This is a genomic window from Sorangium sp. So ce281 (genome assembly GCF_051527395.1).
Taxonomy (GTDB): Bacteria; Myxococcota_A; Polyangia; order Polyangiales; family Polyangiaceae; genus Sorangium; species Sorangium cellulosum_B.
This window is the reverse complement of the sequence record NZ_CP150322.1, coordinates 10072143-10128484: the sequence shown is the minus strand read 5'-3', so window position 1 is coordinate 10128484 and position 56342 is coordinate 10072143. Positions and strand designations below refer to the sequence as shown.

Here is a 56342-nt window from a genome sequence, read left to right as displayed (position 1 = left end):
TCGTCTGCAGGGCGGTGAACAGGCGCATCCAGTACTGGCGGTGATAGACCGCGAGCCGCTCCGCCGGCGCGAGGCCCCCGGGGCCGCCCTTCACCTGCGCCACGAGCCCCGCGGGATACCGCTCCTGCAGCTCCCGGAAGCGGCCCGCGCTCGCGTCGAGCGGCGCGCGGAGGACGGCGGTGAAGTCGCGCTGGAGCTCCCGCAGCCAGCCCGGCGGTGCCCCGCCTCTCGAGCTCATGACGATCGCACCTGCCGCGCCTTGCCGAGCTCAGCGAGCGCCACGTGCAAGGGCGGGATCTCCGCGTCCCACTCGAGGAGCGTCGGGAAAGGACCGCCCCGGCTCCACGCCTCTTCGTAAAGAGACCATACCTCGTCGCACACCGGACGATCGTGGGTGTCGTGCCGCAGGCCGGAGGGCAATGTCTGGTGGCCCGCCAGGTGGACCTGCAGGACCCGGTGCCAGGGCACGCCGTCGAGGTACTCGCGCGGATCGAACCCGTGATTCTCGCTGGAGACGAACACGTTGTTGAGATCCAGCATGGCCCAGCAGCCGGACTCCTCCACCACGCGGCGGTAGAACTCCCACTCAGGCATCGTGTCGCGCTCCCAGGCGACATAGGAAGACAGGTTTTCGATCCCGAACGGGACGCCGAGCGCCTCCTGGACCTCGAACGCCCGGCCCGCGGCGTAGGGGATGAGCTCCGGATCGTAGGGCGCGGGCAAGAGGTCGTGGTGCGTGACGCCATCGAACGCCGTCCAGCAGAGGTGATCCGTGAAATAGGGAATGCGGAGCTCCTGGATCAGATCCCTGAGGCGGGACAGGTGATCGCGATCGAGGGGGGCCTCGCCCAGCAGGTTGACGGAGACGCCGTGGGCGACGATGGGATACCGCTCGGCGATGCGCCGGAGCCGCTCCCGGGGCAGGGGAGACGCGCCGAGGTAGTTCTCCGCGATGATCTCGAAGAAGCCGAGCTCGGGCCGGGTCCGCTCGATCGCCTCGTAGTGCGGCGGGCGCAGCCCGAGGCCGAGCGCGCCTCGCGAGGGGGCCCGCGCTCCGTCCGCGAGGCCGCCGGCAGGGTCTCTCGGCGTGCCCATCGCCGGCTAGTCGCCCGGGTCGATCGGGTCTGCGGGCGGCAGCTGCTCGAAGCTCTCGCCTTCCGGCGTCAGGGTGCGCAGGTGGGCGATCAGCCGGTCCATCTCGGCGCGCGAGAGCAGGCGATAGGAGCCAGGCATGTTCGAGTAGGCCTGGCCCTCGGCGGTGGCGCCCTGGATCCCGAACGCGATGACGGATTGCAGGTACGCGTCCGGGCGGCGTTCCCAGAAATCGGCGATGAAGGCGCTCACGTCCTCGCCGGGCGGCACCTGCACGTTGAACTTGCCTGCCGTGCCGGCGTGGCAGTGGCTGCACTTCGCGCCTGCGAACGCGGCGGGCCCGTCTCGCCCCTGGTCCTCGGCGGTCTCGACGCAGCTCCAGCCCGCGCAGCTGTTCACGGCGCGGCAGGCGTGCTCATAAAGCTCGTTCCATGTCTGATAGACCATGCCGCGGCAGCTGTTCGTGCCGCCGCAGACCGCGTGGACCTGGACCACGCCGGGGCGCGCGGTGCCCACCAGCATGGCGGACTCGGCGCACCTCGCGGAGAACTCGTCGAGGGAGATCTGACCGTCGCCGTCCGCATCCATGAGGGCCAGCGCGTCGACCTGATCGGGCTGAGCGGGATCCGCGCCAGCGCTCCACACCAGCGTCTTGGCCGGCGCGTCGGACCCGTCGCAGTCCGAGTCGATGGCATCGAAATTCCGATCCTCGGCGCCGGGATGGACGGTGTTGTTGAAGTCGTCGCAGTCGCCTGCGCGCGGGGTCAAGCCGTCCCTGTCGTGGTCGCTGTCCTCGTCGTCCACGGGCTGGCCACCCGCGCCCGCCGTGCCGGAGCCGCCTGTCCCGGCGGGCTCCCCGCCGCCTGCGCCGCCGGTCCCGGCAGGGGGCTCGGCGCCCACGGGCGAGACGCCTTCGTCGTCGCCGCACGCGGGCGCGAAGGCGGCGAAGCTGGCGAGCGCCAGCGCGAACAGCGTGGATCCCGGTGATTTCGTCATAAGAGCCGTCCTGTCTTCGAAGGGCCGCGCTGCGCGCGCGCCTGCGGCCGCCCGGCGCGGGACGTATAATCACGGCTGTGGCGCGCGGAACATGTGGCAACTTGTCGCATGCACATCCCTCGACGCCCGCGGGCGGAACGAGGGCCGCCGGGTCTGACCGAGCGCGCCGCCGAGCCTGCCGTCCCTTGTCGCTCGCGTGGATGCGGGGCCGGATTTGAGCGCGGCGGCCGGGAGAAAGGGAGTAAAAGAGGTCCTGAGCGCAGGAAGAAGGAAGAGAGGATCGCAGGATGACAGGCATGCTTCGCGGCGGGCTGTGGATCGGTTGTGCAGCGGCCGTGGTGGTCACGGCGGCGCCGGCGAGCGCCATGCGGCCTGCGTCCGAGGCCTTCCCTGCGCCCGCCGCGCCGCCGAGCGGGTCGGCCGTCGCGCCGCCTGCGCCGGCTCCGGGCGGCGCGGCGGCAGCGCCGCTCCTGCCGCCGCCGGCTCCGGGCGACGGTGGCGCGCCGCCGGCCGGGGTCGCGCCGCCCGGAGAGGCGCCCCCGAGCTGGACGACGAGCCCGGGGTCCTGGCAGCCCGGGGGCTCGCTCCGGCGCGAGCAGCGCGAGACAGAGCGCGTCTGGTACGGCTGGCAGCACCTCCTCGTGCTCAGCGGGACCATCGCGTTCGGACCCCTCGCTGTCGCCACGGAGAACGAGATGTTCGCCTGGATGACCGCCGGCCCATTCGTGCTCGGCGGCCCGATCACCCACTGGGCCAACGGCCACCTCGGCAAGGGCTTCCTCAGCCTCGGCCTCAACGTCGGCTGCACGTTCGGCGGCGGCCTGCTCGGCCAGGTCGTCGGCAGTGCTTCCCCCAACAGAGACGGCGAGATCACCGGCCTCGTCTTCGGCGCCATCCTCGGAGCGCTCACGGCGAACATCGTCGACGCCACGCTCCTCGAGTACGAAGAGCCCCCGGGGCCCGAGAGCTACGAGTACATCCGCCTCCGCCCGCTCCGGCTCCGGTTCGCGCCGCACGTCGCCCTCGCGCCCGGCCGCACCACCTTCGGTCTCGGCGGCGCCTTCTGAGGGGCCGCGGCGCCGGCCGCGCGCCTCGAGCGGCGCTTCGGCCTGGCCCGGCCGCGGCGGGGGTGTAGCATCCGCGCGTGTTCATTCCGAGATCAGGTGCACGACGGCCCGCGCTCGCCGCGCTCCTCGCGCTCGTCGCGCTCCCGGGTTGCGGCGGCGCGGAGCGGCAGGAACCCCAGTTCGCCGATTCCCCCGAGGTCCCGCTCCCCGGGCCTCCGGGCGGCTCCTCCGGCGCGCCGCTGCTCGACGCGCCCGGCGGCGCGCCGGAAGAGCTGCCCGGCGTGGACACGGCCGAGCTCGTCCGCCGCGAGCGCGATACCTGGTGGCAGCTCGTCTCGCAGCTCTACGCGCCGTGCCCCGATCAGGCGGTGTCGCTCGCGCAGTGCGTCCGCGAGTCGCGCGCCTGCGCGGCCTGCGCGCCGGCCGCGCAGCTCCTCGCCGACAAGATCCGCGGCGGCGCGAGCGGCGCGGAGGCGCAGGCCGCGTACGGCGTGAGGTTCGGTCCGAACGTGAAGCAGATCGATCTCGCCGACTCGCCCTCTCGCGGGCCGGAGCGCGCGTCGATCCAGATCGTCGTGTGGTCGGACTTCGAGTGTCCTTCCTGCGGGCGCGCGGTCCCGCACCTCGACGAGGTCGTCGAGCGCCACGCGCCGTACGTCAGGCTGATCCACAAGGTGTATCCGCTGCGATCGCACCCGCACGCCGACGCCGCGGCGCGCGCGGCCATCGCGGCGCACCGCCAGGGCCGCTACTGGCCGATGGAGCGCCTCCTGTTCGAGAACCAGCAGCGGCTGGAGGAGAAGGACCTGTTCGGCTACGCGCAGAAGGTCGGCCTCGACATGGCCCGGTTCCGCGCCGACATGGCGGGCGAGCCCGCCGCCCGGGTGGTCGCGCGCGACAAGGCCGAGGCCGACCGCGCCGGGCTCTCGGGGACGCCGTTCATCGTCATCAACGGGCGGGAGTTCGATCTGGCGCTGTTCAGCCTCCAGGGCGAGCTCGACCGGTGGATCGAGACCGAGCTCGCGATCCTCCGAGGGCGCGAGGCGGCGGCGCCCGGGGGCGGGACGCCGCGCGACGCGAAGTAGCCAGGTGAACGCGGCGAGAGGGGTGGCATGGTTCCGTCACCGGTGATGAACGATGCGTCTCCCTGCAATCACGCGGGCGCGGCAAGGGAGGCCATCACGACCACGGCGCCGTCCACGACAGGGCCCGGTTCGGATCCTGCCCATCGACTCCCGAACCGCGCGTACGACCTCCTCGGCTACGCGGACATCTACAAGGCCAAGCACTACATCAGGAGCTGGGGCTGCGCTTCCTGCGGTATGATCCCGAACGGGAGGCCTGCTTTCCGTCGCTCTACGTGGTCGGGCGGGCTGGCCAGGGCCGCACGGCAGAAACGCGGAGCTCGATCGCGCAGGTCGGCGGGTTCCGTCATGGCCCGGCCGCGCTGCGCCGATGCGACCTCCGCGGCGCCCGCGTCGAGTTGAGTCCGATCGTGTCACGTAGCGCGCCGATGGCCTTCGTCCGTCGTTTGTAGAGCGTGGAGAGAGGTAGCCCTGCGTCTTTCGCCACATGGGCCATCGGGATGCCGTCCAGATCGTGTGCCATGAGCACGAAGCGCAGCTCCGGATCGAGTTCATTCATCGCGTCGATGGCGCTGCTCCTGACGATTCCACACTCCATCACGGCAGCGGCGTCGGGCGCTGGATCGGGCACTTCGATCAAATCGACCAATTCCTCCCTGCGGTGCCGCGCACGCTCGTGGTAGCGCGAAGCGACGTGTACGGTGATCGCGTTCAGCCAGCGTTCCGGCCTGCCGCGCCTCGGATCGAATCTGGGCCAGCTCTCGCAGACCTTGATCCAGACCGTGCCTGCGACGTCGGCACGATGGCGCAGCGGCACCCCCAGCCTCCCGAGCCAGCGCAGCACGGCACGGACCTGCGCCGGGCAAAACAGGCGCGCGTGCGCGGCGTCTCGCTCGTCTTCATTCGACGGACGACCCATGGCTTGAGCCTCCCCCGCGGGCAGTCGCCCTCAATGTGATGATGCCGCGTGCCCGCCTTTCCGCGGCACCGACTCGCGGTCTTCCCCGTAGGCGTCTGCCACCAAAGGAAGACGTCAGCCGTGGCTGCTCAGTTCCCGCGGCGGTCGCATGCTCGCCAACATGCTCCTAAGAACACCCGCGCCCCGGGTCGCGCGCGCACGTCCTCCTCCGAATGCGAGGTACGGCTGCGCTCACCCATGGCTCCCCACTCCCGGGAGTGTCGTGTTCAGCGGCGAGCGCTCTGCGTCCTCCCAATCGGATGCGTTCGTGGTGCTCGCCGCCCCTTCGTCACGCTGTACTGGAAAGCTCGTCAGCGCGGCAGCGCGACGGGCGAGCTCCGACCCAGCGGCGGCGCGGATAGGGAGCGGCGACCGAAGCCGCAGCACTGGAGGCGGCGGGAGCTTCGCCCGCGGGCTCCTGGCCGCAAGCTCCGGAGACGGCACCACGGGCGGAGGAACGTCGAGCGCGCGGGGAGGTATCGCCGGCGCAGTCGGCGGCGCCGAGTTCGGGGCCGGCGACGACGCGGGACGCGCCGAGCTCTCGCGCTTGGTGACGGGCTCGCCCACCTGGATCACCACGGTCTCCTCTGTGTCCGTCCGGTAGTCGTCGTGCAGCCGCCACAGGCGCTCCCAATACCGCGCGGGCGTGCCGGTGAAGGCCTCCAGCTGCCGCGCGAGGCCGGGCGTCATGGGGACGTCGCTCCTGAGCAGCCGCTCCACCTCCCTCGGTTCCAACCCGGTGCTCTCGGCCAGCTTTCTCCTCCATGAAGGCGTGGTCGCGCAGAACGACTCGAGGACCCTCCCTGGCCACGGGACGGGGCGCGCGCCGGCGTCTGTCAGCTCGGCGAGCGCCGCGTCGACGTGACAGTCCAGGAGGCGCCGATATCGGTCTCGCTCGCCCGCTGCCTGCTCCTTCGCATCGATGAGGGCGGACTCCTCGTCCTCGTGCGCGTGCTCGCGCGCCTCGCGAAGCCCGCGCTCCCGTCCCAGCGCTTCGCGCGCGGTGACCGCGAAGCCGATCGCGACGCACGCGATCATCGCGAGCCCGAGCGGCGAGACGAGCCACATCGCACCCAGCATGTCCTCCATAGCAATTCTCCTCCTGGACGTAAGCATTCCTGCGCAAGACAGATCTCGGCCCTGTGCTGTCTGGTCTGGAGACACCATCAGCGTCACCGTCACCCTCAGCTCGCCGTCGATCTACGGCCGATGATTCAGCGAATCTGCCTGAACAGCGCTTCGCGCTCCGCTGCGAGCCGACCGCGCGGAAACTCCCGCGCATGGGCTTCGAGCAGCAGGCGCGCCTCGTGATCGCCCGCTCCGTCGTTGTCCTCGATCGCCCTTCGGGCCTGGCTGATCAGGCGCATCTCGCGTGCGGTGACCGCTGGCCACACGGGGCTCCCCGGGGACGAGATACGAGGTGCTGTCGTCACAGAGGGCGCGGGCGTGCTGCTCGCCACAGCCTCAGCGCGCGCGCTGCCTGTCGCCGCCGGCGACGCGCTCTCGTGCGCGGCGGGCGCGGCAGCGGAATGCGCGCTGGCACGTGAGCCTTGCGCCGTGACGTCGTCTGGTGCGGGCGCGCGCCCCGGTGCGCGGAATGCCGCCGGGGGCAGCCACGATTCCGCGCTGGGCAGCGGCGGCACCGCCGAGAGGAGCGCGCCGGTCAACACGACGAACGCACCCTGCACGACGATCCTCACGCCCAGCCGGCGCAGCCAGGCCGTCCACGACGCACGGCGGTCCAGCCCGAGCACCGGCGGGACGCAGGCGCTCTCGTCCCTACCGTGCGCGGGTTGCCGGGCGCTCCACCGCTTGAAAGCCGCATCGAGTCGATCCCAAGCCCGGCGGTGCTGCGCCCTCACCGTATCCAACGGGACGTTCAGCTCGGCGGCGATCGTGGAGAGCGGTGTCCCCTCCAGCTCGTGCTTGACCAAGAGATCCCGGTCCTTGGGGCCGATCCGGTCGAGCAGGTCCCGGGTCAGCTGTTCCCGCCGCCGCAAGCGCAGCAGTTCCTCCGGCGTGGGGCGTTCGTCTCGGGGATCGCGCTCCTCGAACGACGTCAGCACCTCTCCGCGGCGGCGCTCGTTCCGCCTGTGCTTCCGTGCCTCGTTGAGGGCGATCGTGACGAAGTACCGCGCCGGATCGCCGCTCAGCTCGACCCGCCTCGCCACTTCCAATCCCCGCAGCAGCGCGTTCTGCGCGACGTCCTCGGCGTCGCGCGCCGGCACGCCGTGAAGCCTGGCCAGGCGCCGGAAGCGGTTGAAGCTGAGGAGATGGGTCGCTGGCTTGCCCACGGTAGGTAGCATCCCTGAGCCGCTCGAAACGGTGCAGGAAAGTGCAAGGAGCGGCAACTTCGGTAGCACCGGGTCGCACCGAACCATGCGTTCAGGCGATCGCCTCCTCGCTGCCGCGAGGAGGCGATCGCATTGCCGCACCCGAACGCAATTGGCCACTGTCAGGGCCACTTTGCATCGATTCGCTCCCGTTGACGCCGCGCGGCTGGCGCGAGTACCGTCCAACCATGCGATGTTCCGCATGCGTTCTGCTCTGCTGTGCGCTCCTCGCTGCGAGCGGCGGTGCGAGCTCGGCCTGCGCGGAGGACACCTATCCGGAGCCAGGACCACGTGACGGCGCAACGGTGAAGGACCATGTTCGCCGCGGTCGCAGGGCACGCGACGCCGGGCAGTGGACCGAGGCATACGCCGCCTACAAGGCCGCCTTCGAGACAGCAGACCCAGCGTCCAGCACGGAGCGAGAGCGCGCGGAGCTCGCCGGCGAGCTTGGTCTCTGCGAGCTCGCGCTGCGCAAGTACCGCGATGCCGCCGAGCACCTGGCCTTTAGCCTCGAGCAGCGCACGGCGCTGCCGCTCGCGCTTCAGCTACGATTCGAGAAAGGAGAGCGCGAGGCGACATCGCACGTCGCGACGCTCGTGCTCTCGGTCGATCCGCCGGATGCCGAGGTGCTCGTCGACGGCAAGTGGGTAGGCCGGGTCGCGCGGACGTACAAGCTGTTCTTGGAGCCCGGCCAACGCATCGTGCGGGCCAGTGCACCGGGCCGCCAGGATGGTTTCCATGAGTTCGGGGCTGTGGCCGCAACGGCGTACAACGTCAGAATGCCGTTGGCGCGGTTGGCGGTGAGCCTCGCTCCGGAGGGCGCGCCGGCATCACCGAAGGCAACGCAGGAAACCAGGAGCTCTTCGCCCGTCGTGCGGGCGCAGGCCCCCAGCCCGTGGGCTTCCTGGCCGGGGACGCTGCGTATCGTGGGAATCACCGCCACGACGGCCACCCTGTCGACGGGCGCCGTCCTGATGATCAGGGCCGGCACGCTGGATGGTGACGCGAGCGAGCAACGCGACGGGCTCACGCGTGGTCGGACGTCCAGCTCGTCGATGTGCTGGCAAGCGTCCCAGCGCTCCTCGTGCGGCGCCCTGCGCCGCCTCCTCGACGAGCGCAACCTCTCCGACGGCTTGGGCACGGCGCTGCTCGTCACGGGGGGCGTCCTCGGCGCAGCGACGGCCGCGTCCTTCTTCACCGACCTCTCCTTCCTGGGGCGCTCGCCGGCTCAGGAGCGGATCCACGTCTCGCCCGTGGCGACCGGGCGTGAGACCGGCGTGAGGATCGAGGGATGGTGGTGAGGTCAGGAGGGGCGGTGGAGATGCGTTCGCAGGGCGGCCGAAGCGCTCGAGCTTCCGTTTTCGCTCTGGTGCTGTGCGCGTGGAGCGCGGGCGCGTCGACCGCGTGCCGTTATTCCGATGCTTGCTGGGAAGGGCTGGACTGCGCCCCCGATCCGGAGCCTCCGCCCGACCCCTGCGCAGGAGCGCCTGGTACCGCGCCGGCGCTGGACGACTGCGGGGTGTTCGTCAGCGCGTCGTCAGGCGACGACAGGCACCCAGGAACGAAGGACGCGCCGGTGAAGACGCTGCAACACGCGATCGGGCTCGCCGCGCACGGGCGAGGCCACGGCGAGACGACGGCGACCCGGCGCGTGTACGCGTGCGGCGGGTCGTTCGAGGAGAACATCACGCTACCCTCAGGGGTCGACCTCTGGGGCGGACGCCGGTGCGACGGCGGCGATTGGTCGTACGAGGGGTCGTTCGACGGACCGGATCACCCGACGATCATCGCTCCGCCTGCGGGGATCCCGCTGCGGATCCTCGGGGGGAACGACGGGGGCATCGCAGGGAACGACGCGACGTCCGTGATCTTCGGCGTGCGCGCCGTGGCGGCGGATGCGTCCGCGGACGATGGCAAGTCGTCGATCGCGATGATCTTGAGCCCGGGCGCCAAGGCGAGGGTGGTGTCGAGCGACGTCATCGCGGGCGACGGCAAGGTCGGGGAGGCGGGCAAGGACGCGCCGAGCTATCGAGCGACGGATGGCGCCTTGGGAAACGACGGCGCAGACGCCTGCACGGCGGACGCCGCCGTGGGCGCCCTGCCGGTTGTCAACTTCTGCGAAGACGGCGTCGAGTCGACGGGCGGATATGGCGGCGACGGCGGGCTCGACGTCGGCGGCGATGGCACGCCAGGGCAGCCCGAACCCGCGGAAAATTCGCAAGGCTTCGGGGCTGCGGGGCTCGGCGCGAGCGGCGAGATTTGCTCAGCTGGCGCTGACGGCGCGCCCGGTGCCAGCAGTGGCCGCGCCGACCGCGCGGTCGGTGAAGGCTACCTCGACATCCACGGATGGGTCGGCGTCCGGGGTGAGGATGGAAAGAAGGGGGGCGCCGGCCAGGCGGGGGGCGGCGGTGGCGGCAGCAAGTCGCGCGGGCCCATGGTTGCGTGCCCTGCAGGTCGATCCCAAAGCGGTGCGGCCGGCGGCTCGGGGGGAAGCGGGGGCTGCGGCGGCGAGGGAGGTCGGGGCGGCGGCTATGGCGGTGCGAGCATCGCCATCGTTACGCTGGAGGACTCGGAGCTGGAACTCGACGCCACGAAAGTCGTCGCGGGCAACGGCGGCGATGGCGGGGTCGGCGGAACGGGCCAACTAGGCGGTATGGGTCAACCGGGAGGCCAAGGGGGCTTGGGTTATGGTACTACTGGCATGTGGAAAGCGTGTGACGGCGGCTACGGAGGGACCGGCGGCCGCGGCGGTGATGCGGGCGGTGGGCTCGGAGGCGCTTCCATCGGCGTCGCGTACGTGGTCCCCCATCTGGCCATCCTGCCCGGCACGACCATCGACGTTGGGCACGCGGGAGATGGCGGCTATGCAGGAAACGCCGCCCTGGGCGACGAGGTGGGCAGAGGCGCGCGCGGCCCACAGGGGCAACTCTATCGTTTCGGTGCGGCCAACGAGCCGCCTCGTTGAGTCGCTCACCGCGGCGCCGCCGTCGAGGAGTACCTATGCTGTCAAAAGGCACGATTGTCCTGTTCCTTGCTCTTCCTGTCGCCACGGTCGGCTGCGGGAACGCGCCAGGCCCCATCGATGCCGATGAACCGCCGTGTGCGCTCACATCGTCGTGCCAGGACGAAGCGCCGCCGGAAGCCGTCTGTCTCGAGCACCTCGCGGCCGATCGGTTCGACGACGGCTGTGGCGTGTTTGTCACCGGGCCCTTCTTTGGCGGGGACGACGCGAATCCAGGCACGAAGAACAAGCCGGTCCGCTCTCTCCATCGTGCGATTGCCCTCGCACGCGTCGGCCGAGGAAGGGTATTCGCGTGCAACGATACCTTCGAAGGAGCCATCGTCCTACCGTCCGGCGTGGACCTCTACGGGGGCCTTGATAGCCAAACATTTGAACGCTTCAAAGAGGATGTTACGACCGGCATCACTGTCCGGGAGCGCCCATACGCCATTGTTCTGACCGTCGAGCCGGCGGGCGCCGGCGACACCGGGGCGGCGGATGGAGTCTCGACGCTCGACCACATCGACATCTCGGACGGGCTCCATATCGGGATGCTCGTTCAATCGGGCACCGCGGTGGAGGTCACCCGGAGCGAGATCCGCTCAGCCTACGGATATGGGCGCGGCCACGGCGAGCGCTGGCCAGGGCTCAATCAGGCACCCGACGGGCCGCACGGCATCTACGGCGGGGATGCGTGCTCGGGCGCCGTCGTCGCCGGCGGGCCCGCGGTGGTGAACCCGTGCGAGGGCGGGATCCCGAGCGTCGGTGGCAAGGGAGGCGACGGGCGCGCCGACGGCGCCGGAGATGGGGAGGCCGGCGAACCCGTACCCGCGCCGGACCCCGGCCACGATGGGCAAGGAGGACTCGGCAACCGCGAAGACGTTGGCTGCTACAGCGGCTTCACCGGGAAAAGCGGCAAGTGGGGCGCCGCCGGCGCACATGGCGAGGGCATCGGGCGGCTCACCGAGACCGGATGGGAGGGCGACAAGGGAGCCGAGGGCGGCCGCGGCATGCCGGGCCAGGGCGGCGGCGGGGGAGGCGGCCGTCGCGGCGGACTCGCCGTGTGCGACGTGGCCTCCAAGGGAGGTGCCGGCGGCGGCTCCGGCGGCGCGGGGGGCTGCGGCGGTCGAGGCGGCCGAGGGGGCGGGAACGGCCAGCCGAGCATCGGCATTGCCGTGCTTCACGCCAAGCTGACGGTCCGCGACAGCGTGATCGGGACGCTGGCTGCGGGGCCGGGCGGTGACGGCGGTGAGCCGGAGCAAGGCGGCGACGGCGGCCGAGGCGCGCCGGGCGGGGCCGTGGGGGACGGCACCTGGTCGTGTGGCGGCGGCGAGGGAGGCCGAGGAGGCGACGGCGGCTACGGCGGCCCGGGGCGTGGCGGCGACTCGATCGGCATCGCCTACCTCGACGAGGACCAGCTCACCCTCGAGCGAGTCACGTACGAGCTGGGACCGCCGGGCAAGGGCGGCGTGAGCTGGGATTGGTCCGGCGAAGAGATCCGAGGGGAGGACGGCACCCGGATCGAGACGCTGCGGTTCCCTGATTAGGATCACGACACTTCAGGCGAACCCTGGTGTGACAGGCGCCGGCGGTGACACGCCCGGAGCTCCACGAGGGCGCCCGCGGGCCTGCCGGTGGCGACGTGGGCAGCCGCGCGGCGCCGCAGGAGACTCCAGTCCACGGCGCCGAGACCTCGCTCGTGGCCCTCGCCGGCGACGGCCACGAGCACGACCAGATGGACGGCGAGGGCCACGAGCTCAGCGGCGTCCGCCTCGACCCCCCGGCCGGTCCGCAGGCCGTGGCGCCACGCACCCCAAGCATACCTCTCCGGTTCGGCGACTCTCCGCGCATCGAGGACGGACGACCTGGCGCTCGGGGCGCGATGCAGGGCCGAGCAATGTCCTACCGCTCCGGTGTGGACGCTTGCACCAGGCGACCGACCAGGCGAGCGTGCTTGGGCGAGAAAAATCACGGGGTGGAGGCAATGAGATGAGAACGGTGCGATTGGCGACGATCGTTGCGGTGGCACTTGCCGTTCTGACGTACGGGGCAGCGTCGTCCGGCTGCCTGTGGGATCGCGACGACGAACCCCTGAGCGGGAGGATCTGCGCGATTCCGAACACCGGCGTCGTCGAGCGCTGCGTCGATGCGAGCGAGGGCCCGGCCAGCGCGTGGAACAAGGCCGAGGCGGACGGCGAACTGCCGATCTTCATGTGGGCGCGGTGGTCGGGTCGCGTGACGCCCGAGGAGCTCATCGCGAACGAGGCGGAGCTCGGGGCCTGGTTCGACACCGTCGATCGGGTCGTGTCCTATGTGCGCGACGAGCAGAAGCACGCCGAGTCGCTCCGGGCGACGCTCCACGGCGAGCTCGGTAAGCTGCTCCGGCTGATCAGGGATAGGCAGGAGGAGGCCCTCCAGGCCGAGCCGATCCATGCGGCCGACAACTTCAACGAGGCGATGACCGGCAAGGCGAGCGCCGAGCGGGAGCCGCTCGTCGCCGCGATCGCGGCGGACAAGCTGGCGATGGCCGCCGTGCAGGCCATCTTCGATCGCGCCAGGGACGAGGGCGCGCCGCTGCAATCCAGGTACGCGGGCGCGGCGGCGAGCTTCGCCGGATATCGCGCGACCGAGGCGGCGGAGACGGCGGCGTACGCGGCGCTCTCGGCGCAGGCGTCGCGATCGGTGATCGACGAGCTCGACGGCGTGGAGCAGGCGGTCCTCGCGGCGGCGCGCGAGGCGAGCCGCGCGCCGAGCGAGCTCGCCGCGGAGGTGATGACGCTGTCGGCGGAGCTCCGGGCGTTCGCGGTCTCGTTCGAGGAGGCGATCGCGCCGCACAAGGAATTCCTCGCGACGCACGGCGCGGTGGTGCCTGACATGACGTCGGGGGCGCTGCGCTCGCTGAGCGCGATGCTGGGCTACGCGCAGCGGCGGGTCGCCCGGAGCGACGCGACGGCGACGGCGCTGCTCGGCGACATCGCGCTGCGCCGGCAGGCGCTCGTCGCGCTGGAGGCAGACGAGGGGGCGCGCGAGGCGAGCGCGCGGTCGCGGATCCGCCGGGCCTCGGAGGCGTTCAGCGAGGGAGCGCGCGCGCGGGCGGCGGCGCTGTCGGCGGCGCCGCCGGTGAGCGAGAAGCTCGGGCTGCCGCTCTTGGCCGAGCGGTGCGGGGAGCTCTTGGCGCTGGTGCAGATGCGGCCGCTCTGCGAGGCGTCGCCGTCCTCGTGGCGAGAGGCGGGGTGCGCGGTGCTCCGAGGGCGGTTCGACGCCGCGGAGGCCGAGCTCAGGACGGGCTTGCCGCAGAAGATCGCGGCGGGCCTCGCGGCGCTGCGGGAGCAGGGGATGGGCGCGGCGGAGCTCGACGCGGCGCAGGCGAGGCTCGACGCGGGCGACGTGAAGGGCGCCGCGATCGCGTATGACGCCGCCGTGCGCGGCGCGGAGGGGACATGAGAGGCTCGAAGGACGTCGCGCTGCGCGGCCGGAGCTCCGTGGTGGTCCAGAAGCTCGTCGCGCTTGTCACGGCGCTGGCGGTGCTGGCGCCGTCGTTCACGTGGGCCGGCACGCCGTACACCCTCCTCTGGAGCAACCGCCAGGACGTCGACTCGTGCGCGAGCGGCGAGCTGGAGACGGAGGGCGACGCCCTCTTCGAGGTGAACCAGACGCCCCTGCCCACCTACGGGATCCCGGGCGCGCTGCAGCTCGAAAGCGACGGCTCTCGGAGCAACACGCTCGAGGCGGAGTTCGACTCGGTGCTGCTTCGCACGGGGGCCAACCAGTTCGACTTCCGGGTCCACACCGTCGACGGGGGCAACTGGTGTACCCACGCGCACGACGTGGTGTACCTCGTCTCGGAGCCGCTCGGGCTGAACAAGCCGCTCTTCGACATCCGCCGCGATGGGGCCGGCTTCGAGGGCAGCACCGTGGCCGACCTCGGCCTCGCGGAGATCAACCCCGCGCTCGCGCGCGACATCGCGGAGCTGGAGGTCGCGCTCGGCAAGCTGATGGAGGCGATCCTCCGGAACGCCGCCAAGATAGCGGACCTCCGGGCGCGGATGGATCTGCTGCGGCAGCTCGACACCGAGCTGCACGACCTGGTGAGCCGGCCGCTGGACGAGATCTCGCGGACCGATCTCGACGCGATCCTCGACCGCTACAAGGACGTTGTCGACCCGGCGACGCGGGCGGCGATGGAGCAGCTCGTCGACGACCTGAAGAAGAGCGTCAGCGACCTGGAGGACGAGCTCGCGCGGCTGATGGACGAGTTCGGCGCGCAGGCCGACGAGGTGGCGGACCTCGCGACGCAGGACGCGCGCGCCGAGGGGTGGAACCCGGACGATCCGTGGGCGTATGCGCTCGGGGAGAGCGAGGTGCCGTGGGTCGAGGTGCCGGACATCGCGGAGGCGGACGGTGCATTCGACGAGGGGAGGGACCCGTACGCGGCGTACGCGGACGCGGTGATCGCGGCGCTGGACGCCGACGTGAGCGGCGGGGTGGTCGTCGCGCGGGCGGACTTCGTGGCGAACGTGCGAGCGTGGCGGGCGAACAGCGCGGCGCTGGAGATCGCGCTGCGCGACCGGATGGGCGTGTCGCTCGCGGAGACGAACGCGTTCCTGAAGGCGCAGAACCGGATCACGGCGGTCGTGCGGCAGTTCATGGATGCGTCGGACTGGTTCGTGGACACGCCGGTGCCGGCAGACCTGCGGGCGCAGGTCGACACGGTGCTGAAGCCGAGGTTCGACGCGCTCGCGGACCAGATGAAGGATAGCCTGAACCAGTGGACGGGGGACGGGCTCGACCTGGAGCAGACGCAGCTCTACCAGACGATCAGCGCGTTCGCGGGCGCGATGTCAACGGTCGCCGAGGGGTTCGGGGCGTACGCGGAGGTGATGCAGACGCTGGTGCACGCGACGACGCGCATCGGGGTGGGCTTCGTGCCCGTGGTCGGGCCGACGCTCGACCTGTGCGAGGCCGTGACGGGCAAGGAGTGGTGCCTGCCGGCCGGGCGAGAGTTGAGCGATGAGGAGCGGATCTTCTCGGGGCTGGGCTTCGGGCTCGGGGCGGTCGGGCACATTTGGCACGGCGTTGCTGCCGCCGGCGCGCTACCGCCGCGTGGGATCCGGATCGCCGGGGAGATCGCGGAGGTCGATAAGGTCGTTGTCAAGGGGTTCGAGGTATGGAGGCTCCGCGGGTACAAGACGCTGAAAGGGCACGTCACGAAAGCCGGGTTCGACACCTTCGAGAAGGCGGCGATCAGCCACATGACCCGCGAAGGGCGGGCGCTCCTCGGCGTCGGCGACGACGGCGTGCGCAAGATGCTCAAGATGCCAGAAGAGTCGCTCCCTGGCATGTCCGGCGGGAGGGCTCCTGACTTCGTGACGGTGTCCCGCGGGCAAAAGCTGATCGTGAGCGAAGTGAAAGGGGGCGACATAGTAAGGATCAAGGACGTGACCGACCAGTTGTCGAACGGGATGGAGGGGCTACGGAAGGAGGGGGTCGTCGGGGATGTCGAGCAGGTCGAGCTCATCATGAAGCGCGGTGCGAAATTCAAGCCGGAAGATACCTATACCGTCAAGGACGGGTACCTCTTCAATGTGAAGAAGGGCAAGAGGGAGCCCCTGAACGGGTTCAACAGACCCATCCGGGTGATCCAGCTATGAGCGAATCAGGACCGTCGTTCTTCGCCTGGTGTGACGCGGCAGAGACGCTCGACGCGTTCCTGGCGGCGCTGCCGGCGCTCATGCATCCAGGGACTCGTATTAGCATGTTGACAGACGATGGCCTATTCTACACGTCCTCCATGGACGAGGCGGTTGCGATGATCCGAACCCAGTTTGCCGCAGGTCCTTCGGCTGGAGCAAGCGTCGACGTCATGCTGAGCGCCACCAAACGCCTCTTCGGTTGCAGCGGTGACTGCTACACCGAAGAGGCCGGCCGTGACATTTCGGCCGGCCCCATCCACATGACCACGAGCGACCAGGAAGGCTTCCTCTACTCCTACCTCGAGCTCGCCTGGGGCAGGGGCCCGCGCTCGATCGAGGCCGAGGCCGCGGTCGCATGGCACCTGCTTCGGGACGACCTTGAGGACCTCCTGCTCCGCCTCTGCGCGCCCGACGCCAGCGGCCGCGTTCGGACCGGCGCATGCACGAACGCAGGAGACTGGATCGCACCCGTCCGCATGTGCGCGACGTACAACGCGGACGCCCGGGACATCGCGCGCGATCTCGCCCTCTCGTGGCTACAGCGCCACGACAAGGAGATGGTATCGCGCAACGCGGGCCTGTCGCTGGAAGCGCTCCGCGCGCGGGTGGAAACCGCGCCGGCCGGGGCGCGCGTCCCGCTCAAGGCCGGAAGCGAGCGCGCGCACTCCCTCTCCCGCGAGACCGTCCTCAAGGCGCTGGCAACGCCGCCCTCCGCCCTGCTGGAGGCGCTCGAGGCCGCGGCGGCGCCCGACGAGGCGTGGCGCGCCGCCGAGCCGCGCGCGAGAGAGATCCTGGCGCTGACGAGCCAGATCGCGGAGACGGGCGAAGGCCCGCCCACGTGGCCGGTGCACACGGACACGCGCGCCCACGTCCGCTTCCTCCGAAAGCACGCGCCTTTTCACGTGCGCCGCCTCGCGGGCGGCGGCGTGATCCTGGCGACCCACCCGTTCCGCTCGCTCTGGCCGCTCTGGGTCGACGCGCTCTTCTCGCTCGGCCTGATCCCTGACCCAGCAACCTCATGAGGGTGAACCAAGGATGAAACCAGGGCCATATTTCTTCGCCTGGTGTGACGAGACAGAGCGGATCGCCGCATTCGCGGCGGCGTTGCGGGCGCTCGTCGCGCGCGGGAGTTCTATTCGCGTGAGGATGGGCTCCGACGTGGATCGCACGGTGAATTTCGTGGACGAGGCGGTCGCGATGATGCGCGCCCGCTTCGGACGCACCGATGCCGAGACCTGCTTCGACATGGAGCTCGACGACCGGCGCATACTCTGTGGCCACTATCGCTGCTTCACGGGCAAGAGCGAACGTCTCAAGCCACGGGGCCCCATCCACATGGTCCCTGCCAGCGCGGCGGACATTCTCCCGCTGGAATTGTACCCCGCCCTGGGCAGCGGACCGCGCTCCGTGGAGGCGGAAGCCGAGCTCACGTGGCACATCGTTCTGGACTACCTTGAGGACCTGCTGCTCCGCCTCTGCGCGCCGGACGCGAGCAGGCGCGTCTCGACCGGCGGCTGCACGAGTGCGTGGACCTGGCTCGCGCCGGTCTCGATGTGCGCGACGTACAACGCGGACGCCCGCTACATCGCGCGCGATCTCGCCCTGTCGTGGGTCAGCCTTTACGACAAGGAAAAGGTCTCGTTGATCGCGGGCATGTCGCTGGAGGCGCTGCACGCGCGTATCGACGCCGCGCCGGCCGGCGCGCGCGTGGTTCCGACGGACCAGAGCGGGCGCTCGATCCCGCTCTCCCGCGAGACCGTCCTCAAGGCGCTGGCCATGCCGGGCTCCGCCCTGATCGAGGCGCTCGTGGCCGCCGCCGATGTGCCCGACGAGGCGTGGCGCGCCGCGGAGGCACGCGCCGAGGAGATCCACAACCTGACGGTGCAGGCCAGGGCGCGCGGCGAGCCGTTCACCCGCGGCAGCGGGTCCCTCACTTGGGTGAAACTGACGGGCGAGCACGTCTACTTCCTCGTGGATCACGCCCGGTTCCACGTCCGGCGCCTCCCGAACGGTGGAATCTTGCTGGCGACCCACCCCTACCGCACACTCTGGCCGCTCTGGTCGGATGCCCTCTTCGCGCTCGGCCTGATGCCCTAACGATCCCGCCCAGCCGCCGCGGCGTGCCCGCCTCGCTCGAGCGCATCGACCTGGTCGTCGAGATCGCCGGCCGGCGCTTCGAGGAGCGATTCGCCTGCCCCTGGGAGCCGAACAGCGAGACGACGCTCTCGTGGGACGGCAAGGACGCCTCCGGGCGCCCCCTCGAAGGCGCGCAGCCGGTGACGGTGCGGCTCGGCTACGTCTACCGGGGGGTCTACATGGAGCCCGCGGAGCCCAGGAAGGCGTTCGCGGCGTTCTCGAGCATACCTATCGTCGGCACCAGGACACGCGACGACGTCACGCTATGGAAAAGGTCTGGCGCGGGGCGCTCGGTATGCTCAGCGCTCGCTCCCAGGGGCCTGGCGGCTGGATGCTGAGCGAGCACCACGCCTACGAGCCCATCGAAAGGGTGCTATTGACACGGTGGCCGGCACGGGGGCGTGGGGCTTCGGAGGCGACGGCGCACCGGCCGAACCCGCTCGCCCGGTGCGCGTGGGTCGCGTTCTGCGCGGTGTGCCTACCAAATAGGCGTTTGCTCGAACGCCAGCGACTGGCAGCCGTCCGCGTTCGAGCAAACGTCCTGTTGGACGAAGCCGGTCCGCGGCAGCGGGCGTGACGCTCCCAGACGCGCCCGGCGAGGAGCCGAGGGGATGGGGGGTCATGGTGCAGATGGGGGTCATGGTGCAGATAAGGCTGCGCGGGCAGCGGCGCAGGTCGACGCCGGTCAGCGCCAGCAACAGATCGCGGAAGTCGCGAGGTGTACGAGGCGTCGTCGTCGAGCTCGTCTCGGCTCGCTCGGCGCCCTCGATGAGGCGGCGCGCGACACCTCGATCTGGACAGGCGAGGCCGGTCCGGGCGGCAATGCCGGCGCCCCCGAGAAAGGCGGCCGAGGCGGCCGAGGTGGACCGGGAGGCGTCTTGGGTGACGGCACGCGAGCCTGCGCCGGGGGCGACGGGGGCGACGGCGGCCCCGGCGGCTACGGCGGCCCCGGACGCGGCGGCGACTCGATCGGCATCGCCTACCTCGACGAGGATCGGCTCACGCTGGAGGGGCTCACGGTCGAGCTCGGGCCGCCGGGCAAGGGCGGCATCAGCTGGAACCTCGATGGCACGCTGGTGAGGGGGCCGAGCGGCGAGGCGCACGAGACGCTTCGCTTCGCCGAAGCCGAATAGCCGCGGTCACGTCCGGGGAGGGCGGCGCGGAGCTCCATGCCCGCCACGTGGAAGCGTCGGAGTCCGCGCCGAACGGCCAATTCGTCAGGGAGCGGGAGGCCCACGCGGTCATGGCGGGCCGCGGAGAGCGGCCAGGGCCCGGTGGGCTATCCGGCGGGAGGAACCATGACCTCAGGTCGCGAGCCGTTCACGGCGACGCTTCCGCGCTCTCCTCGCCGGTCTCCTCCTCACCGGCCTCCTCCTCGTCGACTTCCTCCTCGTCGACCTCTTCCGTCGCCGCGGCCTTGACGACCCGCGACTGGAGCTTCGGAGTGACGTCCTCGAAGGCATCGCCGTGGAGGTAATAGCCAATCTTCCGCAGGTCCGCGTGGCGCCGGACCAGGAGCGTCCAGAGCCGGTCGCGCATCGCCTCGGCCTCGCCGCGCTGCTTCGCGGCGGGCCGGCGGGCGCCGTCGGGGGTGAGGTTGTCGAGCAGCCACTCGCTCGCTTCGCGCAGCAGATCGAACTCCTCCCGCGTGAAGGGGTGTTTGCCGCGGAGCGCGTCCGCGTGCTCGTCGTACAGGTGAGCCAGCGCCATGCCGTCGCTGGCCATGTCGTACTTGCCGCTGCCGGCGCGGATCTCCGCCACGATGTCCCTCGGCAGGAGGCCTCGCCTGGCGAGGGTCTCGGCGAGCGAGAGCATCGGCTCCCGCAGCTCGGCCACGACCTTGAGCTTCGCCTCGACCTCGCGGCTGCTGGCCGGCCTGGCGGTGACGCGGGTCGAGGCGAACACGAGCGCCCGGCCGAGGTCCGGCAGCGCGAGCACGTCGTCGAGCGGCAGCTCGGGCAGCGCCTTGCGGACCCGCGCCGGATCGGCGCAGGCCGCCGCGACGCCCTGCTTCACGTTGGCGAAGGCGATCCGGACGTCGGCGCGACAGAGCTCGACGTCCCGGTCCGGAAGCGCCAGGGCCTCCGGGGCGAAGCGCTTGTAGCAAGCGCGGTAGGAGTGCTTCCCCGTGGGAGGCGACGCAGGCGCCTTCCCCGTGTCTTTGTCGTTGGTCTTGGCTTTGGCCATCCTGACGTTGTACGCGCAGCCGAGCTCGGCCGTGAGCCTCCGCGTGGACCGGCCGTCGCCGAAAGCAAGAAAGCAGCGCAGGCGTGCTCGGCAGGAAGGCTCCGCGCCTCTCGGATCAGGCGCGCGGGTTCACCAGCACCCCGCGCTGTGAACGCGTAGGGTCACGTAGTGTCATTTCGGATGCTCTCCTGTAAACGTTCGGGCACACGTAGTGTCATTTCGGATGCTCTCCTGTAAACGTTCGGGCACACGTAGTGTCATTTTGGATGCTTCCCTGTAAACGTCCGGGCACACGTAGTGTCAATCGTTCCGGCGCCGGGACGCCACGGCCATGACGGGCGTCGCGGGTTTCGCACCCGTCCTGGTTCGGCGCGTCCAGCGCCGTCGTGGTCGGCGGCGAGATCGCGGCACGGGTTGTCCACGAGGCGATCGGCCGGCTGCTCGGCTCGCCGCTGGCATCTGGCGGTGGGATCGATCCAGTCGCCGTGGTCGACCTCGCCCGGCAGCGGGCTCGGCTTCCGCGGAGATGGATCCGAGCGTCGGCGCACGCACCCGGGCGCAAGATGGGAGGGCGACACGGGAAGCGCAGGGACCTGGGGCACGCCGGGCCCAGGGGGGGCCGGCGGCGGCGGCGTCGGGGCGGGCTCGCCGTGCGCGGCGCGGCCTCCAAGGGTGGCCCAGGAGATGCCGTGGGCGGACCTGAGCTTCACTTCGCTGCCTTGCGAGCTGGGCTCGACCAGTGTGCGGACGAGCGTAGCCTCGCGATCGTCCGCCCGCTCGGCAAAATCCGCGGGGATTCCGCGACGTGCGGCTGTGGTACCAGAGCGACAACCAGATTGAAGGCCCGAGAAAGAGCAGAAATTTCACAGGAAGCACGGAGATGAGGAGGCTTCTTCTTTCCCCGCCTCCCCGTCTCCCCGTCTCCCTGTTGTTTTCTCGCGAGCCCTCAACGTGATTGATCGGTGTCCTAGCTGGGCCGGTGCTTCTCGGACATCTGGCCGCCGCCAGCGCTCGTCCCCTGCGAGGGCCCGCCGCTCTTGATCTCGACCGAGCGGCCGCGCTGCTGCTGCTGCGGCAGCTTCAGACAGACCTCGAGGACGCCGTTCTCGAACCTCGCGTCCACGTCGTCGGCCTGCACGCCCTCGGGCAGCGGGATGGCGCGCGTGAACGACCCGTAGCTGCGCTCGGTGTAGCTCACCCCCTCGCGCTGCTCCTGCTGCTCCTGCCGGCGCTCGCCCTCGATGATCAGGGTGTCGTCGCGGAGCTCCACCCGGATGTCGTCCTTGGTGACGCCGGGGAGATCGGCCTTGACCACGAGCTGACCGTTGCGCTCGCCCAGCTCGATGCGCGGCGACCAGAGGCCGCCCGCGAGGGACGTGAGACCCCGGCCGCCACCAGGCTCAGCCATCGTACGGCCCTGCCTGAACGGCGAGAGCAACCCTCCGAAGCCGAAGTCGTCGAACATGCGATCCATGTCCTCCATCATCCGGCTCATCATCGCGAACGGGCTGAAGACGCCGCCCGCCGCGCCGTACCGCCCCATCTGCCCGCCGCCTTGCTGACGCTGCAGTCCGGTGGACTGACCGCCGGCCCCCTGGGAAGGGGTCTGACCCGTCGCCTGGCTGCCGGGCTTGCCTTGCTGCGACTTGCTCACGGACACGTCCTGGCCTGTCGGCTGACGCTGCTGTTCCGCCATGACAACCTCCTTTCTTGCGAACGTCAGACCTGCAAGTGTGGTGCCGTGTCGCGAGCGTGAACCAGCGTAGATGACGTGGCCTGTCGATGCCGCGCCCGCTGGCCGTGTCCGCCATGGCGCGCCGCGCAGGCCGGCGCGGAACCCCCCGGGGGCGCTCGGCGCCCGCTCACATCGCGTACCGCAGGATGATCTCGGTGAGCGCCGCGGCGAGCAGCAGCAAGAGCCCGCCCACGGAGCAGAACAGCGTGAACCGGTCGTCCCGCCACCGCTGCCGGAGCGGCACGATGTCCCGCTCCGGCAGCACGACGGCCCTCAGGGTCGCGTGGATCGGCAGCCCCCCCGGCCGCATCGCGACCGCCACGTTCGGCGGCTGCGCCAGCCCCATGTTGGTGAACCGCGTCGCCCCCGCGCGGAGCCGGTCCCCCATGCCGGGCATCGCGCTGCCGATCGCCACCGCGCGGAGCCACGGCGCCCGCTCGAACGCGTTCGCCATCGCGATCACCCCGAACAGCTGCCGCAGCCGCGGCATCAGCGCCCGCACCTCGGCCAGGTGCTGGAACGCCCGCGTCCGCGCCTCGGGCGCGTCCTCCGAGCTCACCCGCGCGAGGCAGGTCGACTCCAGCCGCGCGTTCAGCCCCTCGAGCTCCTGGAGGATCCGCGGCCCGGTGTTGTCCGGGCTCGTCTCGAGCGGGAGCGTGAAGCCCCAGGGCTCCTCGCGCCCGCGCTCGGCGGTCCACTGGAACACCTCGGCGAAGCCCCAGAGCGTGTCGTAGCGCGACAGCACCACGTACGTCGGCACGTCGGCGTGCAGCGCCCGGCCGACCTCGACGAGGTACGCGCGGATGCGGTTCGCGTACGCGTCGAGCCCCTGCTCGTCGAGCTCGACGAACTCCGCGATGCTCAGGACGAGCAGGATGCCGTCGATCGGCTCGCGCTCCCGCGAGCGGCGCAGCTCGTCGCAGAGCCGCGAGAGCTCGGCCGGCTCCCGCCGCGGGCCGAGCACCGACGCCTCCGGCTCGATGAAGAGCGCCTCCTTCGCCAGCCAGTAAGAGCACCGCGCCCCGGGCACGCCGATCGGGAGCTGCCCGCCGCTCACGGGCCACGTCAGGTTCATCGAGCGGATCACCGTGGAGCGGCCCGACCCGGGCTCGCCGAGCACCAGGTAGCAGGGGACCGCGTAGATCCCCTGGCCATTGTCCAGGTTCGCCTGCTCGACCAGCGTGTGGACGCTCGCCAGCTCGTAAACGAAGGAGCCGCTCATCGGACCCTTTGGGCGATCGTCCACGCGAGCGCGAGCGCGCCGGCGAGCGCGACGAGCGACGCCAGGACCCGCCCGACGACGACGGACCGCCAGAGCGACTGGGTGGGGAGGTGCTGCACCGCGACGCCGTCGACCTGCACCGGCTTGAGCACCCCGCCCTTCCAGTCCCGATCCGGATCCACGCCGAGCTTGAGCGACAGCTCGCGGCGGATCCGCAGCAGATCGTCGGTGTTCTGCCCCGGCAGCCCGTAGCGCCCGCGGAAGCCGAGCCCGAGCACGCACGCGTACGTCGCCATCACCGGGAGCGGGCCCTTCCGGACGCGCACGAGCCGCTCGAAGAACTCGACGCCCGCGTTGTTGGTCGTCCACCGCGACGCCTGGAGCGGGCGCTGCGCCCAGACCGGCCGCAGGTCCGGCAGCGACATCGCGATCTCGTCCGCGCACGCGGCGATCGCGAACATGCCGTCGTCGACCGAGGCGACCGGCATCTCCTGCGCGAGCCTGGACCCCTTCAGCTCCTCGAGCAGCAGGTTCGCCTGCCGCAGCACGTGATCGGCCGGCGGCCGTCGCGGGGACTGGCGGAGCATGCAGAGCCAGAGGAGCATCTCCTCACCGAAGACGCCGATGGACGTTTCCACGCGGGCGCGAGCTTACGCCAGGCGCGCACCGACCGTCGACCCGGGCGCGCGTCCACCTTGCGCGCCGCGCGTAGGTCGACGGCCCGGCGGGCGGTGCGCGCCGGATCCCGCGCCGGGCGCCGCGGGTGCACCGGAGCGTCGACATCCGGGGGGGGCCGTGCCTATGCTCCGGCCGCTTCTCGAGCCCCCTTCGAGAGCAGCCGGGGTCGCGCGAAGGCGATCCCCTTGAGGAGAGGTCATGTCGGAGATCCAGAGCGTCATCGCGCGCGAAATCATCGATTCGCGAGGCAACCCCACCGTCGAGGCCGAGGTCACCACGCTGAGCGGCACGGGCCGCGCGGCCGTGCCGAGCGGCGCGTCGACCGGCGAGCACGAGGCCGTCGAACTCAGGGACGGCGACAAGAAGCGCTTCCTCGGCAAGGGCGTGCTCACCGCGGTGAAGAACATCGAGACCGTCCTCGGTCCGGCCGTCCTCGGGATGGATGCGCTCGACCAGGCCGAGCTCGACAAGGTGCTCATCCAGGCCGACGGCTCCCCCAACAAGTCGAAGCTCGGCGCCAACGCCATCCTCGCCGTCTCGATGGCCGCCGCCCGCGCCGCCGCGGACACGGTCGACCTGCCGCTCTGGCGCTACCTCGGCGGCGCCGCGGCGCGCGTCCTTCCGACGCCGCTCATGAACATCCTGAACGGCGGCGTGCACGCCGACAACGGCCTCGAGATCCAGGAGTTCATGATCGTCCCCTACGGCGCCGAGTCGTTCGCCGAGGCGCTGCGCACGGGCACCGAGATCTTCCACACCCTGAAGGGCCTGCTCAAGAAGGACGGCATGATCACGGCCGTCGGCGACGAGGGCGGCTTCGCCCCGCGCCTGCCGTCGAACCGGGCGGCGCTCGAGTACGTCGTGCGCGCCATCGAGGCCGCCGGCCACCGCCCTGGCGAGGACGTCGGCGTCGCGCTCGACTCGGCGCTCAGCGAGTTCTACGACGCGAAGACCGAGCGGTACACCTTCGACAAGCAGTCGAAGACCCGCGAGGAGATCGTCGCGATCTACGACGAGCTCGCCAAGGCGTTCCCGATCGTGTCCATCGAGGATGGCGTCGCCGAGAACGACGAGAAGGGCTGGCGCCTGCTCACGGAGCGGCTCGGCAAGAAGGTCCAGCTCGTCGGCGACGACCTCTTCGTGACGAACCCCGCGCGCCTCGCGAAGGGCATCGAGGACGGCCTCGCCAACGCCATCCTCATCAAGCTGAACCAGATCGGCACCGTCACCGAGACGCTCGAGTGCATCCGCCAGGCGGCCGAGGGCGGCTACCGGTCGATCATCTCGCACCGCTCGGGCGAGACCGAGGACACGTTCATCGCCGACCTCGCGGTCGCGACGAACGCGGGCCAGATCAAGACCGGCTCCGCGTCCCGCTCGGATCGCGTCGCGAAGTACAACCAGCTGCTCCGGATCGCCTACGCGCTCGGCGACGGCCAGGTCTTCGCCGGCCGCGCGCCGTTCCGCCGCCCCGGGGCGAAGCGCGCCAGCTAGCTCCGTTCTACCCGGCCAGGAGTCCGGCCAGCGATGGCCGGGCTCCTGCGCGGGTCGCCGCGCCTTCGCGCTGGCGTTCCTTGCTTTATTTCCTGGGAGATCCCCCTGCGCTCCGCGCCCCGGGATCCGTGGTCGAGCGGGCGAGAGGCCCCGCGCGGCGCTGACCGCGCCGCCGGGGTCGACCTTGCAGCGCTACCAGCGGTCGCGCCCGCCGCCGCCGCCGCGGCCACCGCCGCGCCCGCCGCCACCTCCACGGCCGCCGCCGCCGCCGCCACCCCCGCGGAAGCCGCCGCCGCCGCCGCCCCCGCCGCCGGGGCCGCCGGTGCGCTCGCGCGCCTCGTTGACCGTCAGGGTACGGCCGTCGAGGTCCTTGCCGTGCAGCGCGTTGATGGCCGCCTGCGCCTGGGCATCGCTCACCTCGACGAACCCGAACCCGCGCGACTGCCCGGTCATCCTGTCCGTCATCAATTGAATCGAGAGCACCTCGACGCCGGCCCCTTCGAACGCGGTGCGCAGGCTGTCTTCCGTCGAATGGAACGCCAGGTTCCCCACATAAAGCCGCTTGCTCATGTCTGCCGCCAATCCCGTTGCACGATCCCCGCTTCCCTCGCGGACGGCCCGGATCGTGCCGCGGGCCGCACGCGAAAACACTCCCCGACGACCGGCCGTCACCCCACGTTCGGACGAGGCAACCACGTTGCAGCAGGCGGCCGGATCTGAGGTCGAGGACGAACGAGCCTTGAGGCGCTCCGGAAGCTACCGGCCGGCGGCGGGGTACGCAAGGTATTCCCCCAGGCTGGCCGCGTCTGCCTGTTCTTGACCCCCGCCGCGCGCGGCGCGTCGGACCGTCGGACGGCGGCGACGGCGCGCGCCCACGTTGGATACGGCGTGCGCCTCGTGCCGCGATGCTCCGTGCGATGTGGACGAACGGGCTCCGGGCCTCCTCGCGCCGTTCGTGCTCGAAGTCCCGGCGAGCCGGCCCGCCAGACCGGCGCGGTACCCTCTGCCTGTCCGGAGCTCGACCTGGAGGTCCGTCGCGCTCGCCCACGGCGAGCCCGCCGCCGCGCAGCTCGCGGCGATCGGCCGCTTCCGGGACGGCGCCGAGCGCGACGTCACGGCGCAGGTCGGCTCGAGGGCCAGCGACCTCGTCGCCGCGTGGACGTCGGCGAGCTCACGCGGCGGCGCGCGCGGCGGCCACCGCGGCGCGGGGCTGCACGACGCCGAAGCCCTGCCGCTCCGGCGCGATGCCGGGCAGGCCGCGCGCGGTCTTCATCAGGATGCGCCGGCACTGCTGCGGGGAGAGGCGCGGGTTCGCCTCGAGCATCTGCGCCACGACGCTGCTCACGATCGGCGCGGCGAAGCTCGTCCCGTCCACGTGTTTGTAATGGCCGGAGATCACCTTCTGGTCGCGCAGCTTGGCCGCCGCGAGCTGGCGCACGAGGTACGGCTCGCGGCCGGCGACGGCGTCGAGGTCCGGATCGACGCACGCGTGCTCGACGAGCAGCCCGGGCAGCTCCTCGTCCCGGGCGTGGTCGAGCCGCGAGAGGAGCTGCGCCTGCGCCGCCGTCGGCGTCCCGGGCAGGATGGGCGCCGCCAGCCAGATCGCCGGCGCGATGAGCTCCGGCTTCTGCAGCCCGTCGAGGGTGAGGCCGTACGAAGAGTGGTAGTTCCACGTCTGCTCTCCTGCGCCGCCGTCGTCGAGCCCCCCGACGGCGATGACGCTCGGCGCGCTGGCCGGCGGCAGGACGCGGTGCCCCGGGTCGTGCCCTGCGTTGCCCGCGGCGGCCACGACCACGATGCCGTGCCGGGTCGCGTCGTCGGCGGCGCGCGACAGGCTCCCGGTCAGGTACGACTCCTCGTAATCGCCCCCGCAGGAGATGTTGAGCACACGGATTCCGTGCTGCTCGCGGTGCGCGATCACCCACTCGATGCCCCGCCGGATGTCGTCGTGGACGATGCGGTGGGCGAAGCCGACCTTGACCAGCACGAGGTTCGCCTCCCAGGCGAGGCCGCGGAAGCGCCCGTCGGAGAGCGCGCCGTTCCCGGCGGCGACCACCGAGGTCATCATGCCGTGCCACGACGAGGCGTCCCCGTGCTCGAGCGCCGAGGGGCCCGCCTCGGGCGCGAAGAGGTCGTGGTAGGCGAGGACGCGGTTCCGGGGCGTGGTGAGGTCCGGGTGGGCGTAAAAGCCGGCGTCGAGGAAGGCGATGGTGACGCCGCGGCCGGCGTAGCCGGGGTCCGCGTGCAGCCGGTCCGCGATGGGCAGGATGCGCCTGGGGTCGAGGTCGCTTGGAGGCATCGGCGGGACACTATTTCACCGTTCCGCCGCCCTGCCCTCAGGAACTCCGCGCGAGCCCGCCCGCCCGTCCGGCGGACGCGCGCAGCGCGCCGCCTGGACGGGCGCGCGGCGCTCCGGCAGGCTCGGGCGCATGAGGTCGTTCATCGCGACGATGGTGTATGAGCTCCACCCGGACACGCCCCCGGAAGCGAGGAAGCTCCTCCGCGCGCACCTCGTCGGCAGGCGCTGGCAGGACAGGCACGACGGCGCGGCGATGCCGTCGACCGCGGTCTGGATCCGCCGCTCCGCGGAGGACCACGAGACGACCGACGACCTGCACGCCGCGTGCGCGCGCGACCTCGGCGACGCGGTGGCCGCCGTGGCGCGGGCGGGGCGGCCGATCCAGGTGCTGCGCGCGTGGATCCAGGTGAGCGGCGCGGGGACCTACGGGCTCGTCACGGTGCCGAGGCCGGCGGGCGGCTGAGCGCGCGCGGCGGAAAGCCGCGCCCGCCGCGGCGCTTCGGATAGGCTTGGATGGCTCGAAGGGAGGCTTGGATGGCTCGAAGGGAGGCTTGGATGGCTCGAAGGTTGGGGATTGGCGCGGCGCTGCTCTCGCTGGTCGCGCTCGCGGGCGCCGTGCCGGGCTGCGGCGGCTACGACGCGGAGAAGGCGAGGGAGGTGTGCGCCGAGCACGTCGGCGAGGCCACCTCGCCGGCGCGGGCCGCCTCGTACGCCGACTGCATGGACTGTTACCAGGAGTGCGGTTCGGACTGCGCGGTGCTCGAGAGTGATCCTCCGCAGTTCGCCTGCGCTGACTGATCATCGCGCGCGCGATCGGCGCAGGGAGGGGGCACCCCGACGAGGCGCTACGGGAGGGCCAGGCGCGCGGCCTCGCCGGTCGCCGGCGTCAGTTGACCTGGATGCCGCAGTTGAGGAACTCGATCGAGGTGTCGATCCGGAAGTGAGAGTCGGTCACGTGGCGCTCGGCGAAGAAGAAGTCGAGCTGATACGTCTTCCCGATCTCGAGCCCCAGGTCGTCGAGGTCGACGACTTCGGTCTGCTCGACGTGGATGCCCCCGAGGTCGACCACCTTCTTCCCGTTGATGTACGTGAAGACGTCGTCGTCGCCGGCGAACGTGAACTGCTCGCCGCCCTTGTACTGGAAGCCCATGTGCATCTCGAAGGTGAAATGGTAGTTGTGCCGCCGCCCCTCGTTGCCGAACAGCGCCTCGTCGATCGGGAAGAACTCCCGGTTGTTGTACGTCCACACGCCGTCGCCCTCGGGGTCCTCGAACTGCAGCGTGAGGTTCATCGGCATGTTCACGCCCTCGGTGTCGCGGAACCACACGTCGAAGTTCTCCTTGCCGGTCGTGGTCATGGTGCCCTCGGCCCCGCCGGCATAGACGGGTTTCAGGTCCTCTCCGAGGGTGTCCGTGACGATCATGTGATCGTCGCAGTTGACGCACTTGCCCTCGTCCTGCGGCTCCATGTCGGGGTGCGCCTCCTGGAAGTCGCGCACCCGGCCGGTGAACTTGCCGTCGCACGACTTGCCGGTCTCCTGGTCCCCGTCGGGGTTCCCGCCGACACCGCTGCTGCCGACGCTGGGATTGACCGAGCCGAAGCTGTCATCGTAGCCGCCCGTCCCGGTGGGCCCGCCGGTGGTCCCGCCGGTGGTCCCGCCGGGCCCGCCTGCGCCCTGCCCCTGCGATGACGCGTCGCCTCCGCTGCTGCTGTTCCCCTGATTGTCCACTGCGCTGCACGCACCCAGCACGCCCATAAGCGCAAGCGCCGCCACGCACCCAGCCGTCTTTTTCATCGCGAACCTCGTGTTAAGATGCCGTCCCAAGACCCCGCCGGTAAATTAGCATGCTGGTGTCCTCCCGGCGTGCTGACGTGGCGCGTTATCCGGTCGAATTGCACGCGGCAAATGTGCCTATTCTTTTGATGGCGCTGGGATTTTCTTCTGGTGGTGTTCGCCGGGCGAATCATGGCGCGCAAGCGCCCCGGGAGCGGGGAGCACGTCAATTCGGTGATATCGACGCTCCGGCCACCTCGCGGCCGCCGGCCGACTCCCGAGCTTGACGTCCAACGGCCGACTCCCGAGCTGACGACGACAGCCATGTTCCCCTCTGCTGCGCCGGCGACCCTCGCCCTGCCGCGCGAGGCACCTCTCGTGGCGGCGCGATCTCCCGCCACGTCGTTTCGTCCACGGCGCGGGCCGCTCATGGCTTGGGCCACGTCGCCGGAGCGGCCGCGCCGGCACGAGGGGCTCGACTTCCGGGCACGCTCGGGTTACGCGAGGGCCGCTCGTCACGGACACGGAAGAGACGCAGGTACGCGGTGGACCACGAGACGCGGAGCGATACCGAGCCCGGCTCCAGCGCCGCTGAGGCGCGGGAGGCTTGCCACGCCGCCGAGGCGAGCCCGGTGCCCGTCCCGTGGGCGGAGCCGCCGCCCCGGCGATCGACCGGCGCCGGCGTGGCGACCTGTCCTGTCTGCCTCGAGCGCATTGCCGCCGGGGTCGCCCTCTGCCCCGAGTGCGGGGAGCCGGCGGACGTGCCCAGGCGGAAGGCGGCGGCGCCTTCGATCCCCGATGCCCCCAGCGACGCGAGCTGGCTCGCCCTCCACTGGCGCCCGCTCGTCACGATCGGCGCGATCCTGGGGCTCATCAGCACCGGCGGCGCGCTCCGCTACCTGGCGCCCCACCGGTTCGCGCCGTCCCGGGCCGCGTCGCCGGTCGCTCCCCCGGCCCCGGTGTGCGGGACGCCGTGCTGGAGCGGCGAGTCGTGCCAGCTCGGCCGCTGCGTCTGGCAGCGCCCGAACGACGTCGGCCACCTGGCCGGCGCGCACGCGCCCTCGATCGCCGGCCCCTTCTCGCTCCCCAAGGACGCGCTCGACGCGCTCCCGCTCGACCGCGACCGCTTCGTGGTCGCGCTGTCCGCCGGCCTGGAGGTGCGCAGCGCCCGGACCGGCGAGGCGCTGAGCCTCGTGTCCGAGGCGCCGCACGTCCGGCGCCTGCACCGCGTGGGCGATGTCGTCTATGCGACCGCGCCCTCGCGCATCTACGTGATCGACGCCGCCACGACGCGGCTGCTCAAGACGATCGAGCTCGGCGAGGCGGTGGGGGACATCCAGGTCGGCGCCTCGGGCCGGCGCGCGCTCGCCTCGCTGCCGGCGGCGCACGCGGTGGCGATCCTCGCGACCGAGTACCACGCCGAGATCGAGCGCATCCAGTTCGGCGACGACGCCGTGGGCCCCGTGGCCGTGGACGACAGCGGCAGCCGGGCGATCACGACGACGGGCCAGCTCCCGCTGCCCGGCCAGCGCGAGCCGTCGGGCGGCGTCGCCTACCCGTTCGACCCGAGCCGGCTCGGCTCGGAGCAGGATCGCGTGCGCACCTCGATGGTGGGCAACCCGGCCAGCGCGCTCATGATCCCCGACGGCTCGGCGGGCTTCGTGGCCCTCCGGGCCGAGAACACCCTGGTGCCGCTCACCTGGCTCCCGTCGGGCGCGGTCCGGCAGGAGGCGCGCATCACGACGTGCCGGGAGCCGGAGCAGATCGCGCTCGTCCGGAGCGACCGGCGCGCGATCGTGCGGTGCAACGAGGGGCGGGCGATCCAGGTCTTCGATCTGTCGAAGCGCGAGCTGCTCCGCGCCGTCACGTTCCCCGGCCGCGCGCTCGACATGGCCGTCGCTCCGGACGGGGCGCAGGCGGTCGTCGCGCTGAGCGGCGACGGGGCGGGCTCGGTGGCCCTTGTCGATCTGAAGAGCTACGCGGCGAAGGTCCACCCGCTCGGCGGCGAGCCGACGCGGGTGCGGCTCGCCCCGGACGGCGGCTCGGCGCTCGCGCTCGGCGATCGCGCCAAGGTCGCGTGGGTGCTGCAATGAGCGAGCGTCGCGTCCCGTGCCCGAGCTGCGGCGCGCGGATCGTCGAGGGGGCGCGCAAGTGCCGCGCCTGCAAGGGGTGGCTCGGCGAGCGCCACCGCGGCTCCGTGGGGTCGCTCTCCGGCCGCGAGCCGCGCCTGGCGCGGGCCGCGGTGACCGTGGCGAGCGGCGTCGCGGCCGTGATCATCGCCACCCTGACCAGCCTGAAGTCGCCCGTCGGCGAGGCGCCGCCGCTGACCGCGCTCGCGCCGGAGGGCGCCGCCTCGCGCGCCGCGCGCGACACGGCGGACGACGCGCCGGACCCCGCCGCGTTCGGCCCCGACCCCGTCGAGCCCGCGCCGCCCCCGGCGGAGCCGAAGGGCCGCTGGCGCGCCCGCGAGTTCCGGATCGGGGACGTGCACCCGCTCGACGTGGTCTTCAACCCGAGCGGCGCGTCGATCTACGTCAGCGGCGACGACGCCTCGCTGCGCGAGTACAAGCTCCAGAGCGGCGAGCTCATCCACAAGGCGTCGATGCCGGCGCAGGGCGACCACATCCGGCTCCTGTTCGACCGCTACGTCGCGGTGCTGCGGCACGTGGACGCCGCGCGGATCCCGGTGATGGACACGACCGCGTGGGATCGCGATCCGGTCCTGCTCGACGTCGGCCGGACGCCGGGCGACATCGTGGCGCTGCCGGACGGCAGGACGGTGGTCGCGGCGACGACGGACACGAAGCGCGTGACGAAGTTCGAGCTGCCGACGGGGGTGCGGCTCGCGAACATCACGCTCCCGCACGCCACGGGGCAGCTGTTCCTCGTGCAGGCCGAGGGGCGCCCCTACATCGCGGCGCTCGGCGCGCTGACGCACGGGGGCCGGCCGGCGGGCGCGTGGATCGACCTGTTCGACCCGAGCGAGTCGCCGTTCGGCGCGACCCGGCGGAGCATCGCGGTCGGGCGCGAGCCGCGCGAGGGCGACATCACGAGGGATGGCGGCGCCGTGTTCTTCCCGGATCGGCTGTCCAACACGGCGATCCTGCTGAGCGTCGCCGGGGTGACCGAGACGAGGAAGGCGCGCGTCGGCGTCGGCCCGACCGCGGGCTTCTTGCTCGATGAGGACCGCTACGGCATCACGCTCAACGCCGAGGCGCGGACCGCGAGCGTCATCGACCTGTCGACGATGGAGGTGAAGAGCACGCTCCCGCTCCGCGGGGTGCCGCGGACGGGCGTGACGTCGCCCGACCGGAAGACGCTCTTCGTGGCGCTCGGCGGGACCCAGTGGCCGCCGGTCGGCAGCGGCGTCGCGGTCATCGCGGGCGACCCGCCGCGGGTCGTGGCGTCGCTGCCCACGGGCAAGGGCGCGTGCGCCGTGGCGGTCTCGAAGGACGGCGCGCGGGCGGTGGTCGCTTCGTACTGGGACCGGTCGATCACGGTGCTCGAGCAGCAGTAGCCCGGCCGCGGCGCCGGGGCGGCGCTCCGCGCGGAGCGCGCCCGCGGGGCCCCTGGATGGCCTGCGTGGTTCTCCGAGGTTCCGCGGCGCGCAGGTGACGACACCTCCCGCGAACAGAGGTGTCGAACACGCGCCATCCAAGCTGGGAGAGAAGATGTGGTTGCGCCCCGGCGTCGCGTTCGCGATGGGGCTCGATGATCCGATGAAGGCGTCAGAGCACAAGATTCTGCAGATTCAATTCGGTGCGTTCAGGAATTCGACGAACCAGGCCTCGACGAAGGCCGAGATAGGACACCTCCCCCGTTCACGGTTCCGGCGATGCTTCCCGGGTTGACGCTACACGCAGTTCGCCCGATAGCGTCCGCATGCGGCTGGGGAACATCCAGGCCCTGCCCGGAGTCGGGCTGCGGTGGTGAGCTATCCCCCGCTGCGCGCGCGCGTGCTCGTGTTGGCGGCGCTCGCCGCCTGCCGTGGCGGCTCGGGTACACCTGGCGCCGGGCCGGCGCCCGACGCGGGTGCTGCAACGCCGGCGCCCTCCGTTGCGCCCACCGCGAGCGCGGCCAGCGCTCCGAGCGCGCCGTCGCTGGACGCGGGGGTGGCGGACGCAGCGGCAACGGACGCAGCTGCGGTCGATGCGGCAGCACCGGACGGCGCCGTACCGGACGCGGCAGCGGCACCAGCGGGCGCAGGCTGCGCGCTGCGCCGAGGGCCGCTCTCGCTCTCGCTCCAGGGGCCGGCGCTGCTGTGGTCTCCCGACGCGTCGGAGCGCGCCGACTTCCGGGTGATCTTCAACCGCGACGGCGTGGCGCAGCACGTCGCGCCGTCGTTCGGCGGGCTCACCGCGCCGAGCTCTCCGCCCGCGGAGGCCGCGCCCGACGCGCCCGACGCCGGAGATGGCGGCGGCGATCCAGCGCGCGCCTCGTGGCCGGCGTGCGCGGTGGCCTCCCGGTTCGTGTACTGCATGGATCACGGCGGCACGATCCGGAGGACCCCGCTCGGCGGCGGCGAAGGGCCGCCCATCGGCGCCGGGCGCCGCGGCACGGGGATCTCCGCCGTCGCGCTGCCCGGAGGGCACACGCTGCTCGCCTTCCTCTCGGATCGGAAGACGACCGAGGGCGCCGTGACGCAGGCCTTCGCGGTGCTCGACGACGGGGCCGCCGTGCCGCTCTCCGAGGAGGGCAGCGGCGCCACCTTCGTCGCGCTGTCGCCCTGGAAGGCAGGCGCGCTCGCGATGTACATCGACGCGCGGTCGGCGCTGACGCCGGTGCACGCCCGCACGCTGGGGCTCACGGCGGAAGGCAAGCTCGAGCTCGGCCCTGACGCGGTCGTCTTCGTCGGCGACGCGGGGGAATCGCGGATGGGCGGCGCGCTCGCCATCGGCGCCGCCGGGCCTGCGTACGTGCTCCTGCCGGCGGCGAAGGACATCTCGGCGTTCGGCATGGCGGCGATCCGCGTCGACGAGGCGCCGCGCGACGACATGCCCGCGGTCTGGTCGCTCTACCCGAACGGGCTCAGCCCCGCGCCGATCGCGGCAACGCAGGGCGTCTCGCCGATCCACGTGGCCCGGGTCCGGCCCGTCTCGCGCGAGCCCGGGGCGCGCCAAGCGCTCGAGCTCGGGCAGCTCGACGGCGAAGGGCGGTTTCACGCGCGCTGCGTCGCGGTGGAGGGCAAGTCGTTCAAGCACGTGGCGATCGAGGCGGATCGCGGCGGCTCGCTGTGGATCGCGTACACGAACGCGGCCGGCACCTTCATCGAGCAGCGCGCCGCGGGGCCGTGATAAGCCAACCGCGTGGATTCGCGAATCCATCCCTATCGTAAATCTTAAGGAGTCGAGATGAAGCTAGGTTCTATGGCCAGGGGCATTTCATGGCCGCTCGTGTCGCTGATCGCGCTCGGCGTCGCTGGCTGCAGCGACGGCGGCGGCGGTGACGCCGGCAGCGCGGAGAGCGCCTCGTCCGCCGCCGGCGGGCCGGGGGGCGCGGGCGCGGTCGGCGCCAGCGCCGGCACAGGCGCTGGCGCTGGCGCGGGGGGCGGGGACGGCGTCACGACGGGCGCGGGCGCTGGTCCGGGCAGCTCCACGACGGCCGGCTCCACCTCCTCGACGAGCGGCGGCGGCGGCGATCCCAGCGCCACGAGCACCGGCGCGACCACCTCGACGGGAACGGGCAGCGAGCCGGTGAGCTGCGACTACCCCGCGGAGTACGCGAACGGCTCCATCACCTTCTACACGCTCGACATGGGCTCGACCGAGGTGAACTGCAGCTACCCGATCGTCGGGCGCAACCCGGACGTCGTCGGGCACGTCCCGTTCGGCGGAGGCCAGTACTTCGCCGCCATGAACACCACCGACTACGACGCGGCGGCGATGTGCGGCGCGTGCGTCGAGGTCTCCCGGGACGACGGGCGCAAGGTGCAGGCCATGGTCGTGGACCAGTGCCCGATCGCCACGAACCCGAAGTGCACGGCGGGCCACATCGATCTCAGCAAGAGCGCCTTTCTCAAGATCGGCGAAGAGCGAGAAGGGTATCTGGGGACCACCCACGGCGGCGCGGCGGGGAAGATCTCCTGGCGGTACATCCCCTGTCCGACGACGAGCGCCGTCTCCTTCCGCCTCAAGGACGCGAGCAACAAGTACTGGAACGAGATCCTCGTCGAGGGGCACGCGCACCCGATCGAGAAGCTGGAGGTGGAGATCAACGGCACGTGGCAGACGGCCACGCGGCAGTCGTACAACTATTTCGTCGTCGGCGACGGGAACATGGGGAATGCGCCCTATCACGTCCGCGCCACCGACATCAACGGTTCCACCGTGGAAGCGATGCTCGACCTCAAGGCCGGAAACCAGCCCGCGAGCGGGCAGTTCGCCGCCTGCGACTGAGACCGAGGCCTGCGCCGCCTGCTCGAGGGCGGCCGCCCGGAGGCCCGGTGGTGGACGCGCCGCTCGCGCGGCGTGGCCGAGCTCCCACGGGCGCCGCGGCCGCGCCGGGCTGCGGGGAAGCGCGCTCGCCAGCCGGCTGGTCGCGGCGCCAGCTGGTAGGATGGCCGCTCCCTGCGGTCGCGACGCGCCGCCGGGATCTCCAGGAGAACACCGTGCAAGACCCTCGCCCCGGCCCGTCGCCGCTCACCGTCGACGACTTCGAGCGCGCAGCGCGCGCCCGGCTGTCGAAGATGGCCTATGACTACTACCGATCAGGCGCCGACGAGGGCCGCACGCTCCGCGAGAACCGGCGCGCCTTCCGCCGCCTCGAGATCCATTACCGCGTCCTCGTCGACGTGGCCCAGCGCGACATGAGCACGACCGTGCTCGGCACGAGGGTGCCGTTCCCCATCCTCGTGGCGCCGACGGCCTATCAGCGCCTCGCGCACCCCGACGGCGAGATCGCCTCCTCGCGGGCAGCCTCCGAGCTCGGCACCATCTTCACGCTCTCCACCCTCTCGACGACGAGCCTCGAGGCGGTGGCGGGCGCGTCTCCAGGGCCGAAGTGGTTCCAGCTCTACGTCCACAAGGATCGGGGCCTCACGCGCGCCCTCGTCGAGCGGGCCGAGTCCTCCGGCTACCGGGCGCTGATGCTGACCGTCGACACACCGGTCCTCGGCCGCCGGATAGCGGACGTGCGCAACGGCTTCGCGCTGCCCGAGGGGCTCGTGATGGCGAACCTCGTCGATGTCGCCGCGGCCGCCCCGGCCGAGGAGCGGGGCTCTCTGCTCGCGTCCTACGTCGCCTCCCGACATGACGCCTCGCTGACGTGGCGCGACGTCGGGTGGCTCGCCTCGCTCACGAAGCTCCCACTCCTGCTCAAGGGCATCGTCAGGCCGGACGACGCGGTCCGCGCGCTCGACGCGGGCGCCGCCGGCGTCGTCGTCTCCAACCACGGCGCGCGGCAGCTCGACGGCGCCCCCGCGACGATCGAGGCCCTCCCGGCGATCGCCGACGCGGTCGCCGGGCGGTGCCTGGTGCTGATGGACGGCGGTATCCGGTGGGGTACCGACGTGCTGAAGGCGATCGCGCTCGGCGCCCGCGCGGTGCTGGTCGGACGCCCAGTCCTGTGGGGGCTCGCCGCGCTCGGCGGCGAGGGCGTCGCGCGCGTGCTCGCGGGGTTGCGCGATGAGCTCTCGATCGCCATGGCGCTCGCCGGCTGTCCTACCCTGGCATCCATCGATCGCGACCTGATCCGACGAGCTCAGGCGCGATGATGGATTCCTGAGTCTCACGAGCGCGGAGTTTTCCAAGATCGGCGCTGTCCCGCGTGCGGCCAGGCGGCGGACGGCGACCGATCGCGACGCGCACGTGCGCACGTGCGCACGTCGATCCATTGCTGCGCTCCGCTGCATCGAGGTGCCAAGGCGTCTTCGACGAAAGAAAAGGTGGCGGCCACTCAACCTCACCCGTACACTCGGCCATCGTGAGCAGCGTAGTACCTGCGAGGGACCGGTGGCGGAGGCTCTTCACGCGAGGCGCTGGCGCCTCCGGGGGGATGCCGGCGCCCGAGGGAGCGGACCCGGCCATGGGGATTCGGCTCCGGCGTTTCGCGGGGCCGGCGGCCTACCTCGAGCAGGTGTCGTCGCTCCGGATTGCCCACCTGACGGATCAGCATGTCGGTCGCGTGACGTCGGTGCGGGTGCAGCGCGCGGCCGTCGCGCTGACGAACCTGCAGCGGCCCGACCTCGTCGTGCTCACGGGCGATTTCGTGTGCCACAGCCAGCTCTACCTCGATCAGCTGGAAGAGGTGGTGCGCGGCTTCGAGGCGCCGGTGATCGCCGTGCTGGGGAATCACGATCACTGGTCGGGCGCCGACGCGGTGAAGCGCGCGCTCGAGCGGGGCGGCGCCGCGGTGCTCTGCAACGCGAGCACGGTGGTCACGCTGGGCCATGAGCGGCTCCAGGTGGTGGGGCTCGACGACGCGTATACGGGCCACGCGTCGCTCGAGAAGGCGGTGAAGGGGGTGCGGCGCGACCTGCCGACGCTGGGCCTCTCGCACATCGCGGAGGAGGCGGACGGGCTCTGGCGCCATGGCATCCCGCTGGTGCTGTCGGGCCACACGCACGCGGGCCAGGTGACGGTCGCGCGGCTGAACGAGCTCTCGATCGGCAAGATCGCGGGGCACCGGTACATTCACGGGCTCTACGGCACGCGCAAGCGGGGGGAGCCTGGCCAGGGGGCGGTCTACGTCGGGGCGGGGATCGGCGCGGCGGTGATGCCGTTGCGCCTCGGCGAGCGGGGCCAGCGGGAGGTCGCGATCTTCGAGCTCGGCAGCGAGCCGGGGTCGTTCGACGAGCACCACGCGGAGCAGGTGCCGCACCTCGGGCGCAAGCCGTCGCCGGAGCTCATGGCGAGCCGCGCGGCGAAGGTGGCGAGGAACCGGGAGCGGCGGACGCGGGTGCACCGGCACGGCGAGGGGAGCGCCGGCGGCGGAGAGGCGTAGCGCCGCGGCGCCAAAGGCCGTCCCTGGTTGGGTAGTGGTCAACTTTACCCAGAGAGAGTCCACATGAAGGCGGGAAGGCGGGAAGATCATTGAGGTTTTCTTCCCGCCTTCCCGCCTTCATGTTCAAATTTGACCACTACCCCTGGTTGCGGCTCAGAGCTCCTTGCGAGCGCTCTGTCCCGCATCCCTGGCCGGATCCCTGGTGGGTAGCGCTAATAGCGAAAGCCCAGGGCTCCCGAGGGCCCCCAGAGGATCGCCGAGGCGAGATCGACGTTCATCCGAGCCTCGAGGTAGATCGCGTGCTGATCGAGGGTGACGAGGTCGTAGCTCAGGTGCCCGCTGAACCCGAAGGCCGTGGAGGTCATGGACGACGTTGACGTCGCGCGGGTCACCGCGAGCAGGAGCAGGTCGGCGCCTCCGCCGAGCCGGAAATCGCCGAGGTGGGTCTCCACCGCGAAGCTCGGGCGGATCATGCGCGCGGGGAGGCCGGACTCGGTGACGCCGACGAAGCCCTCGAACCCTCCCCAGAGCGCGACGTGCTCGAGCGTGCCCCCGGCGGCGGCGCCGAAGCTCGCTCCATAGATGGCGAGGGAATAGAAGCTTTGCCACGCGCCCCCGGCGTGGAGCTTGACGCCGAAGCCGCGCTTCCACCCCGCCGGGCCCTCGGGTGCGGGCGGCGAGGTCGACGGCGCCTGTGCGGTCGCGGGCGGCGGCGAGGGGAGGGGCGCCAGAGCGGGCGGCCCCGGAGGAGGCTGCGGCTCCTGCGCGCTGGCGAGGGCGGGGGCGAGGAGCCCGGAGAGCGCGGCCGCGCCGCCCCATCGCAGCCGCGACGAGCGGATACGTCGCCTCATCGACACACCAACGGGCGCGCGACGCCTGTGCTCCCCCCCTCGGCGAGCTTCATGCGCGCGGCCGCCTGCTCGCAGACGTGGCTCGCGACGAGGTCGCCGCACTCCCTGTCCTGGATGCACCGGCTCTCGTCGACCGTGAGCCACAGCTCCTCGTTCCCGCTACAGCTGATGTTCTGCCGACAGAGCGCGGGAGTCGCGGCGAACGACGGACAGCACGCCTCGAGATGCGCAGCCGCGTTTTCGCACAGGAACTCCTGCTCGCTGATGCCCATCCCGAGGGCGAGCGGCGCGAGCAGGATGACGCACAGGATTCGACGGGTAGAGATCCAGGATCTCACGTTCAACCTCGCTGCAAGCGTGAAGGCGGCGTGGCGGAGCGCGGCGCCCCGGGCGCCATGGCATCCTACCGCGAGCGCAGGCCCATGTCCTCGATCTCGCCCCCCCGCACGCTCGAGGAACCCAGCGGGTCGGTCGATTCGCATTGACGCCCGTCATGTGAACGTTCACATTATCTGCCGCACGTCCTCCTTTGGCTTCGTCCGGTGGTGCACCGGGCCGCTCACGAACCTGACATGGCCACGCGAACGAGCCGTGATATCAACGGCGTTTCGCGTCCCTAGCCTCAACTGCCGGCGCCCTCGCCGGACTGGTGTAAAATGAGAATCTCTTTGATCGTGGTCCCTGCGATGATGGTCCTTCTCGCCTGCGGCTCCGATTCCGACCCGCCTGCGGACGACCAGGCCAGCGCCAGCACGACGAGCGCTTCGGGGTCGGGCGGGGGAGCCTCGACGGCCGCCAGCACGAGCGCCTCCAGCAGCGCGAGCTCCAGCAGCAGCGGCGGGGCCGGCGGCAGCGGCGGGGCCGACGCCAGCGGCGGGGCCGGCGGCAGCGGTGGCGAAGAAGAAAACCTGCTCGCCGCGGCCGACAGCATCGACGGCTTCCGCTGGGAGATGCCGTGCGACCAGGACCCGGGCAACAGCGACGAGTGTGCGTGTTCGGCGCTGGTCGACGAGACCAAGACGTTCGGCGGCTCGCCCGACACGGTCTATCTGGTGACCGTCCGGCTCCGCGGCGTCGTCGAGCCGGAGACCTACAAGGGCGGCACGCCCGACGGCATGCACTTCCGCGTGGGCGGCACACCCGACAACGGGACGTACAACCGCTACAGCATCTCTGTCTCCGACCCGGCCGAGGTCTACTGGCTCAACGATAGCCCCACCGTCGGGCACGACACGTTCAAGATCGACCACACGAAGACCATTCCGATCCGGGGCGGATCCAAGGTGTCCTTCAAGGGCGAGGATCCGAATCACATCAGCATCGCCAACTTCAAGCATCTGGTCGTGGAAGGCGTCCCCCCGGCGCCCGAGCCGTACGTCGGTCAGTTCATCCAGCTCGACGTGCAGTCCGTCGAGAAGCAGCCGTGAACGCGCGCCGCGCCGCCCGCGCTGCTCGCGCCCGAGCCGCCGCGGAGCGGGGCGGCGATCTCGCTCACTCGATCGGCCCGTCCGCGCACGCGCCCCGCGCGTCGACGGAGGTGCCGCTCACGGCCGCCGTGCACGCGTTGGCGTACGTCTGGCCGTCACAGCCGCACACGGGCGCGAGCTCCTTCGTGCAAACTTCGGGCTTCTCCGCGCAGGTGCCGGACGCGTCCGCGCGCCCGCAGATCGCGGAGGGCGCGTACTTGCAGTAGAGCCCCTCGCCGCACACGCGCGGCCCGCCGAGGGTGAAGCCGCCGCAGCTCTCGCCGACCCCCACGATCGTGGGGCCGCACTCCCCCGCGCTCCTCACCGAGACGCCGGCCGTGGCCGCGACGCAGCCGTTGCTGTACGTGCGGCCATCGCAGCCGCACACCGGATCGAAGCCCTGCGGGCACGCGGCGGGCATGATCTCGCACGTGCCGCTCCGGTCGTACGCGCCGCAGTTCGCCACGGGGGCGAAGTCGCAATATAGGCCCGCCGCGCAGCGGATGCCGGCGATGCCCCCGCACATGCCGCCGGGCCGCGCGAGGGGGAAGCGGTTCTCGTGATCCAAATACGCAGGTGCTGCCGCCACGTCGCTCGTCGCGAGCGCGCCCTCGGCGGCCCCGGTCTCCTCCGCATCCGCGACCTCGGCGTCATCGGATGCCGCCGTGCAGGCGGCGAGCGTCGCAGCGAACACTGCACCCAGAACATGTGTCATCTTCATGATCGTGAAAACTCCTCGTGAGGAAGCGGCCCAGCGCTCCGGGCGTCTCCTCGGCCATGCGCATCGCGCGCGAGCTGGGTAACGCGTCGCTGTGCGATGTCGCCGTGTCCTCCAACCCGTCGAGCCCTGGCTCGACCTGGGGCGACAGTGCGTCGGCATGTCAGGACTCCAGCGCCTTGACGCTCGCTCTCCTTCACGCCCCACGGTGCCTGCGCTCATCGACTCGATGTTTGCTTGCTTTCCGCGTTTGCCGTTTGTCGTTCATTGAGCGTCGATTGCCGGTGAGCGCCTGCCGTCTGTCATCCCCCGCTTGTCGTTTGTTGCCGTCTGCAATCGGTGTTCCCTTGGAGAAGAGATGAGGCCGCCCGCCGCGGAGCTTCGCGACGTCGCGGCAGCGGGGAGCGGGCGATCGCCAGGTCGGGGCGGGTCGGGCGCCGAGAGGACCGCGCGCTCCCTGTTTCTATCTCACACACGGCGATGCGGCGTTCCGCCACACGGGGGTGCGGACTGTGGGAGCCCATCCCCCGAAACGGGGCAGTTTGCTACGTGGACGGCGGGAGGGGCGCTGTGCCGGTGACCGCCCTCGGGCAGCGATGATTGTGATGTTGACATAAGCAGCTCGGACGCGCCGCGGGGTGGAGGGGCGTCGAGGCAGCTACGCGCGGGGTGGTGGACGAGAGGAAGCGGGAAGACGTGCGGGGAGCGGGCGGAAGCGCGGGCGACCACGGGTGACCACGGGTGACCACGGGTGAGGCGCGGAGAAGCGCCGGAGACCACGCTCGCCGCGCGCGCTTTCGTGACAGCTCGGCTGCGACCCCCCTTGCTTTTGCTGCGCGAGGACGGCTAAGTCTGGTTTTGCTCGAATGGTCCGTGCCAACGACAAGACGGCGAACAACCGCACCCCTCGGGAGCTCAACCGCTCCCTCGTCCTCGACCTCGTGCAAGAGCACGGCCCGATCTCCCGCACGAACCTCGCGCGGTTGAGCGGACTGACCAAGCCGACGGTCTCGGCCATCATCGAGGAGCTCCTCGACAGCGGCAGCGTCCGCGATGTCGGGACCGAATCGCGCGGCGGGCGCCCGGCGCGGCTCCTCGAGTTCAACGACGACAGCGCGGCCTTCCTCGGCATCGAGATCGGCGTCGAGCAGACGGCCGTGGCCGTGGCCGACGCCCGCGGGCGGCTGCGGGCGCGGCTGGAGCAGCCCACCGTCCTGCGCGATCCGCACCGGACGGTCCGCGATATCGTCGAGCTCGTGCCGAAGGTGCTTCAGCTGAGTGGGGTGCCGCGGAAGCGGCTGCGCGGCGCCTGCGCGGTCTTGCCTGGGCTCATCGAGCGGCCGAGCGGCGTCTGCGTGCTTGCGCCCAACCTGGGCTGGGAGCGGTTCCCTGTGCGCGCGGAGCTCAGCCGCGCGCTTCGCATGCAGGTGCCTGTGTACAACCTGCCTCAGGCAGCGGCGGTGGCGGAAGGGGAGCTCGGCGCGGCGCGGGGGCACGCGTCGTACGTGTGGATCTACGTCGGGCTCGGCGTCGGCGCGGCTCTCGTCACCGATGGACGCCTGTTCTTCGGGATGCAGGGCTACAGCGGGGAGATCGGCCACTGCCGCATTGCGGACGACGGCCCTCCTTGCGGCTGCGGGCGCCGCGGATGTCTGGAGACGTTCGCCTCGGTCATGGCGCTCCGGCGCGCCGCCGAGGCGGCGTCGGCGCGCTCACCCCAGCTCGCCGCGCTCGCTCGCCCGCACGCCGTCAGCGCCATCGCGAGCGCGGCGCTCGCCGGCGACGAGAGCGCCTGCGCGATCTTCCACGAGGTGGGCACGCAGCTCGCGCGCGGCATCGCGGTCCTGCTGAACCTGCTCAACCCCCAGCTCATCGTGCTGGGCGGCGAGCTGCTGGCCGCGCCCGACATCCTCCTTGCCGGCGTGCGCGAGGAGCTGCCGCGCCACGCGGTCCGCGGCGCGGACGTGCCGGTCGTCGCCTCTCCGCTGGGCGGCGAGGCCGGCGTGCTCGGCGCCCTCCTGCTCGCGCGCGAGGGCGCGGTTCGCTCGCTCCGCCTCGTGCCCGACGGCGTGCTCCAGGACAACGCGCCGTAGGTGAACGGGTCCCAGGCGGGCGAGGCGCGCTCTCCGCGCGCCGGAGAGGCCATTGCCTGGGCGGTTCCGGGGGACTCTTGCGTCGACGCGCGACGGAGCGACGGCGATCCGCCCAGGCGCGCCCGGCGTGCCCTCGTTGACGCTGCTGCCTCGAGCGGGCATAGGGGGGAGATGCGCAGAATCGTTATCGAAGGGATGACCTGCGGCCACTGCGTCCAGGCGGTCTCGAAGGCGCTCGCGAAGGTCCCTGGCGTGACGCGGGTGAGCGAGGTGAGCCTCGAGCGCGGAGAGGCGGTCGTCGAGGGGAGCGCGGCGGCGGAGGCCCTGCTCGCGGCCGTGCGCGAGGCCGGCTACGAGGCGCGCGACGCTGGCTGACACCGCGGTGCGCCGCGGTGCCGAACCTCGGCCGCCTTTGGTATCGTGGCGGCCACCATGACGCGACAGCAGAGCGAAGAGGGCTTTCCGGAAGGGTTCCTGTGGGGCGCCGCCGCGGCGTCCTACCAGATCGAGGGCGCCGCGCACGAGGACGGCAAGGGGCCGTCCGTGTGGGACATGTTCTGCAGGAAGCCGGACGCCGTGTGGAACGGCCAGACGGGCGACGTCGCGTGCGACCACTACCACCGGTACCGGGAGGACGTCGCCCTCATGCGCGACATCGGCCTCCGCGCCTATCGACTCAGCACCTCGTGGCCGCGCGTCCTCCCGGAGGGCACGGGCGCCGTCAACGAGCGCGGGCTCGCGTTCTACGATCGCCTCGTGGACGCGCTGCTCGAGGCGGGCGTCGAGCCCCACATCACGCTGTTCCACTGGGACTTTCCTCTCGCGCTCTACCACAAGGGCGGGTGGCTGAACCGCGACAGCGCCGACTGGTTCGCCGAGTACACGAGCGTCGTGGTCAGGAAGCTCGGCGATCGGGTGAAGGACTGGATGACGCTCAACGAGCCTCAGGTGTTCGCCGGCGCCGGCCACTACGAGGGTCGCCACGCCCCCGGCGACCGGCTGCGCTTCGCCGAGGTGCTCCGGGTCTGCCACCACGTCTTGCTCGCGCACGGCAAGTCCGTGCAGGCCATCCGCGCGGCGAGCCCCGGGAGGAGCAACGTCTATTATGCGCCCGTCGCGCAGGTGAAATACCCCGCGACCTCGTCGCCGGAGGATCTGGAGGCGGCGCGCGCGGCCACGTGGTCGGTGAACGCGCGGACCACGTGGACCAACACGTGGTGGATGGATCCCGTGTTCTTCGGCAGGTACCCCGAGGACGGGCTCCGCCTGTTCGCGAGCGAGCTGCCCGAGGTCCGGGGCGGCGACATGGAGATCATCGCGCAGCCTGTCGATTTCTGCGGCGTGAACGTCTACTGGGGAGTCCCGGTGCGCGCCGGGGCGAACGGCGCAGCCGAGGTGGTGCCCCACCCGGTGGGACACCCGATCACCGCCTTCGAGTGGTCGGTCACCCCCGAGTGCCTCTACTGGGGGCCCCGGTTCTTCCACGAGCGGTACAAGCGGCCCATCGTGATCACCGAGAACGGCCTGTCGACCCGGGACTGGATCTCGCTCGACGGGAAGGTGCACGACCCGCAGCGCATCGATTTCATGGCACGCCACCTGATCGAGCTCCGCCGGGCGATCGCCGAGGGCGCGGTCGTGAACGGCTACTTCCACTGGTCGATCCTGGACAACTTCGAGTGGGCCCACGGCTACAAGCACCGGTTCGGCCTCGTCTTCGTCGACTACCCGACGGGCAGGCGCGTCCTCAAGGACTCGGCGCACTGGTATCGTGAGCTCATCGCCTCGAACGGCGCGACCCTCGGGGGGTGAGCGGGGCCGCCCCGCGCCTCGATAAGCTGCGGCGTCCACCGTGAGGAAAGGCCATTCGCCCGGGAGCGCCGGGCGAATGGCCGTGTCGCCGGCGCGCGCTGCGCGGCCCGCTCCTCGATAAAGCGCCTCGGGCGCCTCAGGAGGCGATCGGCTCGTCGCCGTCTTCGTCCGCGTCCTCGTCGTCGTCGTCGAGCGACTCGTCGCCTCCGCCCGCCAGGTCGTACCCGTGCGGATCGAACTCATCGAACATGGCCTGCAGGCGCTCGCTCAGGGAATCCCACGTGTCCGGCGGCTCGCTCGCCTGGCGGTCGCGCTCGGCGAGGGCGAGCGCGGCGGCGACCACCGCCGTCAGCGGGCGCGCGTCCTGGAGCACAGCGACCTTCGAGGCGTCGCCGCTGCACGCGTAAGCCAGCAGATACGCCCTGTAGATCTCCTCATTCGTCTTGTCGCTCATTCCTGATCCTTCGTCCTTGTCGTCCGCGCTCCGCCCGTCGCCCCGTCGCCGTGCTCTGGCCTCCTGGGCGCCGTGGAACCCGGGGGCGCGAGCCTAGCCCATCTCGGTGGCCCTCGGGGCCGCGTCGCGCCGGGAGCCCGCGCCGCGCGGGCGCGCTCGGCTCAGTAGCGCAGCCGGTCCCGCAGGGCGCGCACCGCGCGCTCGAGCCCCTCGTGGTGGTGGAAGCAGCACTGCCCGATGCGCGGCTGGCACTGCGACGAGCGGAGCATCTCCAGGAACACGAGAGCGCGCGCGTCCCCCTCGAGCGCCGCGCGCTCGAAGAGCGCCTCCTTGCGCCGGCAGGGGGCCTCGCGCAGCGCCACGGCGATGCGCAGCGGGGCGCTCGCGCGCTTCAGCACCTCGGGGCGGCGGAGCAGCGCCGCCGCGCGCTTTCCGCCCTGCGTGCCCCCGTAGCCGCTCGAGATCTCGTAGGCGATGTCGAGGCCCTCCGGGCCCAAGCGGCTCTCCAGCGCGTCGAAGATCGCGTCCGCGCGGCCGTCGGTCCGGTACGAGCTCTTCACGGCGACGGCGGCCGCGGCCGTCATCACGTCGCGTTGCTCGAAGGCGGCGCGATCCTTGTCGAGCAGCGTGAGCAGCGCGCTCTCCGCGTCGCCCCACCGCTTCGCCCGGACCGCCGCCACGAGGCGCTCGCGCTCGGCCGGGAGGCCCGCGCCCTCGAGCGGCTCCGGGCCGGCGAGCGCCGCGCCCGCGTCTGCCGTGCCCGCGTCCAGCGCCGCCGCGCCCGCGCCTGCGTCCAGCGCCGCCGCGCCCGCGCCTGCGTCCAGCGCCGCCGCGACGTCGGCCGACCCGGGGGCCGAGGCGCTCGCGACGGGCGCATCGGAGGGGGCTTGCAGCGGGGTGCCGAGGGCATCCTGCGCCTGGGCGGCCGGCGCCCCGGCGGGGACCGTCTGCGCCGCTGCGGGCGCCGCCTGGAGCTCCGGGCCGGCGGCCGCCGGGGCGCCCGCGCGCAGCCAGCCTGCGCCCGCGGGCAGCCGGCCGAGGACCAGCGCGCCCGCCGCGCCCATCGCGGCCACGGCGGCCACCCCGAGCAGCCAGCCCCACGCGCGCCTCCTCGCTCGTGGCCGGCCTCCTGCCGCCCCGCGCGCTGCCTTCCCGGGCGCCCCGCCGTCCGCTCCGGCGGCCCCGAGCTGCAGGCCGAACCCATCGACCTCGGCGCTGCCGGTCGCCGCGCCGCCGGCCGCGGCTCCCCCGGCCGCGGCGCCGCCGGCCGCGCCCGCGCGGTCTTGCCCTGCCGGCAGCTCGGGCGGCATCGCGTACGGGATCGCGCGCAGCGGGTCGCTGAGCCGCCACGCCCCGCTCGAGAGCGGCTCCTTCCAGGGGAGGAGGCCGAGCGCCTCGGACCTCGGCACCGCCGCGTCGAGCGCCGCGAGCAGCGCGCGGGCGTTCGCGGGGCGCTCCGCCGGGTCCTTGCGCAGGATGCGCATCACGAGCGTCTCGAGCTCGCGCGGCGCCGCCGTGCCCGGGGCGCGCAGCCGGAGCGGCGGCGGCGCCGTGTGGAGCTGCTCGCGGAAGATCTCGACGGGCAGGATCCCGTCGAACGGGTGCTTCCCGGCGAGCATCTCGTAGAGGATGAGCCCGAGCGCGTAGAGATCCGAGCGCTCGTCGACGTGATCCATGCCCTGCGCCGCCTCGGGCGCCATGTACGCGAGCGTGCCGAAGACCATGCCGCTCAGCGTGATCCGGCCGGCGTCGGGCCGCGCCTCGCTGCTGTGCGCGTCCGTCGTGGAGAGGCGCTCGATCGGCACCTTCGCCAGGCCGAAATCGATGAGCTTCACGGCGTCGGTGCCGTCCTCGACCATGACGTTGCGCGGCTTCAGATCGCGGTGGATGACGCCGCGCTCGTGCGCCGCGGCGAGCGCCGCCGCGATCTGCCGCGCGATCTCCGCGGCGCGCGGGGCGGGCAAGGGGCCCCTCTTGATGATGCGATCGAGCGTCGTGCCGCGGACGTGCTCCAGGACGAGGAACCGGGAGCCGTCGGGGAGGGTGCCGAAGTCGGTCGCCGAGGCGATGTTCGGGTGCTGGATGTGCGCGCCCGCGATCGCCTCGCGCTCGAAGCGCGCCGTGAGCTCCGGGGAGCCCTTCGCCGCGGGCAGGAGGAGCTTCACGGCCAGCCACTTGCGCAGGAGCAGGTGCTCGGCCTTGTACACCGCGCCCATCCCGCCCGTCGCCACGAGCTCCACGATCCGGTACCGGTCCGAGAGGACCGTCCCGACCAGCTGGGCCGCCGCGCTCTCCGCGAGCGCGTTGCTCGCGGCGGGCGGCGGATCGCCGGGGGCAGGGGGCAGGGGAGCGCTCACGTGAGGCGTGAACTGTCCGGCCTACCCCGATTTTTGTCAAAGGTGCGCTGATGTGGCGTGGCCGCGCCGGCTTGCCTATTGAATTGGCCGGGCGCCCGGGCCAAAGGATGCGCCATGGCCGATCCCGTCCACGCCCTCGCCCGCGCATTCCAGGCGGCGATCACCACCGCGTTCGGCGCCGAGCACGCCGCGGTTGATCCTTCCCTGCGCCGCTCCACCCACGCCGACTACCAGGCGAACGCCGCCATGGCGCTCGGCAAGCGCCTCGGCAGGCCGCCGCGCGAGGTCGCGGCGGCGATCGTGGCGGCGCTGGAGCTCGACGGGATCTGCCGGAAGGTCGAGATCGCGGGCCCCGGGTTCGTGAACCTGACGCTCGAGGACGCGTACCTCACGCGCGAGCTCGCCGAGACGGCGGGCGGCGGGCGGCTCGGGATCGCGCCCGCGGCCGAGCCCGAGACGGTGATCGTCGACTACTCGGGCCCCAACGCCGCGAAGGAGATGCACGTCGGCCACCTCCGCAGCACGATCATCGGCGACGCCCTCGCGCGCGTGCTCGAGGCGCTCGGCCACCGCGTGATCCGCCAGAACCACCTCGGCGACTGGGGCACGCCGTTCGGCATGCTGATCGAGCACATGCTCGATCTCGGCGAGGCCGCGGCCTCGCAGGAGCTCTCGGTCGGCGATCTGGACGCGTTCTACCGGCAGGCGCGCGCCAAGTTCGACGGCGACCCGGCGTTCGCCGAGCGCTCGCGCCGCCGGGTCGTGCGGCTGCAGGGCGGCGACGAGCAGACCCTCGCGCTCTGGCGGCAGCTCGTGCGCGAGTCGACGCGCTACTTCGAGTCGGTCTACCGCCGCCTCGGCGTGACCTTGACCGACGCGGATTTCGCCGGCGAGAGCTTCTACAACCCGATGCTGCCCGACGTCATCGAGGAGCTCGGTCGCAAGGGGCTGGCGCGCGAGAGCGAGGGCGCCCTCTGCGTCTTCCCGGCCGGCTTCACCGGCAAGGGCGGCGAGCCGCTGCCGCTCATCGTGCGCAAGCAGGACGGCGGCTACGGCTACGCCACGACGGATCTCGCCGCGATCCGCCACCGCCTCACGACGGTCGGCGCGCGCCGGATCGTCTATGTCGTCGGCGCGCCGCAGAGCCAGCACTTCGCGATGGTCTTCGCGACCGCGCGCGAGGCGGGCTGGCTCGCGCCGCCGGCCCGGGCCGAGCACGTGGCGTTCGGCTCGGTGCTCGGGGCCGACAAGAAGATGTTCAAGACGAGGAGCGGCGACACCGTGAAGCTCTCGGACCTGCTCGACGAGGCCACGGAGCGCGCGGCGAAGGTGGTGCGGGAGAAGAACCCCGAGCTCGACGCCGAGGCCGCGGACGCCGTGGCGCGGGCGGTCGGCGTGGGCGCGGTGAAGTACGCCGATCTCTCGAGCGACCGGATCAAGGACTACGTGTTCGACTGGGATCGCATGCTGGCGTTCGAGGGGAACACGGCGCCCTACCTGATGTACGCGCACGCCCGCATCCGCTCGATCTTCCGGAAGGCCGGCGTCGAGTCGCCGCGCGAGGCCGGGATCGTGCTGGGCGAGCCGGCGGAGCGGGCGCTCGTGCTGGAGCTGCTCCGGTTCGGCGCCGTGCTGGAGGACGTGGCCGCCACGCTCGAGCCGCACCGCCTGTGCGGTTACCTGTTCGAGCTCGCCGGGTCGTTCACGAGCTTCTACGAGCGCTGCCCGGTGCTCCGGGCCGAGAGCGACGAGGTGCGCCGCTCGCGCCTCGCGCTCTGCGATCTGACGGCGGAGGTGCTGGCGAAGGGCCTCGGCCTGCTCGGGATCGAGGCGCCGGAGCGGATGTAGCGCGTCCGGCAGCGGCGCCCGCCCCTGCCTGCGTTCGGCGGGCGCGCAGCCGCCTGAGCTGCGCGCGTCTTGCCTGAGCTGCGCGCGTCTGCCCGCGCGTTCGGACCGAGGTTGTGCTCGCCCGCTCGATGTTGCGCGCGACGCCGGTCCGTTCCCTCTGGCAAAGTGCAGCATGATCGAACAACGGTTGGCTCTCCCCTGCTCCGGCATGGCCGTGATGGCGGTGCTCGCCGTCGCATTCGGGTGCTCCGCGGTGGGCGGCGCGTCCGCGCAGGGGGGCGGGGGAGACGGGCGCGAGCAGCCCTCGGGGACCATCGGAGAGGACGGCCCCGGCGGGCTTTATGAGCCGGGCGAGCCAGGGCTCGACCCCGGTGACGCAATCCCCATCACCGATCCCAACGTGGACGGCGACGGAGATGGGTTCACGCCCGCGGAGGGCGACTGCAACGATGTTGATGGAAATGTGAATCCAGGCGCGATCGAGGTCGAGGTCACCGAGCCTGACGCGAACGGCCAGATCCCCGCGCCGGCGGACGAGGATTGCGACGGGGTGATCGACGACGTGCCGCCACCGTGCGACGAGGGCCTCTCGCTGGAGGACTTCGATCCGGTGAACGGGGCCAAGGCGATCGACCTTTGCGCCGTGGCGTCCCGCGAGGACAGGCGGTGGGGCGTGCTCTCCGCGCGGTATGTCCGCGGGGACGGCTCGCCTGCAGAGCGATCGCCCGCGGTTGGCGTCTTCGATGGGTTCGGCCCCAACGTGCACGTGCAGGGCGGCGCGCGCCTGCTCGCGCTCTCGACGGGGAGCGCACGCCTGCCTGGCCACCCCGACGCTTGCTGGTCCGAGAGCTGCTCGAGCTATGGTCCCGGCACCGCGCCCCCCGGGTTCCCTCAGGACAACCCTTCCTGTCCTCCGTCCAGCTTCATCAACGACGACATCGGCCTCGAGGTCGTCCTCCGCGCGCCGACGAACGCGACCGGCTACGAGTTCCTCTTCAAGTTCTATACGTTCGAATACCCGGAGTGGGTCTGCGAGGACTTCAACGATCAATTCGTCGCGCTGGCGACGCCCGCGCCTCCCGGGTCGTACAACGGCAATCTCTCGTTCGACGGGGAGGGAAGGCCGGTCAGCGTCAATATCGCGTTCTTCGATGTCTGCGACGGATGTCCGCTCGGCTCGGAAGAGCTCGTGGGGACGGGGTTCAGCCCGCGCCGCGACGGCGGCACCCGGTGGCTCAAGACCCGCGCGCCGGTGCGTGGCGGCGAGGAGATCTCGCTCCGGTTCATCCTGTTCGACACCGGCGACGATCGCTTCGACTCGACCGCGCTCATCGATGGCTTCCGCTGGATCGCGACCGGCGGCACGGTCAGCCTGGAGACGGTGCCCGCGGTCCAGTTCCTCTGAGGCGAGGGGCGCTCCTCCCCGCGCCGACGCCTCGTCGGCGTGCGGTCGCGAGGCCTGGTCGCCTCGCTGGGCGCTCCGGGCTACCGGCACGTCCGGCAGTCCCCCCCGCAATCCACGGCGAGCTCGCTTCCGTTCAGGACCCCGTCGTCGCACGAGGGCGCCTGGCAGACACGCTCCCTGCACACGCCGGAACCGCAGTTCTCGCCGGTGAGGCACGCCTCGCCCGCGGGGCAGAGCGGGCACGAGCGCGTGCCGCAGTCGACGCCGGTCTCGAAGCCGTTCGCCACGCCGTCGACGCAGGTCGGAGCCTGGCAAACCCCCAGGCGACACACGCCCTCCTTGCAGTCGATGCCCGTCTCGCAGGAGGCGCCGAAGCCGCACGGCTTGCACGAGCCGCCGCAGTCCCGGTCGGTCTCTCCTTCGTCCGCATCCGTGACGTCATTGCTGCAGTGCGGGGGGATGCAGGCGTCCGCCGTGCAGGTCCAGCCCTTGAGGCACTCCTCGCAATTCCAGATCTGGATGACACCACCACTCCCCTCGCAGGAAAGGAAAACAGGCGCCGTCAGCCCCAATGCAATGACGCGTCGAAGCATGGTGCTCGCTCTTCTCGTAGTTGATGGTCTGGTGACGATGACAGTACATCATGCACGGGCATCGAGGGCACCGATCTGGCTTTTGTCGCGCGGATTTATAGCATTCCGGACTGGCGGTCCGGATTGTCAAATAATCGACATGAAGAGGCCCTCGGCGTGCGAGCGCCCTGATCCGACGGGCGGAGATCGGACACGCAGAGATGGGAAGTGCGGAGTAAGGCGGGTGAGGAGAGGGGAGGGGGCTCATCCACCACGCGCCACGCGAGAGGGGCCGCAGCGGCCGTTCTCTACGGATCGGCAGGAGCGCGCGCCGCGTGGCGGGGCGGCGCGCTCCTCACGCGAGGCGGCGCGCGCCGCGCTCAGGCGCGGGCGGCGCGGCGCGCCGCGCTCAGGCGCGGGCGGCGCGGCGCGCCGTGATGAAGGATCGCACGCAGAGGGTGACGAAGCCCGCCGAGAGGACGGCCATCACGGACTGGGCGATGACGGCCGGGGGGCGCGCCACGTCGCCGCCGGAGAGCAGCGTCGGCAGCTGGGTCAGGCCGCGGGCGGAGCCGAGGACGCCGAGGACGCCGACCATGGCCGACGCGTGCATGGCGTGCATGCGGTACCTCTCCTGCCGCGCGAGCAGGCCGAGCCCGATCGCGACGACCCCGAAGCCGGCCGGGATGAGCGCCGTCGGCGCGCTCGTCGCCGCGAATCCGCCGACGCCGAGCGCTGTGAGCAGCGCTCCGTAGCCCATGGTCAACGTGGACATGCTCGACATGAAGAGCCTCCTTTTCTTTCGGAGGCCCGGGATACCGCGCCGGGCGCGCGTCCGCCACCGCATCCGCCCGCCCGTCGCCCGCGACCGCGGCCGCCCGTGGTCGCGATCGCGTCCCTCAGCCCTCGCGCCCTCGCGGGTCTTCGCGGGCGGAGCGCCGCGGCGTGGTTAGAATCCGCCGTCCATGCTCGGCCTCTCCCGCCTGCGGGACAGCTTTGCGTACACTCCACGGACGCTCCAGCTCGTCTGGCGCTCGTCGAAGGCGGCGAGCGTCGCCCTCGGCGCGCTCACGCTCGCCGCGGCGGCGCTGCCGCTCGGGGTGGCCTACGTGGGAAAGGCGATCACGGACGCGGTGGTCGCCCGCGACGAGCGCGCGGCGCTCGTGTGGGTCTCGGTCGAGCTCGGCCTCGTGGCGGCGCTCGCGCTCGCGCAGCGCGGGCTCTCGCTGACGCGGCAGCTGCTCGGCGCGCGGCTCTCGATCGACATCCACGGGATGATCCTCGAGAAGGCGCTCTCGCTCTCGCTGGTCCATTTCGAAGACCCCGAGTTCTACGACCAGCTCACCCGCGCGCGCCGCGAGGCGTCGTCTCGCCCCGCCGCCGTCGTGACCGAGAGCTTCTCCCTCGTGCAGAACCTGATCACGCTCGCGGGGTACGCCGCGCTGCTCGTCGGGTTCAGCGCCCTCGCGGTGCTCGCGCTCGTGCTCGCGGCCGTCCCCGCCACGGTCGCCGAGGCGCGCTTCTCCGGCGCGGCGTTCCGCCTCCGGAACTGGCGCTCTCCCGAGGCCCGCCGGCTCAATTACCTGGAGTACGTGCTCGCCAACGACGGCCACGCCAAGGAGGTGAAGCTCTTCGGGCTCGGGCCGACGTTCCTCGAGCGGTACAGGGCGCTCGCGACGTCGTTCTACCGGGAGGACAGCGCCCTCGCGGTCCGCCGCGCCGGGTGGTCGTTCGGCCTGTCGCTCCTCGGCACCGCCGCGTTCTACGGCTGCTATGGCGCCATGGCGGCCGGCGCCGCGGCGGGGCGCATCTCGCTCGGCGAGATGGTCCTTTACGTCGCCGCCTTCCGGCAAGGCCAGCAGGCGTTCCAGGCCGTGCTCGCCGGCGTCGGCGGCATGTACGAGCACAACCTCTACATGTCGAACCTCTTTCAGTATCTGGCCATCCCGACCGGCGAGCCGCCCGCGCCGCCGGCCGGCAGCGGAGACGCGCCTGCGCCCCTGCCGGCCGGCGACGCGCGCGACCGGGGCGTGCGGTTCGAGGGGGTCGGCTACCGGTATCCTGGCCAGTCGCGCTGGGCGCTCCGGGGGATCGATCTTCACATCCCGAGCGGCCAGAGCCTGGCGCTCGTCGGGCACAACGGCGCCGGAAAGACCACGTTCATCAAGCTGCTCGCGCGGCTGTACGAGCCCACCGAGGGGCGAATCCTGCTCGACGGCAAGGATCTCCGCGCCTGGGAGCCCGGCGCGCTCCGCCGGAGGATCGGTGTCGTCTTTCAGGACTTCGCCCAATACCAGCTCACGCTGCGCGAGAACGTCGGGCTGGGCAGCGTCGAGCACCTCGCGGACGAGCCGCGCGTCGCGCGCGCGGTCGCCGAGGGCGGCGCCGACGAGGTCGTGACGGTCGTGCCCGGGGGCCTCGACGCGCAGCTCGGGCGCTGGTTCAAGGGCGGCGTCGAGCTGAGCGGCGGGCAGTGGCAGAAGGTGGCGCTCGCGCGCGCCTTCATGCGCGAGCAGGCCGACATCCTCGTGCTCGACGAGCCGACGGCGGCGCTCGACGCCGAGGCCGAGCACGCGGTCTTCCAGCGGTTCCGGTCGCTGTCCAAGGGGCGGACGACCATCGTCATCTCTCACCGCTTCCCGACCGTGCGCATGGCCGACCGCATCGTCGTGCTCGACGGGGGGCGCGTCGTCGAGGAAGGCACCCACGACGAGCTTGTCGCCCGTGGCCAGCGCTATGCCCGCATGTTCGCGCTGCAGGCCGAAGGGTACCTGTAGCGCCGCCGGCGCGGCGCGCTCGGTGCGCCGGCGAGCGGGCGCGCTCCGCACGCGTCGCGGCCTGCTTCTCGTGGGCTCGGGCGAGCTCTGCCTGCTAGGCTCGCGCTCATGCGCGACACGCTCCCCAAGGAGGTCGGCCAGGCGGTCCACATCCTCCGGTTGCTCCGTGGGCTCAGCATGCAGGAGTTCGCGGAGCGGGCGCAGCTCTCGGCCACGTACCTGCGGCAGGTCGAGCGCGGCGAGCGGGATCTCGGGCTCGGCGCGCTCGGCCTGATCGCCCAGGGGCTCCAGTGCGAGCCGCGCCTGCTGCTCCCCGGCGACGGGCGCAGCCCTGTCGCATCCATCGTGGCAGAGCGCTTTGACCAGGCCGAGGAGGCGCTCCAGAGCGCGATCCTCTTTCTGCTCATGGAGCCTGACGATTCAACGAGAAAGCAAGCAATGCTCGCCCTCGCCAGCGAAGATCCGGAGCGCGCGCGCCCGGCAGCTCCGCCCAAGTCGCCCCGCCCGGAGCGCGCCTTTTCAGGGCGTATTACTCCGCCGTCGAGCCGTCGTTCCGGAAAGTGATAGACCCGCCTCGCGCGCTCCGTGGCGCCGGTCGGCGCTGGCGACGGCTTCCGCGCGCCTGAGACCTCTGTTACTGTCGCCGCCAACCGATGTTCCCCGCGCCGTGTCCGGGGGTGTCATGGACTCGAACCTCGTGCCGGAGGTCCGACGCAGTGAGCAGAATCTTTTGGGCTGATCCAACACCGCAGCCAGCATGGACGAACGCGCGCCGCGCTGCGCTCTCCTTCCAGCGCGCGAGGCCTGAGTCCTCCGTGCCCGTCGCGCCGATCGAGGCGGAGGGGCCATGGTGATCCTCGGGCAGGAGTTCGCGGGGTACACCATCGTCGCGAGCCTCGACTCTCCCGCTCCGGCGGAGGCGTATCGCGCGCTCGACGCCGATGGCCGCGAGGTGACGCTCTATGTCCAGGAGGGCATGGGCATCGACGCCGGTGCGTTCCGCGGCGCGCTGGAGAGGCTCCTCTCGCTGTCTGCGCGGGTGCACGGCATCGTGCCTGTGATCGCGGGCGGGATGGAGGGAGATGCGGGGTGGATCGCTGCCCGGCAGAGCGACGATCCCTCGGTGGAAGATCTGCTGCCCCGGCTTCGCTCCGTCGCGTACGAGCTCGTCGTCGACGTCGCGCGGACGCTGGGCGCGGCGCACGCGCTGGGGCTCTCGCACGGGGATCTCGGCCCGCACACGGTGGTGATCACCGGTCAAGGCGCGGCTGTCCTGAGGGCGTTCGGGCTGCACCTGCT

General features: G+C 71.9%; 50 protein-coding genes (2 of these 50 cut by a window edge). 29 read left to right on the top strand and 21 right to left on the bottom strand.

The features are described from left to right. The 3 genes in view from WMF27_RS38700 to WMF27_RS38690 are tightly spaced (at most 6 nt apart) and all read right to left on the bottom strand, a layout consistent with a single transcriptional unit that may run on beyond the window. Positions 1-238, bottom strand: the start of a protein-coding gene (locus WMF27_RS38700; RefSeq protein WP_437763883.1) for an HvfC/BufC N-terminal domain-containing protein. Its footprint begins 701 nt before the window's first position; only the first 238 of its 939 coding nucleotides appear in the window; its start codon is at positions 236-238; its stop codon lies beyond the left edge, outside the window. Then, a complete protein-coding gene (locus WMF27_RS38695) occupies positions 235-1095 on the bottom strand; it encodes a DUF692 domain-containing protein (protein WP_437763884.1) in 861 nt (286 codons plus the stop codon). The genes WMF27_RS38700 and WMF27_RS38695 overlap by 4 nt, the downstream gene beginning before the upstream one ends. A gap of 6 nt (positions 1096-1101) precedes the next feature. Beyond that, the gene (locus tag WMF27_RS38690) at positions 1102-2088 is read right to left on the bottom strand and encodes a MopE-related protein (RefSeq protein ID WP_437763885.1); all 987 of its coding nucleotides are present in this window, start codon (positions 2086-2088) and stop codon (positions 1102-1104) included. A gap of 287 nt (positions 2089-2375) precedes the next feature. Between WMF27_RS38690 and WMF27_RS38685 the strand changes: the two genes are divergently transcribed. Both WMF27_RS38685 and WMF27_RS38680 read left to right on the top strand, forming a co-directional pair. Beyond that, positions 2376-3155, top strand: a complete 780-nt coding sequence (locus WMF27_RS38685) for a hypothetical protein (RefSeq protein WP_437763886.1) — start codon at positions 2376-2378, stop codon at positions 3153-3155. Between the two features lie 77 nt (positions 3156-3232). Beyond that, positions 3233-4240 (top strand): DsbA family protein, encoded by a 1008-nt coding sequence (locus WMF27_RS38680; protein ID WP_437763887.1) that lies wholly within the window; start codon positions 3233-3235, stop codon positions 4238-4240. 346 nt (positions 4241-4586) lie between these two features. Here WMF27_RS38680 and WMF27_RS38675 read toward each other — a convergent pair whose 3' ends face one another. The 3 genes from WMF27_RS38675 to WMF27_RS38665 all read right to left on the bottom strand — a co-directional run bounded on the left by WMF27_RS38675 (position 4587) and on the right by WMF27_RS38665 (position 7492). Further along, positions 4587-5159 carry a sigma-70 family RNA polymerase sigma factor gene (locus WMF27_RS38675; RefSeq protein WP_437763888.1) on the bottom strand — a complete coding sequence of 191 codons (573 nt, stop codon included), beginning with the start codon at positions 5157-5159 and terminating at the stop codon, positions 4587-4589. Positions 5160-5390: 231 nt separating this feature from the next. Further along, complete coding sequence (locus WMF27_RS38670) at positions 5391-6287, bottom strand: helix-turn-helix transcriptional regulator (RefSeq protein ID WP_437763889.1); 897 nt, start codon at positions 6285-6287, stop codon at positions 5391-5393. A gap of 125 nt (positions 6288-6412) precedes the next feature. Beyond that, positions 6413-7492, bottom strand: coding sequence for an RNA polymerase sigma factor (locus WMF27_RS38665; protein ID WP_437763890.1), 1080 nt, complete (start codon positions 7490-7492; stop codon positions 6413-6415). Between the two features lie 344 nt (positions 7493-7836). On the opposite strand from WMF27_RS38665, the gene WMF27_RS38660 reads away from it, so the two are divergent. Together WMF27_RS38660 and WMF27_RS38655 are read left to right on the top strand one after the other, a co-directional pair. Next, positions 7837-8832, top strand: a complete 996-nt coding sequence (locus WMF27_RS38660; RefSeq protein ID WP_437763891.1) for a hypothetical protein — start codon at positions 7837-7839, stop codon at positions 8830-8832. Positions 8833-8852: 20 nt separating this feature from the next. Further along, positions 8853-10496, top strand: a complete 1644-nt coding sequence (locus WMF27_RS38655) for a hypothetical protein (RefSeq protein WP_437769954.1) — start codon at positions 8853-8855, stop codon at positions 10494-10496. A gap of 41 nt (positions 10497-10537) precedes the next feature. On the opposite strand, the gene WMF27_RS38650 is transcribed toward WMF27_RS38655, so the two are convergent. Continuing rightward, a complete protein-coding gene (locus WMF27_RS38650; protein WP_437763892.1) occupies positions 10538-10801 on the bottom strand; it encodes a hypothetical protein in 264 nt (87 codons plus the stop codon). Here WMF27_RS38650 and WMF27_RS38645 point away from each other — a divergent pair. The 7 genes from WMF27_RS38645 to WMF27_RS38615 all read left to right on the top strand — a co-directional run bounded on the left by WMF27_RS38645 (position 10724) and on the right by WMF27_RS38615 (position 19494). After that, on the top strand, positions 10724-12079 hold the full coding sequence (locus WMF27_RS38645; protein WP_437944554.1) for a hypothetical protein: 1356 nt from the start codon (positions 10724-10726) through the stop codon (positions 12077-12079). The genes WMF27_RS38650 and WMF27_RS38645 overlap by 78 nt on opposite strands. 475 nt (positions 12080-12554) lie before the next feature. Further along, positions 12555-13976, top strand: a complete 1422-nt coding sequence (locus WMF27_RS38640; RefSeq protein WP_437943419.1) for a hypothetical protein — start codon at positions 12555-12557, stop codon at positions 13974-13976. Then, positions 13973-16183: a hypothetical protein gene (locus tag WMF27_RS38635; protein ID WP_437763895.1), complete on the top strand. Its 2211-nt coding sequence runs from the start codon at positions 13973-13975 to the stop codon at positions 16181-16183. Before WMF27_RS38640 ends, WMF27_RS38635 begins: the two co-directional genes overlap by 4 nt. Next, positions 16180-17247, top strand: coding sequence for a hypothetical protein (locus tag WMF27_RS38630; protein WP_437763896.1), 1068 nt, complete (start codon positions 16180-16182; stop codon positions 17245-17247). Before WMF27_RS38635 ends, WMF27_RS38630 begins: the two co-directional genes overlap by 4 nt. Positions 17248-17260: 13 nt before the next feature. Continuing rightward, the gene (locus tag WMF27_RS38625; RefSeq protein WP_437763897.1) at positions 17261-18322 is read left to right on the top strand and encodes a hypothetical protein; all 1062 of its coding nucleotides are present in this window, start codon (positions 17261-17263) and stop codon (positions 18320-18322) included. Between the two features lie 23 nt (positions 18323-18345). After that, positions 18346-18699, top strand: a complete 354-nt coding sequence (locus tag WMF27_RS38620; RefSeq protein ID WP_437763898.1) for a hypothetical protein — start codon at positions 18346-18348, stop codon at positions 18697-18699. A 540-nt stretch (positions 18700-19239) separates the two neighbouring features. After that, positions 19240-19494 carry a hypothetical protein gene (locus WMF27_RS38615; protein ID WP_437763899.1) on the top strand — a complete coding sequence of 85 codons (255 nt, stop codon included), beginning with the start codon at positions 19240-19242 and terminating at the stop codon, positions 19492-19494. 187 nt (positions 19495-19681) lie between these two features. On the opposite strand, the gene WMF27_RS38610 is transcribed toward WMF27_RS38615, so the two are convergent. The 4 genes from WMF27_RS38610 to WMF27_RS38595 form a co-directional block, all read right to left on the bottom strand. Further along, entirely contained in the window at positions 19682-20548 is an 867-nt protein-coding gene (locus WMF27_RS38610) for a hypothetical protein (protein ID WP_437763900.1), read from the bottom strand. Between the two features lie 967 nt (positions 20549-21515). Beyond that, positions 21516-22244 (bottom strand): Hsp20/alpha crystallin family protein, encoded by a 729-nt coding sequence (locus WMF27_RS38605; RefSeq protein WP_437763901.1) that lies wholly within the window; start codon positions 22242-22244, stop codon positions 21516-21518. A 166-nt stretch (positions 22245-22410) separates the two neighbouring features. Continuing rightward, on the bottom strand, positions 22411-23505 hold the full coding sequence (locus WMF27_RS38600) for a type VI secretion system protein (protein WP_437763902.1): 1095 nt from the start codon (positions 23503-23505) through the stop codon (positions 22411-22413). Then, the gene (locus tag WMF27_RS38595; protein WP_437763903.1) at positions 23502-24143 is read right to left on the bottom strand and encodes a DotU family type IV/VI secretion system protein; all 642 of its coding nucleotides are present in this window, start codon (positions 24141-24143) and stop codon (positions 23502-23504) included. The genes WMF27_RS38600 and WMF27_RS38595 overlap by 4 nt, the downstream gene beginning before the upstream one ends. Positions 24144-24381: 238 nt before the next feature. Between WMF27_RS38595 and eno the strand changes: the two genes are divergently transcribed. Beyond that, a complete protein-coding gene (gene eno / locus WMF27_RS38590) occupies positions 24382-25677 on the top strand; it encodes a phosphopyruvate hydratase (protein ID WP_437763904.1) in 1296 nt (431 codons plus the stop codon). A gap of 192 nt (positions 25678-25869) precedes the next feature. Here eno and WMF27_RS38585 read toward each other — a convergent pair whose 3' ends face one another. Together WMF27_RS38585 and WMF27_RS38580 are read right to left on the bottom strand one after the other, a co-directional pair. Beyond that, positions 25870-26247 (bottom strand): RNA recognition motif domain-containing protein, encoded by a 378-nt coding sequence (locus WMF27_RS38585; protein ID WP_437763905.1) that lies wholly within the window; start codon positions 26245-26247, stop codon positions 25870-25872. Positions 26248-26848: 601 nt separating this feature from the next. Beyond that, complete coding sequence (locus WMF27_RS38580; RefSeq protein WP_437763906.1) at positions 26849-27976, bottom strand: S8 family serine peptidase; 1128 nt, start codon at positions 27974-27976, stop codon at positions 26849-26851. 130 nt (positions 27977-28106) lie between these two features. On the opposite strand from WMF27_RS38580, the gene WMF27_RS38575 reads away from it, so the two are divergent. Further along, positions 28107-28439: a hypothetical protein gene (locus tag WMF27_RS38575; RefSeq protein ID WP_437763907.1), complete on the top strand. Its 333-nt coding sequence runs from the start codon at positions 28107-28109 to the stop codon at positions 28437-28439. A gap of 92 nt (positions 28440-28531) precedes the next feature. Further along, a complete protein-coding gene (locus tag WMF27_RS38570) occupies positions 28532-28774 on the top strand; it encodes a hypothetical protein (RefSeq protein ID WP_437763908.1) in 243 nt (80 codons plus the stop codon). A gap of 88 nt (positions 28775-28862) precedes the next feature. On the opposite strand, the gene WMF27_RS38565 is transcribed toward WMF27_RS38570, so the two are convergent. Then, entirely contained in the window at positions 28863-29771 is a 909-nt protein-coding gene (locus WMF27_RS38565; protein WP_437943418.1) for a fibro-slime domain-containing protein, read from the bottom strand. 524 nt (positions 29772-30295) lie between these two features. On the opposite strand from WMF27_RS38565, the gene WMF27_RS38560 reads away from it, so the two are divergent. From WMF27_RS38560 to WMF27_RS38535, 6 genes are all read left to right on the top strand, one after another. Then, positions 30296-31843 (top strand): YncE family protein, encoded by a 1548-nt coding sequence (locus WMF27_RS38560; RefSeq protein WP_437763910.1) that lies wholly within the window; start codon positions 30296-30298, stop codon positions 31841-31843. Next, complete coding sequence (locus WMF27_RS38555) at positions 31840-33267, top strand: hypothetical protein (RefSeq protein ID WP_437763911.1); 1428 nt, start codon at positions 31840-31842, stop codon at positions 33265-33267. Before WMF27_RS38560 ends, WMF27_RS38555 begins: the two co-directional genes overlap by 4 nt. A gap of 412 nt (positions 33268-33679) precedes the next feature. After that, entirely contained in the window at positions 33680-35044 is a 1365-nt protein-coding gene (locus WMF27_RS38550; RefSeq protein ID WP_437943417.1) for a hypothetical protein, read from the top strand. 57 nt (positions 35045-35101) lie between these two features. After that, positions 35102-36145 carry an expansin EXLX1 family cellulose-binding protein gene (locus tag WMF27_RS38545; protein ID WP_437763913.1) on the top strand — a complete coding sequence of 348 codons (1044 nt, stop codon included), beginning with the start codon at positions 35102-35104 and terminating at the stop codon, positions 36143-36145. 212 nt (positions 36146-36357) lie between these two features. After that, the gene (locus tag WMF27_RS38540; RefSeq protein WP_437763914.1) at positions 36358-37461 is read left to right on the top strand and encodes an alpha-hydroxy acid oxidase; all 1104 of its coding nucleotides are present in this window, start codon (positions 36358-36360) and stop codon (positions 37459-37461) included. A 311-nt stretch (positions 37462-37772) separates the two neighbouring features. After that, positions 37773-38690: a metallophosphoesterase gene (locus tag WMF27_RS38535; protein ID WP_437763915.1), complete on the top strand. Its 918-nt coding sequence runs from the start codon at positions 37773-37775 to the stop codon at positions 38688-38690. Positions 38691-38902: 212 nt separating this feature from the next. On the opposite strand, the gene WMF27_RS38530 is transcribed toward WMF27_RS38535, so the two are convergent. Continuing rightward, positions 38903-39541, bottom strand: coding sequence for a hypothetical protein (locus WMF27_RS38530; RefSeq protein WP_437763916.1), 639 nt, complete (start codon positions 39539-39541; stop codon positions 38903-38905). Further along, complete coding sequence (locus tag WMF27_RS38525; RefSeq protein ID WP_437763917.1) at positions 39538-39879, bottom strand: hypothetical protein; 342 nt, start codon at positions 39877-39879, stop codon at positions 39538-39540. The genes WMF27_RS38530 and WMF27_RS38525 overlap by 4 nt, the downstream gene beginning before the upstream one ends. A 318-nt stretch (positions 39880-40197) precedes the next feature. On the opposite strand from WMF27_RS38525, the gene WMF27_RS38520 reads away from it, so the two are divergent. Beyond that, a complete protein-coding gene (locus WMF27_RS38520; RefSeq protein ID WP_437763918.1) occupies positions 40198-40968 on the top strand; it encodes a hypothetical protein in 771 nt (256 codons plus the stop codon). A gap of 64 nt (positions 40969-41032) precedes the next feature. Here WMF27_RS38520 and WMF27_RS38515 read toward each other — a convergent pair whose 3' ends face one another. Continuing rightward, on the bottom strand, positions 41033-41728 hold the full coding sequence (locus WMF27_RS38515; RefSeq protein WP_437763919.1) for a Kazal-type serine protease inhibitor domain-containing protein: 696 nt from the start codon (positions 41726-41728) through the stop codon (positions 41033-41035). Positions 41729-42591: 863 nt separating this feature from the next. Here WMF27_RS38515 and WMF27_RS38510 point away from each other — a divergent pair. From WMF27_RS38510 to WMF27_RS38500, 3 genes are all read left to right on the top strand, one after another. Next, on the top strand, positions 42592-43818 hold the full coding sequence (locus tag WMF27_RS38510) for an ROK family protein (RefSeq protein WP_437763920.1): 1227 nt from the start codon (positions 42592-42594) through the stop codon (positions 43816-43818). A 171-nt stretch (positions 43819-43989) separates the two neighbouring features. Further along, positions 43990-44193, top strand: coding sequence for a CopZ family metallochaperone (locus WMF27_RS38505; RefSeq protein ID WP_437712074.1), 204 nt, complete (start codon positions 43990-43992; stop codon positions 44191-44193). A gap of 57 nt (positions 44194-44250) precedes the next feature. Beyond that, positions 44251-45630: a GH1 family beta-glucosidase gene (locus WMF27_RS38500; RefSeq protein WP_437763921.1), complete on the top strand. Its 1380-nt coding sequence runs from the start codon at positions 44251-44253 to the stop codon at positions 45628-45630. 136 nt (positions 45631-45766) lie between these two features. On the opposite strand, the gene WMF27_RS38495 is transcribed toward WMF27_RS38500, so the two are convergent. Next, the gene (locus tag WMF27_RS38495; RefSeq protein WP_437763922.1) at positions 45767-46084 is read right to left on the bottom strand and encodes a hypothetical protein; all 318 of its coding nucleotides are present in this window, start codon (positions 46082-46084) and stop codon (positions 45767-45769) included. 161 nt (positions 46085-46245) lie between these two features. Then, positions 46246-48441, bottom strand: coding sequence for a protein kinase domain-containing protein (locus WMF27_RS38490; protein ID WP_437763923.1), 2196 nt, complete (start codon positions 48439-48441; stop codon positions 46246-46248). Between the two features lie 114 nt (positions 48442-48555). On the opposite strand from WMF27_RS38490, the gene argS reads away from it, so the two are divergent. Then, a complete protein-coding gene (gene argS / locus WMF27_RS38485) occupies positions 48556-50289 on the top strand; it encodes an arginine--tRNA ligase (RefSeq protein WP_437763924.1) in 1734 nt (577 codons plus the stop codon). A 172-nt stretch (positions 50290-50461) separates the two neighbouring features. Beyond that, entirely contained in the window at positions 50462-51694 is a 1233-nt protein-coding gene (locus tag WMF27_RS38480; RefSeq protein ID WP_437763925.1) for a choice-of-anchor L domain-containing protein, read from the top strand. 80 nt (positions 51695-51774) lie between these two features. On the opposite strand, the gene WMF27_RS38475 is transcribed toward WMF27_RS38480, so the two are convergent. Beyond that, on the bottom strand, positions 51775-52287 hold the full coding sequence (locus tag WMF27_RS38475) for a hypothetical protein (protein ID WP_437763926.1): 513 nt from the start codon (positions 52285-52287) through the stop codon (positions 51775-51777). Between the two features lie 388 nt (positions 52288-52675). Next, positions 52676-53050 (bottom strand): hypothetical protein, encoded by a 375-nt coding sequence (locus WMF27_RS38470; RefSeq protein ID WP_437763927.1) that lies wholly within the window; start codon positions 53048-53050, stop codon positions 52676-52678. 181 nt (positions 53051-53231) lie between these two features. On the opposite strand from WMF27_RS38470, the gene WMF27_RS38465 reads away from it, so the two are divergent. The 3 genes from WMF27_RS38465 to WMF27_RS38455 all read left to right on the top strand — a co-directional run. Next, entirely contained in the window at positions 53232-55043 is a 1812-nt protein-coding gene (locus WMF27_RS38465; RefSeq protein WP_437763928.1) for an ABC transporter ATP-binding protein, read from the top strand. Between the two features lie 108 nt (positions 55044-55151). Beyond that, the gene (locus WMF27_RS38460; RefSeq protein ID WP_437763929.1) at positions 55152-55607 is read left to right on the top strand and encodes a helix-turn-helix domain-containing protein; all 456 of its coding nucleotides are present in this window, start codon (positions 55152-55154) and stop codon (positions 55605-55607) included. 283 nt (positions 55608-55890) lie between these two features. Then, a protein-coding gene (locus WMF27_RS38455) for a serine/threonine protein kinase (protein ID WP_437763930.1) crosses the window boundary here: on the top strand, positions 55891-56342 show its start. It continues 862 nt past the right edge of the window; 452 of the gene's 1314 nt are visible here — the first part of the coding sequence; it begins with the start codon at positions 55891-55893; its stop codon lies off the right edge, out of view.

Bases quoted from the DNA above. Each gene is read 5' to 3' on its own strand.
- WMF27_RS38635 (WP_437763895.1), top strand. From the start codon at position 13,973: ATGAGAGGCTCGAAGGACGTCGCGCTGCGCGGCCGGAGCTCCGTGGTG.
- WMF27_RS38500 (WP_437763921.1), top strand. From the start codon at position 44,251: ATGACGCGACAGCAGAGCGAAGAGGGCTTTCCGGAAGGGTTCCTGTGG.
- WMF27_RS38520 (WP_437763918.1), top strand. From the start codon at position 40,198: ATGAGAATCTCTTTGATCGTGGTCCCTGCGATGATGGTCCTTCTCGCC.
- WMF27_RS38545 (WP_437763913.1), top strand. From the start codon at position 35,102: ATGAAGCTAGGTTCTATGGCCAGGGGCATTTCATGGCCGCTCGTGTCG.
- WMF27_RS38610 (WP_437763900.1), bottom strand. From the start codon at position 20,548: ATGGCCAAAGCCAAGACCAACGACAAAGACACGGGGAAGGCGCCTGCG.
- WMF27_RS38695 (WP_437763884.1), bottom strand. From the start codon at position 1,095: ATGGGCACGCCGAGAGACCCTGCCGGCGGCCTCGCGGACGGAGCGCGG.
- WMF27_RS38535 (WP_437763915.1), top strand. From the start codon at position 37,773: ATGGGGATTCGGCTCCGGCGTTTCGCGGGGCCGGCGGCCTACCTCGAG.
- WMF27_RS38585 (WP_437763905.1), bottom strand. From the start codon at position 26,247: ATGAGCAAGCGGCTTTATGTGGGGAACCTGGCGTTCCATTCGACGGAA.
- WMF27_RS38605 (WP_437763901.1), bottom strand. From the start codon at position 22,244: ATGGCGGAACAGCAGCGTCAGCCGACAGGCCAGGACGTGTCCGTGAGC.
- WMF27_RS38510 (WP_437763920.1), top strand. From the start codon at position 42,592: ATGGTCCGTGCCAACGACAAGACGGCGAACAACCGCACCCCTCGGGAG.
- WMF27_RS38580 (WP_437763906.1), bottom strand. From the start codon at position 27,976: ATGCCTCCAAGCGACCTCGACCCCAGGCGCATCCTGCCCATCGCGGAC.
- WMF27_RS38630 (WP_437763896.1), top strand. From the start codon at position 16,180: ATGAGCGAATCAGGACCGTCGTTCTTCGCCTGGTGTGACGCGGCAGAG.
- WMF27_RS38650 (WP_437763892.1), bottom strand. From the start codon at position 10,801: ATGGAGAGAGCGGACCGGCTTGTTCTTCGTGCCTGGATTCGCGTCGTC.
- WMF27_RS38675 (WP_437763888.1), bottom strand. From the start codon at position 5,159: ATGGGTCGTCCGTCGAATGAAGACGAGCGAGACGCCGCGCACGCGCGC.
- WMF27_RS38480 (WP_437763925.1), top strand. From the start codon at position 50,462: ATGATCGAACAACGGTTGGCTCTCCCCTGCTCCGGCATGGCCGTGATG.
- WMF27_RS38470 (WP_437763927.1), bottom strand. From the start codon at position 53,050: ATGTCGAGCATGTCCACGTTGACCATGGGCTACGGAGCGCTGCTCACA.
- WMF27_RS38565 (WP_437943418.1), bottom strand. From the start codon at position 29,771: ATGAAAAAGACGGCTGGGTGCGTGGCGGCGCTTGCGCTTATGGGCGTG.
- WMF27_RS38530 (WP_437763916.1), bottom strand. From the start codon at position 39,541: ATGAGGCGACGTATCCGCTCGTCGCGGCTGCGATGGGGCGGCGCGGCC.
- WMF27_RS38685 (WP_437763886.1), top strand. From the start codon at position 2,376: ATGACAGGCATGCTTCGCGGCGGGCTGTGGATCGGTTGTGCAGCGGCC.
- WMF27_RS38670 (WP_437763889.1), bottom strand. From the start codon at position 6,287: ATGGAGGACATGCTGGGTGCGATGTGGCTCGTCTCGCCGCTCGGGCTC.
- WMF27_RS38555 (WP_437763911.1), top strand. From the start codon at position 31,840: ATGAGCGAGCGTCGCGTCCCGTGCCCGAGCTGCGGCGCGCGGATCGTC.
- WMF27_RS38655 (WP_437769954.1), top strand. From the start codon at position 8,853: ATGCGTTCGCAGGGCGGCCGAAGCGCTCGAGCTTCCGTTTTCGCTCTG.
- WMF27_RS38570 (WP_437763908.1), top strand. From the start codon at position 28,532: ATGGCTCGAAGGTTGGGGATTGGCGCGGCGCTGCTCTCGCTGGTCGCG.
- WMF27_RS38460 (WP_437763929.1), top strand. From the start codon at position 55,152: ATGCGCGACACGCTCCCCAAGGAGGTCGGCCAGGCGGTCCACATCCTC.
- WMF27_RS38505 (WP_437712074.1), top strand. From the start codon at position 43,990: ATGCGCAGAATCGTTATCGAAGGGATGACCTGCGGCCACTGCGTCCAG.
- WMF27_RS38465 (WP_437763928.1), top strand. From the start codon at position 53,232: ATGCTCGGCCTCTCCCGCCTGCGGGACAGCTTTGCGTACACTCCACGG.
- WMF27_RS38575 (WP_437763907.1), top strand. From the start codon at position 28,107: ATGAGGTCGTTCATCGCGACGATGGTGTATGAGCTCCACCCGGACACG.
- eno (WP_437763904.1), top strand. From the start codon at position 24,382: ATGTCGGAGATCCAGAGCGTCATCGCGCGCGAAATCATCGATTCGCGA.
- WMF27_RS38515 (WP_437763919.1), bottom strand. From the start codon at position 41,728: ATGAAGATGACACATGTTCTGGGTGCAGTGTTCGCTGCGACGCTCGCC.
- WMF27_RS38600 (WP_437763902.1), bottom strand. From the start codon at position 23,505: ATGAGCGGCTCCTTCGTTTACGAGCTGGCGAGCGTCCACACGCTGGTC.
- WMF27_RS38625 (WP_437763897.1), top strand. From the start codon at position 17,261: ATGAAACCAGGGCCATATTTCTTCGCCTGGTGTGACGAGACAGAGCGG.
- argS (WP_437763924.1), top strand. From the start codon at position 48,556: ATGGCCGATCCCGTCCACGCCCTCGCCCGCGCATTCCAGGCGGCGATC.
- WMF27_RS38690 (WP_437763885.1), bottom strand. From the start codon at position 2,088: ATGACGAAATCACCGGGATCCACGCTGTTCGCGCTGGCGCTCGCCAGC.
- WMF27_RS38495 (WP_437763922.1), bottom strand. From the start codon at position 46,084: ATGAGCGACAAGACGAATGAGGAGATCTACAGGGCGTATCTGCTGGCT.
- WMF27_RS38475 (WP_437763926.1), bottom strand. From the start codon at position 52,287: ATGCTTCGACGCGTCATTGCATTGGGGCTGACGGCGCCTGTTTTCCTT.